This window comes from Prevotella sp. tf2-5, assembly GCF_900115435.1.
Taxonomy (GTDB): Bacteria; Bacteroidota; Bacteroidia; order Bacteroidales; family Bacteroidaceae; genus Prevotella.
This window is the reverse complement of sequence record NZ_FOWK01000012.1, coordinates 1-57,370: the sequence shown is the minus strand read 5'-3', so window position 1 is coordinate 57,370 and position 57,370 is coordinate 1. Positions and strand designations below refer to the sequence as shown.

Genomic DNA, 57,370 nt, shown 5'->3' with positions numbered 1-57,370 from the left:
GTCCATCATTTTTTTCATGTCAGCCGCAGGAAAACAACCTTTAGGAGTGAGCGGTCCTGCCTCTGTCATGTGGCATAAGGTGTCTGTCGGTTTATGCTGGATTATCAACCTGTCAATCCAACGGTTCAGCATCCCCACGGAGATGGGCAGGTGACGATAGCACAAATAAGCCAAGCGGGAGTATAACGGGTTCGATTGCGATATTTTGCATCGACGGATCTTATAGAGTAGTTTCTTAAGTCGGAAGATACGCTCACGCTCCTTCATGTCATCTGGCACATAGTCAACGGGGAACACGTCAATATACACTCCTATCTCATAACCTTCTGTCTCCTTCTCTACCATCTTCGTGCGCTGGTCGACGACTTTGGCGAAAGTATAATAGTAGTGATCCTCTTTCTTGGGATTCAGTACCCGATAGTGTCCGTTTTGGTCATGATAAGACTTAAGGAAACGCTCATAGTCACTTCTGAGCATATAGATATCTATATCATCATCCCAAGGGATATACCCTTGATGGCGCACGGCACCAATCAGTGTACCACTTGACAGCGAGTAGCGCAGTCCCTGTTCCTCACAGAAGCGATGCACATCATCGAGGATGCCCATCTGTATTTCCCGCAATTCCTTGATTTCTGTAATCTTTCTCATTCCACCATTCTCCACACTCTGATACCTGTATGTTTCGGTTGTTTCTTTTCATACTCATAAAACGTCTCCTTGCTCATCAGCACCTTTTTGTAGAGACTAGAGGCATGGAGCAGGTGTAGCTTACCTTGTTGCCAGAAGACGATACCGATATGACGGGTGTCCAGACCATCCTTGTCGGTCAGCATGGCAACAATGTCACCATCACGAACCATCGCCAATGGGGTCGACGGATGCCAGTTGAGGTCTTGCTTGAGGATAAAGGGGTATTCCTTGCCTTCTGTCTCATCCTCGTACTTCTTGATGACAGGCACGAACTCCGGATGGTTCTTCAACTGCTTATACAACTGAGGATGTGTCGACATATAATTGACATGCACTTTCTGTATGCCCATAAAAGGAGCGTCCATCAACCCGATATCCTTCACAAGACCCAGTTTCACATTATCGTCTCCCCACCAAGTGAAATAGTGAAGACGTGAGGTATAGTCTGTCATCTCTCCATTCCGATAACGAATCTTCACCAGGTTGTTGCAATAGTCATCAAAAGTACGGGTATCGTCCTTGTCACATAAGGCGAGAGCCAGTACTGTCTCTACAAATGTCGTACAGTCAAGTCCATGGAGATTGACAATCAGATGCTCATGGTCTCCATTCTCCAAGGTACTCCCCACATAAGGAAGTCCCAAGAATTTCTTGCCAAAATACATCATGCGGTTCTCCTTGCCTCGCTTGGTCTTCGCCTCGTCCAGCAGTTTCACCACCAAGGCACTGTCCTCTTTCGTATATTCCCTCTCGTATGCTATTGCCTGTCCCATGTCACATTCCACTTTCGCAGGACGCTGTGCTCCGCATCCTATGGTTAAGAGCCAACAGCTAAACACCATTATCCAATTCTTTGTCATCTCTTTCTTCTTAGCATCATTAAAGGAGTGATCTATGATGCAAAGGTAGTAATAATATTCGGCATAACAAAGGAATCAGTTCACAATGTTGCAGTTTTGTAATTATTCACTATCTATGTCTGTCGTTTTATTTCTTCATGAAAAACAGTACAATAATGATACTTTTTATACTCCTCTCTCTGCCCAGTCACCTCTGTCTAAGCTTCTGTAGCCGATGGCTTCGGCAATATGTTGCGACAGCACTTTCTCGGAGCCTTCAAGATCGGCAATGGTACGGGCGACTTTCAGAATACGGCTGTAAGCACGAGCTGAGAGTTTAAGACGCTCCATCGCCATGCGTAGCATATCCATAGAGGCAGCATCAGGCTCTGCGAACTCATGGAGCATACGTTCAGTCATCTGTGCGTTGCAATAGACCTTCACCGCCCCGACCTGTTTTGGGAGGGAGCTAAAACGCTCCGTCTGGATCTGGCGAGCCTTCATGACACGCTCACGAATCATCTGACTTGGTTCACCAGGCTGCATCTGCGAAAGTTGCGCAAAGGGAACTGCCTGTATCTCACAATGAATGTCGATGCGGTCAAGCAGGGGACCGGAGATTTTGTTCATATACCGTTGTATCTGACCTGGGGTACAGGCACAGTTGTGGGTGGGGTCACCATAGTAACCACAGGGACAAGGATTCATGGAGGCAACAAGCATGAAAGAGCATGGATATTCCACGCTGTACTTAGCACGGGATATCGTTATCCTACGGTCTTCCAACGGCTGGCGGAGCACCTCAAGGACGGAGCGTGACAACTCAGGCATCTCATCCAGGAAAAGAACGCCATTGTGTGCCAGACTGATCTCGCCAGGTTGCGGATTGTTGCCACCACCCACGAGGGCTACTTGTGAGATAGTATGATGTGGAGCCCGGAAGGGACGTTGTGAAATAAGACTCGTATCCCGAGGTAACTTCCCTGCCACACTATGTATCTGTGTCGTCTCCAAGCTTTCGCTCAGTGACAATGGTGGCAAGATACCCGGCAATCGTTTTGCCAACATTGATTTTCCACTTCCAGGTGGTCCTATCATGATTAAATTATAACCAATTTTACGGGTTCTTAACCTGCTACGTCTCATTTGCTCTCCTTTTTAAATCTCGTAAATGAGGTATAATCTCCAAGTTTCACAAAACCAAATAACCTAAAGTCCTGTGACTGTGGACTATTGTTCATATCAACTAAATGGTTCATACCATTTCCTGAACCAACCATAATATAGCCATTAGATATTTGGGGTGCAGTATCTTCGCTAAATGGGATTATTATTTCATTTTGGGAATCAACGACACCATATTTATTCTCTAATTTGACCACGAATAGACCATTGTATTCGTCAGCAATTTCGTCATACATAAAAGGTAATACTGTTGCTCCAGACAGATCGATTACACCATATTTCTTATTTGTCCCTATGATATAATAATTGTCATTCATTACTTTTATGCTGGAGTATATACATGGAGAAATCATATTGCCTTTTAAGTCAGCAATTCCTCTAAGACCGTTATCCTGTGGTTCAAGATGACTATTTGTTACTGTCACATAACTATATTCACATGGCACAATTTCATTACCATGCTTATCAATAAGTCCGCTAGACAATATTCTTGTAATAGGATGGTATTTCTTAACAATGGCATAAGACTGGCTGAAACTTTCTACTTTATCATAATCAAATGCTGTAAGATCGTTACCTGTTTTATCAACAAATCCCCATTTCTCGCCTATTCTTGCTTTAACAAAACCATATCTGAACTCTCCGACTTCATCAAATTTACACGGTATGATATTATTTCCGTCTGTATCAACAAAGCCGTATTTTCCATTTATTTTTATTTTCCCTAATCCCTCACGAAAATAAGAAGGCCAGTCCTCATTAAGTGCAGTATAATCTTCATAAAACTGCAATACGCCAGAGATTATCTTGTTCCTTTTATTTACTATACATATTTCTTTTTCCTTTGATAGCACCGCTATACCATCCGAATCAAAATAGGAAAAACCATCATAAATACAGGGTATTACGAGACGGCCTTTAGGGTCTATAAAACCCCATTTCTCGCCCATGCAAACACAGCATAAGCCATTCTTAAACCCATACATCCCAGAATACACAAAAGGAACTACGGGATTACCTTTGGTATCAATACAACCATATTTACCATCAAGAGCAACAGGAGCGACAGGAATATTATCACTGAATCCTTTAGTGTCAGAATAACAAAAAGGGGTCAAAAGTATTCCTTGTTTATTTATTATAGCATATTTGTTATCAGCCTTTGCGAATGTCACATCTATTCCTTCTGCAAAATCATTAACTTCATCATAAATGCAAGGTATAACTTCCTCACCCGACTTATCAACAAATCCCCATTTCCCATCACGTTTAACACGAATGAAATCCGTATAATCGCCGTAGCCTATATATTCATAGTCACAAGGAACTCTAATGGAACCATCTATTCCTATAAGACCTTTTTTGTTGTCCTTAGTAACGGTTACACATCCATCCGTAACTAGTGAGTCTATTGCGTCATAGACACAGGGAGCAATTAACCCTTTAGAGTTAATCAACCCGCACTTTTCTCCTTGGGTTACTATAAGCAAACCGTTAGGATTACCAAAACCGCCAATAAGACCCGTAAATTCATATCCTATTACAGGGTCTCCTTTATAATCGATAAAACCGAGTTTGCCATTACGCGAAACAACATACAAAAGCTCCATATTATTGTTCATATTGAATATTCAACAGTTATTAGCCATTCTCATTTTACGTCCTCCTGTTCCTCTTTTGTCAATTTACGATTGAGCGAATTTTCTAAAATCAATCTAAAACCGCTATTCTCGTATTCCTCTTTGTCTTTAGCTTTAGCCAGTCCTGAAGGTGGATTGCTTACCCATGCCTTATCGTCTGGATCTGTTGGGAATACAGGTTTCCCTCTAAAGTTAATACAAAATGCAAAATGAATCCAAGTTTCCTTTTGAATGTTCTTTTTACCGATAAGGTATGATATGAACATACACAAATTGCTCTTTTGAGTGGTAAGCTCCAAACTCTTTGATGGTCGCTCGCCTATCCCGAAGAACACAAACTTAATGTCTTTGATGTTTGCACATTTGAACCAACTTTGCAGATACTCACAAGTCCTGTTGATTAGGAGGTCATTCCTTAATCTCTTTCTATTCTGAATATCTGGAGGTGTCAGGGGTCGTGTATCTGTAGTATCTTCAACTATTGGCGATTCGACGGCAGGCACAATTTCAGCCTCAGATGTACCATTCATAAAGAAGTTGGTATATCGTGAGCATCCTATGAGCCATTCTAAAACACACCTTTCCTCATCACTCAGCACATTCTTTACATTATTATATATGGAGAGCATTTTTGCTGTATAGATAATAATGTAATCTCCCAGCTTGTCGGTGTTATGATAGTCACAGTAATATTCATCCCAATCACCATCACCTTCTTTACACTTAATCGGGTCGAGTTGGAAGTGCTGGATTAACTCAGACTTATGGCCATTAACCGCCATTTTTATAATAAGGTGTGCAATCACTTCGCCATCAGCTATAATTTCGCTATCCCAATTAGTGATACTGTCGAGATATGTAGCAATGCCCGACTGGTCAAATGACATCTTCGTGAACTTATCAATCCATTCAGAATAGTAACGACCATCGGCTATTGTCGTAGCGGAATATAACTGTTGTAGTTCGTCATCGTTAAGTTCCCTGGTTATTCGTTGACGGCGTGGTTTCTCTACAAGACTGTGAGAGATATAGGACTTCACACGGTTCTCAACAAACTTATCTTCATAAACAGAGGTGAACGCTCTGAAATACGCTGAGAAGTCTGCACCTGTAATCCACAGGTTGTAATTCTCTAATCTACCTTTGCTATTATTACGACCAGATGACTTGATACCTAATAAGATATAGCGCAGTTGCCAAAGGGTCGCCATCATATCGTGAAAGTCCGTGCTGCCTAATGCTGACAAGAACGCTGCATAGTCCTTTTTAGCAATGGCATCGAGGACTCCATTATATGTGAAAGAGTTGCATTTGTAAGAATCGAGTATGTCACGCACCTGCTTTTTGCCTATAAGCATGAAGAACTCAAATGCTTCTTCATAGGTCAAAGAGATTGAAGGCTTGTTGCTTGCTAATAGCAGTGAAAACAGACTGCCAATCTTATTATTCAGAGTGGTGCTAAGAATCTCAAAGAATGGTCGCCTAATACACTCATTGAACGTAACGAACTCACAAAATGCACCGAAGATTGGCTGCACGTCCTCAACGAGTTTACCGTCAGGACATGATGCTACTTGGATCAGTCTGTCAATGCCTACCCTATTAAGGGGGATGCTTTGAAGCTGATCTGCGTATGCTTTCAGATTGCAGTCTTGTATCTTCATCGCGCAATGAACTTTGTTAATTGTTCGGCAAAAATAATGAGAAAATTTGAATTATCAGGTATCAAAACATATAAAAAATGCCTTTCTTGCCCCAATTTAATATGTTTTAAGAAGAAATGTGCGGTTATATCGTAAAAATTTGCTTTCTTTGCGTTCAAATATAATTTTTCAAATATGAACAATAATCCTCTTAATCGGGTAAAAGTCGTTCTTGTGGAGAAGCAGAGAACGAGTAAGTGGCTGTCAGAACAACTTGGCGTTACCCCTGCAACAGTCAGCAAATGGTGTACCAATACATCACAACCAGACCTTCAGACGTTGGCGCGAATAGCGGAACTGTTAGGGTGTGAGAAAAGAGAACTAATAACCGAGTGACCTATGGCAAGGATTTACGATAACATAGAAACCAAATTTACAGAAGGGCTACAGGGTATTATTACTAACGTAGGTGTTAAGCGAGTTGACTTCTGTGTTGGATATTTCAATCTTCGTGGTTGGAACCTGGTTGTGGAACAGGTCGATAATCTGACTGGTGATTTCGTTTATGAGAATGATAAACGAGTATTCCGTAAATGCAGACTGCTTATAGGTATGCACCGCCCAGCAGAGGAATTGATCAGACAACTGTATATGGAAAAAACATTGCCTGATGCAAATTTCGTTAGTCAATGCAAGTTGGAAATTGCGCGAGACTTCAAACGACAACTGCTTATTGGACTCCCGACAAAGCAAGATGAATTTACTTTGCGCCGTCTTTCTGCACAGTTGAAAGATGAAAAAGTCTGCGTTAAATTATATCTTCGTGAGCCTCTGCACGCAAAACTATATCTTGCACATCGCCCTGATGACAACTTCAATAAGATTCAGGCCATTATGGGTAGTAGCAATTTAACCTATTCAGGTTTAACAAAACAAGGGGAGTTAAATGCTGAGTTTGCCGACAGCGATAGTGCAGCAAAACTATCCAGATGGTTTGATGAACGTTGGGAGGACAAATTCTGCCTCGATATAAGCAAGGAACTGATAGAAATTATAGATAACAGTTGGGCAGGAGAAAGGGATATACCACCATATTACATATATCTTAAAACAGCTTATCATCTGAGCGAAGAAGCACGTTCAGGTGTTAAAGAGTTCACTATCCCACCAGAATTTAGAAGTTCGTTATTTGAGTTCCAGCAAACAGCGGTTAAGATAGCAGCCCGTCATTTGAATAATGAAAAGCGAGGTGGTGCTATGATTGGTGACGTTGTGGGATTGGGAAAAACAATTACCGCGTGCGCTATAGCAAAGATGTATGAAAACACTTTTGGAAGTAACACGCTGATAATATGCCCTGCTAATCTTCAAGATATGTGGGCAAAATATAGAAAGGAATATGACCTGAAAGCAGATATTATGTCAATGGCTAAACCTATTGACGTTGATAATGCTCGTTATTATAAACTTATCATTGTCGATGAAAGCCACAATTTGCGCAACAGTCAGGGAACAAGATACCATAACATCAAAGAACTTATAGACAAACAAGACTGCAAGGTGCTTTTACTAACGGCTACACCCTACAACAAACAGTATAAAGACCTGAGTAGCCAGTTACGTTTGTTCCTTGATGACGATGCCGATTTAGGAATAAGGCCAGAGGCGTATATCCGTGAGATTGGCGGTGAGCGCAAATTTGCAGAAAAGCATGAAGATTTCATCCGTAGCATCAAAGCATTTGAAAGAAGCGAATGTCAAGAAGACTGGCAGGAGTTGATGAAGCTATTCCTGGTTCGCCGTACAAGAACATTCATAAAAGAAAATTATGCTAAGACTGATCCAAAGAACGGAAGAAAATATCTTGAATTTAGAGATGGCCACAAGTCATATTTCCCAGACCGCGTGCCGAAAGCAATTAAATTTAAGACTGAGAAAGGCGATCAATATAGCCGTCTATACTCCACTGAAATGATTGGTCTTATGGAAAGTTTGAAACTTCCACGCTACGGACTTATCAACTATTTGGATGAAAGCAAAGCGGAAGAAGCCTCTGCCTTTGAAAAGGCATTGATTGAGAACTTATCTCGCGCTGGTGTCCGAATGATGGGATTCTGTAAGAGTACCTTCTTTAAGCGCATAGACAGTAGCGGTTTTTCTTTCTTGCTAACGCTATTCCGTCATATTTTGAGAAATGCCGTATTTATCTACGCTATAGATAACAAGTTAAAGTTGCCTATCAGTGATGAAAATACCTTCCCCGAAGATTTTATAGACGATGCCGATATTAACGACATCTTCTCAAATGACGATGATGAAGAAGAAAAAGCCTCTGGTGACAACCTCATAAAGATTCCTAATGAAATGGAAGTCTATATGAAGAAAGCTGCTGAGTATTATAATGGGCTTATTGGTAAGAATAACGTGCAATGGATTGAATCTAAGTATTTCAAGCGCACACTCAAACAACAGTTGAAGAAGGATTGCGAACAGTTAATAGCAATGATAAATCTGTGTGAGGATTGGAACCCCAATACAGACCAAAAGCTAAATGAACTGGAAGAACTATTGCAGCAGAAACACGAAAATGAGAAAATCATTGTATTCACTCAGTATTCAGACACAGCCAACTATATTTATTACCAGTTGAAGAAAAGAGGTGTTAAGCAAATTGGAAAAGCGACTGGTAACACACAGAATCCAACCGCTATTGTGGAAAGATTCTCGCCATTGAGCAATAAGGCAGATGTGGCGGCAGAAAATGAAATTAGGGTGCTGATAGCAACCGATGTACTCAGTGAAGGACAAAACCTGCAGGATTCCCATGTTATCGTAAATTACGATTTACCTTGGGCTATCATTCGCCTGATTCAGCGTGCAGGCCGTGTTGACCGTATTGATCAGAGTTCCGAACAGATATTCTGCTATTCTTTCTTCCCTGCTGACAAAGTGGAAGAAATTATCAGGTTGCGCACGCGCTTAAATGCTCGTATAAATGAAAATGCGAACATTGTAGGTAGTGACGAAATCTTCTTTGAAGGTAATGAGCAGAACTTACGCGATATGTATAATGAGAAAAGCGGCAGCTTAGATGAAGATGAAGATGACGTTGATGTTGACTTGGGATCACAAGCATACCAAATTTGGAAAAACGCTACTGATGCCAACCCTGAGTTAAAACGTATCATTCCTGAGTTAAGCAATATCGTTTATTCTACAAAGAAAGCCACAAGTACGCTTGAAGATGGAGTTATTACCTATGCTCGTACCTACAATGACTTTGACGTATTGACATGGTATAACTCTAAAGGTGAAATCGTCAGTCAATCACAGAAAAGAATCCTTCAGGCGTTGGCGTGTCCGATTAACGAGCCTTGCCTTGAACCACAAGAAAACCATCTTGAACTAGTTGACAAGGCGGTAAAAGGTATTAAGAATGAAAATACAAATGTCGGGGGCATACTTGGTAGTCGCTTTAGCACCAAACGTAAGATATACGACTTGCTAAACCACTATTATGAGAAGCCATTGGACTTGTTCTATACTCAGGACAAGAAAGCACTGCTAAAGTTTGCCATCGATCAAATCTACAATTATCCGCTATTGGAAAACTCGAAATTTATCATTGGCCGCATGATGCGCTCAAATAACACTTCGCATGATGATATAGTAGATACGATTATAGAAATGTACGAAAATGGTAATCTGTGTCGTATTGATGAAGATAAGAATAAACATAAAGACCCAACCATCATTTGCTCGATGGGATTAAAAGCTGAATAACTATGAATAAGAGAACCTTCAGTAACTTTTTATCGGAATCTAATTTCCGTGAGTTGTTTATCTCTGAAATGGGATGGAACAATCCTTCTGGTGCTACATTGTTGCCAGAATATACCATCGATGAAAAAGTGTATTCTATTGAGCAGATTGCCGATTGTAGAGGATTTCAGATACTACAATGTCAGACAGACGAAATCCCATCATCTTCAATTTGCAAGAAATTAGATACTAAACTACGCAAAAATGCGGAGCACTACATCTGTATTTTCAGCGTGCCGAACACATTGCATCATCTATGGGTAACTCCAGTAAAGAAGGTAGAAAAACGTGACCTGGTACTGGTGGAATATGATACTATAGACAAAGCCAGCTTCTTATTCGAGAAGATGGAGGGGTTGTCTTTCTCATTCGATGCTCAACCGACAATTATTGATGTTATCGACCGCGTACAAAATGCTTTTATCGTCAATTCAGAAAAAGTAACAAAAGACTTTTACGCTGGTTTCAAAAAGGAACATACTAATTTCGTGAAGTTTATATCAGGCATTGATGATGAAATAGCAGACGATGATAATAAGAAAAAACAATGGTACACATCTGTCATGCTAAATCGACTGATGTTCTGCTATTTTATTCAGAAAAAAGGATTCTTAAATGGTGACGTTGATTATTTAAGGCATAAATTAGAATGGACTCAACAAGAACAAGGTGAAAACCGCTTTTTTAGTACATTCTATAAAGGTTTTCTTGTAAACCTATTCCATGATGGATTAAATGCACCTGAACATGATGCAAAGTTTGAAGAGACCTATGGGCGTATTCCATACTTGAATGGAGGTATGTTTGACATACACCAATTAGAAAATGAGTATAAAGGACATGATATAGCTGATGAAGCATTTATAAGTCTTTTTGATTTCTTTGATAAATGGCACTGGCATTTGGATGATAGGATGACAGCTACAGGAAAAGACATAAATCCTGATGTCCTTGGTTACATTTTTGAGCAATATATAAATGATCGCGCTGAAATGGGAGCCTACTATACAAAGGAAGATATTACTGAATATATTGGACGTAATACAATTATTCCATACCTTCTAAACTCAGTAAAGCAAAAAGACTCCAGTTATTTCACTCCTACTAATGAGTTTTGGCAATACCTAAAAAATAGCGATGACAAATATATATTTGATTCCGTAAAGAAAGGAGCAAATTTGCCAATCCCCAATGATGTAGCAGACGGATTTGATACAACAACGCCACAGTTAATAGAGCGTCGTAAATGTTGGAATGACAAAACTCCTGAAGCCTATGCTTTACCTACTGAGATATGGCGTGAGACGATAGGCCGAATAGAATACTACAAAAGCACAAGGTCAAAGATAAATAATGGAGAATTAACAGAAATAGACGATTTTGTTACTTACAACTTGGATATTCGCCAGTTCCTTCTTGATTATTTGACAAAAACTCAGGATTCAAGATTTATAGAATTGTTATATGATGAACTTCAATCAATTACGATTCTTGATCCGACGTGTGGTTCTGGTGCTTTCCTGTTTGCAGCCCTCAATATTCTTGAACCTCTCTATGAGATTTGTATCTCACGGATGCAAGAGTTTAATGAAAAAGATAACTGTTTGTTCGTCAGACAACTTAAAGAAATTGAGAACAAATATCGTTCTAATATTCAATATTTTATTTATAAAAGTATAATTCTTAGAAATCTTTACGGAGTAGATATTATGGTTGAAGCAATAGAAATTGCAAAACTAAGACTATTCCTAAAGATGGTCGCAGTAGTTGAGGTAGATAAGAGAGATAAAAATTTAGGCTTAGATCCTTTGCCTGATATTGATTTTAATATTCGATGTGGCAATACTTTGGTCGGCTATGCAACAGAAAATGAACTTGAAAAAGATTTGTTCGAAGGTGATATGTTTGCTATTGCCGAGTTCAAGGAAAAGGTTCGTAAGGAGATGGGCTTCGTGGCGCAGGTTTTTGATAAGTTCAAAGAAACTCAGTTGCGGCAAACAGAAGATTTGGCAACCTTCAAATTGGCAAAAAAGGAGTTGAAAGAAAGCCTTACATCATTGAATGATTTGTTAAATCATCAGATGTGTTCATCTTTGGCAAATGGAACAAATTATGATGAATGGCTTCGCACCCATCAACCTTTCCATTGGCTTGCTGAATTTTATGAAATAATAAATGATGGAGGTTTTGATATAATAATAGGTAATCCTCCTTATGTGGTCTATACTGAATCAAAATCACAGTACCGTGTTAGTGCAGACTACAAAACAAAAGATTGCGCAAATTTGTATGCTTATTGTGTTGAGAGAAGTCAAAATATATTGAATATCAATGGACGATTTGGTATGATAGTACCAAATAGTAGTATCTCAGCAAACAAAATGTTGCCTTTACAAAAAATAATCACTCAAAATAGTAACACATGGATAAGTAATTACTCATGGAGACCGTCAAAACTATTTGAGGGGGCAGATATGCTCTTAGCGATTATTTTAAGATGCCATTCTAACAAATCTAAAATATATTCTACCATTTATCATAAGTGGTATAATGAATATAGAAGCAGCTTATTCAAATGTATCAAATATACAGAAGCCACAACGACCAAAATAGATGGTTCTATTCCCAAATTGCCCTCGGACTTTGTAGTTTCTATTCTGAAGGATATGAAGGCAAAGGCTGGAAATCATATCTTGCCAGAATCTTTCGTAGAAACATCGAACCACAAATTATTCTACTTTAGGGCTGTTCAATATTGGTTCAAGATATTAGATAGAGAACCTATCTTTGAAGAAGATGGGGTACATAAAACAACAGGCGAAATGAAACCATTGGGTTTTGATAGCCTTGCAAAACGTAACGCTGCAATAGCAATTCTTTCGTCGAACCTATTCTTTTTGAATTATATAATTTGGTCTAGTTGTCAGGTGGTAAATAGTCGAGATTTCAATATTCCATTTGATTTCTCATCATTGACAGCAGATGAAAGAGAATCTTTAGCAAATCTTGGAGCACGGCTTCAAGAAGACTACCAAAAACACAGTCATGTTAAAGAGAGAAATTATTCAAAAAAAGGGCGAGTGTTTACTATGCAGAAACAGCATTTCTTCATTAAGTATTCAAAGTCTATAATTGATGAAATAGATAAAGTCCTATCTGGATATTATGGTTTCACGGATGAAGAATTAGATTTCATTATCAATTACGATATTAAGTACCGAATGGGTGATGAACTTAGTGAGGAATAAAATAATAGAGCCAGTGGGAAATCTGCGAAGCCAACCCACTGAGGCGTATTCCTTCTCCGAGGTTCGTGTCATTGTTTTGGCTGGACTATTTGGAGCCTCTAGGAATTAGATACTATATTTACCCACAATGTCACCGCACCATCTGCGAAGACCGTGCGGTTTAAGAAAAGAAAGAAGTATGCAAGATAATGCTCAATACATATCGCAACAACAGGCAGGGCAAGTAGTCAAATACTATAAGCCATCAGAACTGCTTGGAATGTTCACGTCCTATCTCTCACAACAGGACATGAACAAACAACTCATATTCCTTCAGGGTATATATTTGAAGAACCCGAAGCATGATACAAGGTGGTCATCCAGATATGACATTCTCCGTGATGAAAACACCCAAACAGAGATAACCCTTCAGATACCTTACAAACTCTGTGAGGACTTGAAAGATGGTAATTTGGTAACTGTTGGCGGTGTGCTGGGTAGGCGTGTTCAGAATAATAGTCATATCCAGTTGATGCTTGTGGTTAGCCGTGTTGAGGTAGTTCAGGAACAGGCTATAGATGAAAACGAGATTAAGCGGATGGAACTACGCCGTCAGAAGTCCACAAAAGGCTTCAAGAACGTGGATTCCATTTTGGAGCAACTACTATTCATCGACCAACGCCCCAAGGTAGCATTGGTATTTGCTGCCACCTCGATCACCATGTCAGATTTCAACGCTGGTATTCAGGCGGCTAAGGCGGCTATTGATTTTGAAGAATACCGTGTTAATTTCTCAAACTCTCAGGAACTATGCCAGGCACTTAAAAACATCGACACCAAAGGCTATAATGTTATCGCTATTATCCGAGGCGGTGGCGGTGGTATTGAAAAGCTCGATGAATTGGAGGTGTTAGAGACGGTAGGCAATATGAAAACCGCCATTATCGCTGCCATTGGTCATGTCGAAGAAAAGCTATTCATCAAGCAGCTTGCAGACAAAGAGGCTCCGACACCTAACGGATTGGGGCAGTATTTCTCTGATATGGTAGAAACGGTATCTGAGAAGAAAACTAAATCTCGTGCTGCATTGACAGAGCAAATCAAGAAGCAGTTTAAGGATCAACTGGAGGCTGGTCAAAAGCAGAACAAGGAACTGCAAGAGAAATTGACCAAGTTAACAAAGACACAGGAGGAAACTCAGAAGCAGCATAAAGAGCAAGTCGAAAAGGCCAACAAGCAGAATGAGGAATTACAAAAGAAACTCACTGAGATAACCAAGGCCAACGAGACGGCACAAAAGGCTCATGCAGAACAGTTGGGTAAGCTGCAAGTCCAACTGAAGGCACAGACTGAGGCAAGCAGCAAGCAGTCCAAAGAGTTCAACGAAAGCCTGAAAAAGATGCAGGAAACCAACGGCCAACTTCAAAAGTCGATGGAGAAGCTGACAGCACAAAATACTCAGGCTAACAAAGATTTGAATGAGGCAAAGGACAAAGCACGTCAACTGGAGAAACAACTATCTGAGGCGTTATCCAATAGCGGAAGCACCCTCTGGAAGATAATAGCGATTATTGCTGCAATCGCTTTCTTCGCAGTTTTATTATTCAAATAGTTATATTATGAGAGTTGAATATACACCACCGAGAGAAGTCAAAATAGATAGCGGTTACAAGCTATGGCAGAAATGTAGAAACAATCCAATTTCTAACATTTCATTTGAATATTTCAAAGATGGTATTATTACCTTCAAGAAAACAATATTCCAATTCCGTAATGAGCCATTTGTTCTTTATCACACTATAGATGTAGTAGGAAGTCAGGATAGTTGGTACACAGAGCCAGTAGAGGATATAAAACGGATTTTACCAAATAATCTACACGATAAGGTTTACTATTATATAGACCCATTAGGCACTTTAATTCTGTTAAAAGGCTCTTTCCACGAATTTCCAATGAATGAAATTCTTAGGTGTTTCTGTGTGGAGGTTGTAACGTGCAATAAATTCGCATTATGTGCAAGGTCACATAAGGCATATAAGGCAAAGGTATTTGATTATTTAGAGGAAGCATCATTTATGATATAATAAGTATATGGGAAACATAAAGATACGACAAGGTGTATTTGACACGAAACTTGAACTGGAACACGCTAGCGTAGTGGCTGGCTTTCCTTCCCCTGCGGACGATTATACGCATGAGACTTTGGACTTCAACCGTGATTATATCCGGCATCCAGAGGCTTCTTTCTATGGTGATGTCGAGGGGGATAGTATGAAAGATGCTGGTATCTTTGACGGCGACCGTGTTATTATTGACAGGGCTGTAGAACCTCACGATGGAAGCATAGTTATTGCATGGTGGGGCGGTGAAGGCTTTACAATGAAGTACCTCGATCTGACCCATAAGAAAGACGGATATATTGAATTGCGTCCTGCTAACCCCGATTATCCTGTGTTCCGTATAGATGACCCCGAACAGTTCCAAGTCTGGGGCGTAGTTGTTCACCTGATAAGAACCTTTGAGAAAATATGAAGAAGATACTGTTTCTATTCGCCATTTGCTTTATGGCGATTGGTTGTGAAAAAGAAGTGATTGGCGAGGGCTACCCTGAAATGGAAGGCTTCTATGTCGAATCTTGTGGCCTGCCTGCCGTGACGATAGATAGCGTTAAGTTGTTTTCCACAAAGGTTAATGACTACACTACTGAGTACCCCGAATCTAAGGAACATTCATTGTACCCTAAAATTCAGGCAAACATTAAATCTGCCTCGCTAAGAATAACCATAACGTGTGATACTACTTGGGCTGGCGAAACTCATATCAATTTCTAAATGAAGTTCTACGGTATCTGCGATTGTGATAACTGCTACGTTTCATGCGAGCGTGTCTTTCGGCCTGATCTGAACGACACTCCTGTTATAGTATTAAGCAATAATGACGGCTGTGTAGTGGCTCGAAGCAATGAAGCAAAAGCATTAGGTATCAAGGCAGGTACACCATATTTCCAGATAGCCCAACAGTTCCCCAATAATAAGATAGCGGTATTTTCTTCAAATTACGAATTGTACGGTGAACTTACTGGCCGTGTGGTTAGCATTATCAGACAAGAAGCACCTGCATACTTCCGCTATTCCATTGACGAGTGCTTTGTGTACCTCGATGACATGGAAAATGTGGATTTGAAGCAATGGGGAGAGAATCTGCATAAGAAGGTTAAGCAGTATGTTGGTATGCCTATCAGTATCGGACTGGCTCCAAATAAGACTTTAGCGAAGATGGCCTCACACTTTGCTAAGAAGTACCAGGGATATAGGCATTGCTGCATGATAGATACCGACGAGAAACGGATCAAGGCTCTAAAACTCTATCCGATTGAAGATGTGTGGGGCATCGGTAGAAGATATGCAGCCAAACTTCAAGCCCTTGGTGTAAAGACGGCTTATGACTTTGCTCAACATCATGGCGATTGGGTCAAACTCACATTCAACAACATCAATATCTACAGGACGTGGCGCGAACTCAATGGCGATGACTGCGTGCCAAATGAGGAACTGGCTAAAAAGAAAAGTATCTGCACCAGTCGCTCATTTAATGGCATGATAACTGACTATGACACCATCCGTACCCATGTAGCCAACTATGCTGCTCGATGCGCTGAGAAACTGAGGATGCAGAAAACAGTTGCATCTATCGTTGGCGTGTTCCTGAATACAAACTATTTCAGAGAGGATTTGCCCCAATACTGGAACTTTCAAGAACAAAGGCTTATCACACCGACAAACTCAACTATCACCATCATTGAGACAGCCAACGACGTGCTAAAGAAGATATACCGTCAAGGCTACCAGTACAAAAAGGCTGGCGTTATTGTGATGGGTGTTGGTGCTGACTCCCCCATCCAACAAGACCTATTCGACATCAACGCTGAACAGTTCCAGAAGATGAAGCGGCTCGATGAAGTGATAGACAGGATAAACAGGATGCAAGGTAGCGAAACTATTGTACTTGGATCACAGCAGTACACCCAAAAGGACGGCAAGGGGAAAGCCAATGTGTTTGCCAACGCTATCAAGCATGACTATAAAAGCCCGAACCCAACAACGCGGTGGTCGGACATTATCAAATTGAAGTGAAAACCGCTATTTTGGCGTAAAAAAGAAAAGAGTAATAGCAGTTATTGGGCTACTATTACTCTAAGCACAAAGTGTACACTTTTGGTGGATTTTCTCATTCTAACATAATATGTAGTAGTCTATCCAACTACTACTTTATGATTATCTGCTAAGTGAGAGAGTTTCCATTTCACAAGAAACTCTCTCTACAGAATGAATTATAGATAGCTACCATATTGAAATGGAGGTGTATAGAAAGGAATATTATAATTGGGCAAGTCTGCTGGGTCTTCGAAGGTACTGCTTGGATTTTGGAAAAGGGGCGTAAATGTGAACTCAGACGCATCAAATCCAATGGTATCTTCTGAAGGCTTGATATGTTTCTTTATCCATTTTCTGATTGTTGTTAAAGATAGACGTAGGCCATGTTTTGCCAATTTTTCTTTTAGCTTCCGCAAGGATAGTTTTTCATCATATAGTTCAATGAAAAGGTCTATGTCTTTCTGTTTGGCACTCCTATTTTCCAACCTCATTTCAAACTGTGTCGGCGTATCTCTCGGCGATGTTTCAATTCTTCGATCAGCACAATAGCGATAAAGCGTAGCCCTTGAAACCCCCATCCCACTAGCAAAGTTTTCACTAACTGATATGGAAGTGTTATATATCAAGTCAAGCTCTTTATATCTCAATTCTGCCCCGATGATATTAACCGCCCTTTGGAGATCCAGGCAATAGTCAGTTTTAACGATAAATTTTGGTCGTTCCTGGTTCCAATATTCAATCTCAAATTTGCAGTATTCTTTCAGTTCCTCGATGCTCATTGACATTGCTTTGTTGACCCTCCTTTTCAGGACATCAACAGTTATAACATCATCTGAATTATCAAAGAATCTGTGCAAGTCGATATACAGATTGAAAAGTAATTCATTGGCTGTAATCTCAGGGAACATTAAACGTCTCAGGCAAGCATTTTTCAATAGTTTTCTTCTTCTATGCTCACCATCCACAACAGGCTCCCGATAATACCATAGTTGCAAATAGTTCTCGTCTGTCAACTGGTATTCAGCACTGCATTTTAATGAATTAGTCCAGTTGTCAGTTTCCGTGCGATACAGATACCTATATTGTCTGGAATACTTGTGCATGAAAACATTATAGTCCATAAGGTTCATGTCAGCAAGTAAGTTTTCATCAAGTGCTTCGATATTTGTTACCATCGGCACTACAGGATCATCTTCTATTGGCTCTGGAAACTCATAGCCACTATAAATACAGTTGGTGCAATAAACTTCATTTGTGCCATATACACCATTCATGTACTGTGATGGCCTTGTTCCGCAATAGTCATCCATTGGCTCGTTTGTGCATAGCTTAACGTGCTCATGGACGGCATCAGAGAATTTGCAAAATTCATCTGGAGTCAGTAGATGCGAGAATACATATACCAATCTGAAACGCCTCGATATAACACCGTGCTTATCCGTGTTATCTGAGTAGGACGGATATACTGCTGTGGGCTTTAACATGATAGAATCTACATATTCTTCAATAGTCGTAAACGATGTATAGTCAACATCAACAAATACGACCTGCGCCCCTTTGAAGTATTCATCAGCCTTAAAGCTCAGTTTCATTGCACCTTTATTAGCTCCACGGTGATAGAATGGGCTACACTTAAAATGACCTTTTTCTGTGGTTATCCAATAACTATCTTTGTCAAATTCAAAGATATTACAAAAGGTGTGGCCACTGGTGGCGTATGAAAGAAATTCCATCGGGGTAACATACATTTCCTGAAAAGCCATCTTATTCATCCCGATAGCCTTTGAGCCTGCTCTACTGAGGCAGGCCGTAGCATCGGTTTTACACTTGTACCCTTCCAGTGAGATATTCACCAGAAATCTAAAATTTGCATTTACTATCATAGCATTGCAAATGAATTGAAGTTAAACTAAATTATAATGTCCGTAGGCGAATAGGTTGTTATAAACACAATCTTTCCGTCTCTCAGGGCATGGTTGAAATTACTATGCCCCAATGCGATCTTCGCTTCTTTGCGATTATCGAAAGTCTGTCCTGTTGGCAGATACTTAATAGTTTGTTTCATCGTAAGTAAAGTTTTATATGGTTTATCCTATCATCAGGTGTTTAACAGGGTGTGGGTTAAGTTCCTGTGTACGTTTCTCAATATCAGCAGTTCTTTGTTTGAGATAGGCTTGGTATTCGTCGCTGTTGTCCTCTACCCATTTTAGGTTATCTAGTGAACAGTTCTTATAATCATTGTCAATATGTAGTATAGCAGGAGATTTCAATCCGCTTGGTTTAGGAAGATATGCAGCAGTTACTAATTTCTCTAAAGTATTACTTCTGTTAGGAAAGATGCCATGATATACCACAACATGAGGGTCAATAGCTGCTTCAATATCCATATCTGGATCAAATGAACTATCGTAAACATTAAGTATCTTACCGTTTTGTTTTACCTTTGCATCTTTCGAGACATATAGGCCATCCGTTACATATCTATAATCATTATGTTTAGGAACAAAAGCAACGAATTTCGATGGATCACTATAATAATCCTCTCGCTCTTTTATTGTTGCCCATTTAAGGTTATCTTTATGGTTGTTACTGAGGTTTCCATCCTTATGAATAACACAATTTTTATCCCCTTTAGGTTTGCCCCAGAAACAAGTGCAGACGATTACATCTACCGCTTTCTTCCCCTCTTTAATTCTGATATATAGTGTACCATCCTTATCAGCCTTTGGTTTCAATTTATGCGGAAACTCACTTTTTCCGTTTATAGTTCTTATGTCATCATACCATCTTCTGACATAGCCTTTTTCAGAGACTTCAAGCCCTTTGATGGCATAATATTCTCTCCATTCTTGATACTCTTTCATAATAACTCGTTTTTAAGTTTATTCTTCTGTGATACCACCGTTAGGGTGATGTTCTTCGTTTTGAGAAATCTTACCAATCGGCCATACATTAGTGTCCGTTGGTATTTCCTCGGACAGATAGTATAGAGGTCTGAGAGGTTCACCACCAGTTGATAGGTGGCTCCGCTCTCCCATGCCTCATTAAATCCATCATCATAATTGCAAAGTGCTTGAATATCGGCACAGAACAATCTTTCTTCAACATTTATGTCATGTACCATCGTAGTAATGTTTAGGTGAATGAACTATTTTTCCGTTTTGCTCTGAAAAATAAATCTCTCACAGGATTAAATCTTATATAGTTTTTCTGTTACAGAAAATGTGTTAGTTGGGTTAAGTGTAGTCTTAATCGACTTGTGCCACACTTCCGTAAAATCTGGGGGCATTGAGTATTCAGATACGAATACAGTATGTCCTTCAGCAGATTTTGTCCTACACCAACTGTAGAACGCATCATAATCAAAATCCCTTGAAACGCTGTATGTGCTTGTGCCTCTATATGGTGGGTCACAATAAATCAGCGAATTTGGGGGAATAACTAAGTCTGCATAGCTGCCAGTATGCCATTCTACGCCCTTTAGGTTCTCAATTTGCTTGGTGGTATTTCGGATATTCTCAGCGATATAGTCACGCCCCTTAACATTGTGGCCGCTATATCCAGCCTCCCACCATTTGCCACTTCTACTAGCCATAAAGCCAATCCAACCAATAGTAGCATCATCGTACTTGCCATCATCGGCACGCCACGATGCTTTTACTTTATCGTACAACTCTTTTTCAATAGTCGTAGGCGGTTGCCAGTCTGTAGTAGTCAGTCGTTCCCACATAGCAATGAGCCATCTGTGCGCATCATTAGCAATGCGCCTGTGATCCTGGGGTACATTTTCTGTTATAGTACCGCTTCCTGAAAAAGCATCTACAAAGCATTGACCTGGTTGTAGCTCTGCAAGCATAAGCGGCATTATCTCTTTAACAATTCTCCGCTTATTCCCCATGTACTTCATTGCTCAAATTCAACTCTCAGGATCAGCATAGTGCTCCATTCAGTTACAGTAACTTTCTTAATTTTGCAGCCACTGTAAAACTCTGCATTTCTCTTATACGCATCTTCAAAATCCGTTTTATCAATGTAATAAACCATGTTCGGGAAGTGTGCGAAAGAACCTGCAGAACTATAGGCAGGCACAAAATTATCATGTCCTTCACCAGTCAGTAGCCATGTATCTTGCTCTAAAATCGTATCTTCGTGAGCATCGACATTCATAGTCCGATGGAAAAGTACCTCAACCACATTATCACCAACCATCTTCACACTCACACCTATCTCAGTTTTGAAATAGTCGCGCAGTTCCGTTTCCAAATCCTTCTCTATGTCATCTAACGGCATATCGAGGGAATAAACTTTCTTGTGAATCCATATCTTTTTCATTTCGTCTTTCTGGATTTAATGGTTAGTGTTGCGCCGTACTCTGCCTTCAGATAACTAATGAGACCCTGAAACGCCTCTATGCGTGGTCGCTTGCGTGGGCATATCTGTAATAAGTCCTGAAGGCTAATAGAGAGTCCAGTTGAGTTAAGAGAGCCAAATTCGGCCTCTAATGCTTCAACATCTGCATCATACTTACCTTTTGCCTTTGGTGGCTCTGGTTGAACTGATACCGATGGGCTACTGTTTTTTTTTGGCGCAGTTGTAGCCTCCTGCACCTGCCCTAAGTCTGGTCGTGAGTTAGTACCAAACAGGGCATTAAACAAACTGAACATAACTTCAAAAATTTAATGTATAATTTATTCATTATTGGTAAGGAGGTGATGGCTTGTGAAGCGCAAAATCACAAAATAGAAAGGGCTATCTTCACAGACAGCCCCTTCGGAAAATGATTGTGTTTTCGAGTTTCACAATTATAAGAAAAATAGGCTGTTTTAAGCGCATTTTTCATACACCGTACCAGATCACCTGAAAGCCTTATATATGAATCATATACAACGTTGTACGGCGAGAGGCCAAAAGAGCCTTTAAGACCCGTACTTTAATTTCAAATATTAGGTTTTAAGAGGACTGTACGCGGAGAGCTACAGACACCCAAGACCTTGGCGTTAGGATTGGATTTTCAACTGTAACACTGGAGTTGTTATATTTGAGGATTTGCAAAAGCCTAAATCGAAGTAGAGCTGATTTTATCTGAAAAAGGTAAAATTGGCTCGCTTTATTTTTGAAAGAACAACAACAAGAGAACAAATAACATTATTTATTAACACTTAAAAAATAACATCAAAATGAAAAAAGCAATTTTTGTAAATGCCCTTAGAGGCATCCGTTACGCTGGGGAAATCGTAATCCTTGCTGAAATGGTGGTACATATCTGTACCTTTACCCGTCAGCACGTCATTCCTCGGCTCTGTAGAAACAAGAAAGTAGTAGCCGATGCGCCAGTAGTTGATGAAAGCGGACGATCTGAATGATGCAATCATTATCGCCGCTGAGACGATTTTGGCAATATGTCGGTGTATTAAAAAGGGGGTGGCTCTAGCAAAGAAAATCAAAGCTAGTAAGCCACCCTAAGTAAAAACAACAATTTTAATCTATAAAACAATTATGACTAAAAAAACAACAAAACAAAACGAACAGATGACCATTGAACCCATTGAGGGTACTGTGTCATCCCCCCTTGTCATCCCTGCTGATGACGTAGAGGAAGCTGTGGTTATGGAAGAAGAAATCGATCCGAACAACCACCCGAATTTCATTGAGAGCAACACCCAAGGCATCACTTTGGAAGAACTCTCTGAAAAATGTATTGTGCCGACCTTCGCAGACAACACACTTACCGTAAGCCATCAGAGCTTCATTGAAAGTGTTGTGGAGGCTGGTAGAAAAGTGTTTGGGGAACTAACCCCTGTAGAGATTAGGGTATCACACCAGATTAACGGTCGTGTACCGTCAGCTCTGCATAAGAAAGCAAGCGATTGTAACGAGAATGAATTAACAGTCTATTATCAGCGTATGGCGTTTGTATGCCACGTTGCAGCACTGTCTCGTTCCATCAATGACCAAACGGTACATCTGTGTATCGGAGGAGTTAGAGCTTATAATGAGGACAAATTATACGGCAAAAAAAGCCCGATGAAATTTAAGATTTTCGTGGGCTGGCAGGTAAGAGTTTGTTCAAACCTAATGTTGACTTGTGACGGCAACAGTGGAACTATAGAGTGTATGAGTGAGGCAGACATCTTCCAAAGAGCCTCTGAACTCTTTTCCAGTTTTGAGCCTAACAAAGAAAACGCCCTTCACCTCTTGGAGAACCTTCAGACAACGGTACTCACAGAGGAACAATTCTGTAAGATTGTTGGCAGACTGAGACTATATCAGTTCTTGCCCGCAGCAGAACAGAAACAATTACCATCGTTCGACATCGGCGACCAGGCCGTGAACGCTATGGTTAAAGGATATGTCAACAACCCCAACTTCGGCAAGAAAGAGGGTCAAGACATCACCTGTTGGAATCTACTGCAATTAGCAACGGAATCGGTGAAATCTGCTTACATAGACAGATTCGTTTCCAGAAATAATGCCTGTGTAGATTTCTCCTGTGGAATCCAGAAAGCCCTTAATGGTGAAGATACCGAGGGCTATAGCTGGTTCCTGTCATAAAGGAACATAGAACAGCGAGGTACAACAACCTCAAATGTTCGCTGAGGAGGCGAATTGCTACTGTAAAAAAGTGGCAGTTCGCTTTCCTTCTTTTTTGCAAACAACCAATTTAATAACAATTTTAATTTTCAGAATTATGTGTAAAATTCAAATTCCAGAGGGTGCTACCCTCGACGAGAAAAGAACCCTGTGCTTCGATGCTCTTTACAACATGAAGCTTGGTGAAATGGTAGAGAAGAAAGACAACTTATCTTATCTATCGTGGTCTAACGCATGGAAAGCCTTTAAGGAGGTTTATCCATCTGCAACGTTCCGTGTCATCTGCAACCCCGACACGAAGCTCCCTTATTTCGTTGATCCGAATGTCGGCATTATGGTGTTTACAGAAGTCACTGCCGACGATCAGACGCAATCGATGTTTTTGCCTGTTATGAACAGCAGCAATCGGGCTATGAGACTTGAACCCTACACCTATCAAGTGTATGACAAGCAGAATCGCCGCTATATCGATAAGACTTGTGAGGCCGCAACCATGACAGACATAAATCGTGGAATAGCACGCTGTCTTACTAAGAATCTTGCACTTTTCGGCCTTGGTCTGAAATTATACCAGGGCGAGGACATTCCTTGTGAAAATTCTGATAACGCTGCCGACAATGCAGCCGACCAGAAGAAAACTACTGTACGTCGGGCTAAGACAATCCCTGCACCAACACCGCAGCCAACTCAGCCTGTAGATCGTTTTGCTCCTATCAAGAACGCCATCAACAGCGTAGCCGATACGGATGCCCTTCTTGACCTCTACCTACTTCACCAGCCAGAAGTAGAAGGTAATCCTGAGATTAAGAAGCTCTTTACAGAGCGTAAACTTCAACTTAAACAAGCAGCGTAATATATGGCAACAACAAAAAGAATTGAGTTGAAAGAGAGCAACGTCATATTTGACGAAGAAGCCCATACTTATCAGCTCAATGGACGTTTCCTGTCTGGCATAACAAGTTTATTAGACAGACAATTTGGGTACTCTTATGATAGTGTGCCGAAAGATGTGCTTGAAGAAGCTCGAATTTATGGAACAATGTTGCATAAAGAACTAGAAGCCTTCGATTCTCTTTGGGAAAACACAGGGTCACAAGAATTGGCAGATTACATAGAAATCTGCAAAAATAATGGCTTAAAACACTCTGCGTCAGAATATCTAATTTCTGATGGTGAGAACTATGCAAGCATGATTGATAAGGTGTACCGCCAATCGGATGACACGTTTGATTTATGCGATGTAAAAAGTTACGGCGTGATGACACCAGAGAAGCAGGCTAAAGCTCGATGGCAGTTAAGCATCTATGCCTATCTGTTTGAACTACAGAACAAGAAGGCAAAAGTTGGTCGATTATTCATTATCCACCTCAGAAACAAAATGAAGAAGGATGGAACTTTCGACCATATTAACGACATCATTTTTGTGGATCGTATTCCGAGTGAGATTTGTAAAGACCTCCTCGAAACCGACCTCAGAGGGGAACAGTTCAAAGACCCCTTTGAAATTCCAGATGATATTAGCTCACAGGAGGCAGAAATCCGTGAGTTGATGGAAACAAAAACATCCGTTGAGGAAAGACTGGCAACCATCAAAGCCAATATCCTTAGCAAAATGGAATCACTCGACATTCGGACTTGGGCGACAAATACAATGCGCCTGACCCGAAAATTGCCATCGACAAGGGCATCATTCAATAGCTCTTTGTTCAAGGCGGATCATCCCGATATGGACTTTAGCCCTTATGAGAAAATTTCTCAGGTGGCTGGCAGTCTGATGATAACGGTGTAGGCAGAGACAAAATGCCTATCACTATCCTACCGAGGAGGGGGAATCGTACTAGTTGCGGTTTTCCCTCTTTTCTTTTAATCACTTACAATTAAATACAAGAAAATATGAGTTATCAAGAATTAGCACAACTGAAAGAAAGCCGTGAATATAAAGCGGCAGAAGCCCTGACTGATGCAATGAATACGATGGGCTGGAATCCTAAAAAGTTTGCTATGTCAGTAGCCCTACAGCATAGGACGTTGCAACAGGAACTGACTAGAACGATGGTCGCTACTATCCGTGTGATGGGAAGTGACGATTATGGATATGACCTCAGAAATGAGGGAAGCCACGAAGCCGCTAAGAAGATGGTGGAAAGTGGCATACTCGATGACATCTATTTGCCCTTTATCTAAGCATGGAACTGGAGTGTACTTGCTGCCAGATCACGCTTGCTGAATGGGAGCAGAAGATGAAGCATACGAAGCCAATCAATTACAAATGGCTGGTAAACAAGATTAAGAAGCATTTGCCTCAGTTGTACGAGGCACTTTGCCTGAACTTCTATAATCCCTGGGAAGGACAGTGTTGTAGGAATAAGCAATACTACATACTTATCCATTCCGGCATAGAATACTTTATCAGAAAATAAACAATTATGCAAACAAGAAATTATCACATCAGAAAGACTATCGACATTGTAGTGCAAGCCCCTTGGGATGAACTGCAAGACGATACAGAGCGTTGGGCGACAAACAACATAATACCCGACTGCTTAATCAAGAACGAAAACGACTGCCACAAAATAAACGATGTCCGATTAGTCAACAACGACGAGGATCAGGACAGTTTTGTTGTGGTATCTTGGCCAGAATCGCAAGACCTGGCATCCTACGAGAACTACACAGACTATTGCACCTTCATCATGGGCGATGGTCTGGATTGCGGAAGCTATTTAGTTAACAAAGAATGGTACTCACGCTTGCAGAACGGCGAACTTCGCAAGTATGAGGAGCTGGAAGAAACTGTATTAGAAGAAGCATGGCTGTAGAGAACTCAAAGCGACTTGATGCGACTGCCAAAGAACATATCAGGCGTATCAAAAGCACTTATAAGATGAAATACACGGCAATGGCTGTCATAAACGCAAAATTAGGTTGCGGGATGGAAGAAGCCTACCGCCTGTATGATGAATGTAATGTAGAACCAAATAAATAACAAGAAAATGAACATCAACGAATTTATCTTTTCAAGAACTCAGCCCCAAAAGAAAATTGATACTATCAATGCTCTTACAGAGGGTGAACTGTTATCCATCCGTGAAGAAACGGTTAAGCGTATCGTTAAGGACGCAGGCCGTAGGATTTGGAAAACCAGAGACAAGCGGCTCCGTATTAGTCAGGAACGACGAGCAGGGAACGCTTGGAACTCCTCCATTGATGAGGTACAACTTATCAAAGGAAAACTGCATCTGGAGGTATATCTGCAATATGAAAACACAGATACCTCTACCAGTGAGGAATACGACGAATTTTTCAGAAATGGGAATTATCGTGGTGAAGTCCGACGTTTAGACAGATATGGTAATGGTAGAACCTACTATTTCATGTATAACCCTTCCGATAAGGCAAGCGTTATGAAGTCTATCCTACTTGAATATGTCTTTACCAAATATGCTGCAAAACTAACACAGCAAGCGGCATGAAACAGGTGAAGATAGGTGACGAGGTGCTTTATGTACCTTATAACGGCTCTCAGAAAACTGCAATCGTGGTTAATATCGAGATTTGCAGGATAGGTGAGAAGTACGGCAACAGTGTAAGCAGTTGTGACATAGACCAACATAACAATGGTACTATCACATTTGACAATCATCACTGGTGCTACTTCGATCAAGTTAAACAAGTAATAACCAAATAAGAAATGGCGAAAACAAAAAAGATGACCCTCAAATACTGGGATAGTCTCAGTGAGGGTAGCAAACGGCGAGCATTGACATATTGTTTTCCTTTGCATAAGGCAACAGTTGATATGCTTATGAACGACAAGCCCAACCCGAAAGATGATGCTTGGTGGGGCTTGGTATGGCGAAAGGTGCGAATCCCCGAAGCTGATGCTAATGGGTACAGGCACTATAAGACAGTTGTGAATAACACCTATATACCGTAGAACAATGGTACGAGGAATATTCATTACCTGTGAAGTGGAACACCAAGGCGACATCGACCACTACAAATCAATTATCATTGAAAATGGTGGAACAGTTGACAAGGTGGACTGGCAAGAAGATGACGATTGTATAATTGTCTATCATTGCGAGAACAAAGAAGTAAAATCCAAAATTCAAAATCAATTAGAAAATGGGATATAGACTTCATGTAGCCAGAGTGTACAAAGTAGAGTATGCCCTTGGCGATGCCTTCTCACATAAAAGTGAGGAATTTCATAATTTGCTTTCGGCTCTCAAAGTGGAATACACAGGCGACGAGTACGATAGCGATTTTGAAGTCCAGAAAGATGAATGGCAAAAAGCGATTGATAAGCTAAAGCATCTGTATGACCTCGAAGATGAAGATGAAAGAGACGAAATCAAAGGGGCTGTAGATGATTTGGCAAGTACAACTGACGAGGTAATCGAAATGATGGAATACTATCTTAACAATGGTGATCCTGATATTGACTACCTTCACCTAAGTTTCTTTTAGACTATGGCAGAAAAAGAAATGACCAACGAGAAAGCGGCAAAGCACATTTGGAACAATGCTCTGCAACGTTCCTTTCAGCCGTTTTCGTGGGGATTGGACTTTAGCAGCATAAAGACGATAGAGAACGGCACGGCCTTTCACGTCAAAGCTGCATGGGTACATATCCAGTACATGATGCAGGTGGATTTGTTCAAAGTGACAATCATACCTGACGACAAACAGAAAAATCAAATTGTGTGTGAGCGACTGATATTAGGCAGGCTCGTTCCTACAATAGATGACGCTGTGAAGCACGGCTCAATATCTGAAAAATCGGTTTGCTCAATAACCGGCATCAGACCAGAAAGAATAGCCGTGTGATAATCCTACTTTTGACGGAGGTGGGGAGTATGTGAGAAATGAAAATCTCGCATATTCTCCATTTTCCGTATATCCAACGAAGAAAATGTGTTCAATCCGTTTTGTGTTCAAATAATAGCACATGACCCATTCTGAGCACATCTTTTAGTGTTCAATTAAAACAAAGAATTAAATGAATGAAACAGCAGTGATTTATGCGAGAGTGTCCTCAGTCGGTGACAGGCAGGACACAAGCCGACAAATAAGAGATTTGGAAATCTTAGCGAAAGAAAAATCTCTCAAAGTCGTGAAAACCTACGAAGAACATATTTCAGGCGCAAAGAAAACTCAGGAAAGACCAATTCTAACAGAGTGCCTGCAATACTGTATCTCAAATCATGTCAGCGTTCTACTTCTCTCAGAATTATCACGTCTGGGAAGGAATGTTGATGATGTACTCTCTAACGTGAAGCTCTGCAAGGAAAACCACCTCAACGTGTATTTCCAGAAAGAGCAACTATCAATTTTCAATGCGGACGGAAAAGAGCATCCCTTTCTGACCATCTTTATTGCCGTGCTGGGAACGTGTGCCGAAATGGAGCGTGAAAACATCAAATTCAGGCTCAACTCAGGTAAAGCACAGTTCATAGCCAAAGGCGGTAAGGTTGGCCGAAAGGAAGGCTACAAGAAGTCCGATGAGAAATTTCAAGAAGAATATGCAGCCGTCATCAAGCAGCTAAGAAAAGGCTATCCCATTCGGATGATCGCCACCAGTTGCGGTGTCGGCATTAGCACAGTTCAACGTATCAAGAAAAAATTTATAGACAATGAAAACAAAAGAGAATATCAGTAATCAGGATCGAGCAACCATTATAACGCTCAATCCTAACCCTGTAGCACGCGCTTTCATATACAGTGGAGAACAACGTGCTAAGATAGTGCAGCTTATCAGTCATGGTTTCCTTCCGCACCATACTAGTGTTGGAAAGGGGCTATCTGGTAGAAAGCATTGGCGAGTGGAAAAATACAGAGGTAAGTTTGGCAACGGCTTCAAGATGATAACCACTTCGCCCTACTCAACGAATTTTAATCACCTCACTTATTTTACCCCGATAGCATGATACGATACCATTATTCCATAACGGTGCAAGGTGTCCGTGTCAGGGTGAACGTGAACGCAAGAAATCAACAGTCTGCCTACGGAAAAGTTAAGCGACAGAATCCGATGGCAGAGAAGATACACCTTGTGAGAAGTGAGAAGATTTCAGATGATTAAATCTCAAAAATTGAATGATATGGCAAATTGCTGTGATACGACTTACAAATGTGTGGGCGATCTGAAGGAAGTAAGGTCGCTCTACAAAACCATCAAGGCAAATGATAAGAGAAAAACGTCTCGCATCAAAAACGGCTTTGGTACTCTGTGGCTCGGAAACATTATCGACGCTCTCGGTGAAGATTGGGAGAAGTTAAGATGTAGAGGGTCAATATACTATTACGAACTGGACGGCAATGTACTGACTATCTGCCAAAATACTGCTTGGTGTGAGCAGGAGGGCTTTAGGGAGTGCATTGAAAAGAAGTTTCCATCTATCAAGGTTTACTACCGTGAGGAGGAACCAGGAAACGAGGTGTACTATACGAATGATACCAATGGCGACTATTTCCCTGACCGCTATTTGCTCGACAACTACGACGAACCGCTATACTACGAGACAATCGAAGAAGCTGCGGAAAGCGTCTCTGGAATTGTCGGACATGAGGTTAAGGCAACAGTTGAAGCCATTGAAGAAGCATTGAATGACTACGAAGAAGAACATGAGGACGAAGATATATTCTATTCGTTCCATGAGTTCCAAATTTGTGAATCTTAAAATTATAAGCAAAATGAAAAAATCAACAAGAATTTTATTAAGGGTTGCGATAACGATTGTAGCATACATTCTGTTTACCGACCCTTGGCCACTTAACAAAAAGAATGACCATGAGTGAAGTAATTAAGTCTGTGACCCTCCTCAACGCTGAGAAAGGAGAGGTCTTAGTGATTAAATTCACACAAGAGGAATTGCAGGATATGAAGCAATATGACGATTTCGCTGTATTCCTCAGTACGTTGGAGGATCATTACCAGTTTCACTTATTGAACTGTTCCTATATGACCTTTGGCGACGAAATGAAAGTCAGGAAGATTGGGTTTGAATCTACAGATGAAGAATATGCCCTTGAAGTCCTGAGAAACGATGTCCTCAAATCCGACGATCTGGAGGACTACTATAATCGACTGCTTGAAAAGAAGAAATCTGAAAAGGCAGACGATGACATAAGGCAGATGATGACCGATTTTGTCATCAAGCACTCTGAGGTAGGAGAGCTTGTAGATGAATTGTGTTTGGATCATGTCAGGTGCTGTAGCGTATGTGGCAGGGCTATGACTGAAGGCTATTGTATTGAGAATGGTGTTTCGTATTACTGTAGTGACGAATGTATGCACACAGAAATGACCGATGAAGAATACCTTGAACTTTACGATGATGGCGACGGTGATAGCTACTGGACTGATTGGGCTAGTTAGCACCGATAAGAGAGGCGTATCAATGACGATACGCTTTTCTTTTTTCTTTGCTCAAATGTTCAAATATGTGCTGTTTTAGGGCGTTTGGAGTTAAATTTTCATATATTTCTACTCTCAGATAGCGGAAACGGAGGTGATTTAATATTTTTTCACTACCTTTGCAGTCGCAGACTGCACTTCCGCTTGTATGGGTAGGCAGGACGCATATATATAGAAATGGCGTTTACATAACGCTTGTTCAAATAGGTCTTTCGAAGGCTCGCAACCAAAGAAGATAAGCTCCTGTGGAAAACAAGCATCGTGTGACGCCACTCTGGATATGCACTTAGTAGGGCTGCATCATCGTATATCTATACTTTGGGGCTGCTTGTCTAATCATATCTGGCGTGGGTGTCTTGCGATTGCTCGTTCATCAGGAGAGGGTAATGCGAGCACCCAGAAAGACGTGAGCGAGTTAATTGTTTGAAAGCCCACGCTTTTTCGTATATATACCTTAATGATAATGTAGTTTGCCTGTTTGGGCTTGCTGGCAGTTAACCGTCGGAGCGATACCGGCTTAAACTGGTAAACTATATGAAAAGAATTGCTTTCGTACTGTTATTAGTTGTTGGTAGTATAAATAATCTATCAGCACAGAAAATGGAGCCTGTAACTTTGTCGGAAGTCAGCGATGTTAAATTAACGACTACTGTAGATTCTCTTTTGTTTGGTTTAGGCTATTCACTTTCAATGATTGCTTCGATTCCACTACCAGAAGACATAGGTAAGTTTACAGGAACTTATGCCTTTCTCATGGCGCGTCCTAATGATGATCCAAATGAAGCTGTTAAAGGATTATCTGGTGCAGATCCGCTTGCTGTCACTTACTTTATAAAAACAAAAGAGGTGCTAATCCCAATGATAGCATCAGAGGAGGCCATCCCCTATAAGTCTTATTATAAAGGAGTATTACATAAAGTGTCAAATGATACAAGTATTATTAAGGATGGTGAACACTTAGCAGCGTTTTTGGAAAGTGTTATGAATACGGTAAAATCTAATTCAAAGAAATAGTCTATGAGATACATTTTTACATTATTATTATTCCTTGTCTCGATGTGTGTTATGTCACAATCGGATATTAAAGACTTGGAAAAGAAAGCGAAGAAGGGTGATGTTGTAGCCCAAAGACTGACAGGTATAGGCTATCTTGAAGGTTATAAAGTAGATAACAAGAAAGCATTTAAGTGGCTCTCGCTTGCTGCTGAAGGTGGCGATGCAGAAGCCATGTACCGACTTGGTAATATGTACGAGGATGGTAAGGTCAAAGATGGAAATTCAGAAATGGCCTGGTCATGGTATGTTAAAGCGGCTAATGTGGGTAATGTTGCATCCCAAATGTTATTAGCAAATAGCCTGAAGGAACAAAACAAGATGACAGAAGCAAAGGACTGGTTTTTCAGGGCTGCAATCCAAGACAATGCAGATGCTCAGTACGAGTATGCTATGTTTCTTCTTTCTGAAAATAATGAGAGCGAGGCAAAGTCTTGGTTTCGGAAAGCTGCAAATAAAGGGCATGAACAGGCTACACGGCAACATGAATTGATATTGCAGCACGAAAAGGAAGTAGCCGAAGCGGAAGCAAGAAGATTAGCACTTGAAGCTGCTCAACGTGATTCTATAGCAAGGGTTGAAGCAGAACGGCTCCGTTTGCAGTCAGAAGAACTACGCCGTCAAGATTCTATTGACATTGCATCTGGTCGTAAACTCCCAACGATTAACTGGTTAACATCTAATTGTGTAGAGCGCAACGATATGACTACAGATCGCGGTTGGGGAAATCCTGTAATATCCAAAGAAACTAATGCTTCTATGTGGGGGCGTTTTTCTGCTCTATGCAATAATGACCAACTGCTATTTTTTGGTAAAGACAATTTGGATGACTTAGACAAAGCGTTATATAAGAAGTCTTCCGAGTTTCAACGTGATAAAAAGGAGTTTGACACAAAACGCAATGGAACTTATGCAGTAGTTGTTGAATTGAAGAATAACTCAATGAAATTCTCTGCTAATGGGTTTACTATAAACAGTTTTGCAACTGGTACGCTCAGAGAGAACCCGATCTATCCAAATTATTTGAGACTACCACGATTCCTATTCCCCGTTAAACCTCAGATATGGGTCAAGGATGGAGAGCTATATAAATTTGCTTGTAGTGATGTGGATAAGTTGCAGCAGATTCGTACTTCTGCATCTGACATGGCACTTCTTCTGGTATTCAAACCATTTATGGGCGGCAAAGTTAATTCCATTCCATATTCTATAGCAAATCCTATAGGTCTGTACCTTGTTAATCTGTCAACTGGAACAATGGTTCTCGATTTAAGCAATAATATCAGGAAACCAACAATGCAGGCAGAAAAGACGCTCTTAGCACGCGGAGAAAGATTTGAGAAAGCAGAAGAAGAAAGAAATAAGCCCAAATATCATAAACAAGCTAAAGAGATTACTTGCATATTCTGTGGTGGCAAGGGATATACAGAGTATTTCCCTGTTGGTTCGGCAACTCTTACAAGGTCGCGCTGTACAAATTGCTATGGGCGTGGTTATACAATGGAACATTACTATTAAAAACGACTACTGATATATGAAAAAGACCATTCAAATCATTTGTATTGGGTGCATAGCCACAATTATTATTTCTTGTGGCAATTCGGGTAAACAAGCCAATTCAAGTGAGGGAACAAAGCAAGAAGCGGCTCCCCAAGCCCCGACCAAAGCCTATAGAGAAATTGCCGTAGAGTTTGTTTCTGAAGCTATTGCTCTGAAACAAATCTCCCTATATATCTTTTTGGATTATGGGGTAAATTGGGAATTGATGGAAAAAGGCGAGAAAGTATATGACGAGAAAAACGAACTTACCAGATTTCACATAGAGGATATGGTTCTTGATCAACGTCAGAAATTCTACGAGAGCAACAACACATTCCAAACCATATCGAAGATGTTGGGCGACATGGGGGAAAAGGCAAAATCCCTTCAAGGTCTCAAAAATGATACTCAAATCTCGCAGGCTGATTTGGATCTGATAGGCACTAAGTCTATGCTTTTTATTGACTTTGTTTATAAACAAGCACAAAGGCCAACATTAAAGAGATCGGACTTTCTTGTTAAAGGTATGGAAATGTATAAAGAGATAGAGGCTGCAATCAACCAGACAGGGGAAATAGCACAAGAAGCAGCACCTAAAATGGGATCCATTTATAATGAATCTTTGACTTCAAGCGTAAAACAATATTGGGAAAGTTTCTTGATTCCGTACTTAAACCAAAACCAATAACATTTATAGCCCATCATTCAGGTGGGCTTTCTTTTTGCTCATATATCACCAGTTCCCTGTTAAGTTCAATCCGCTTATATTCCCCACGACCGCCATTGATATAATAGTTCTTCGCCGTCTCAGCATCAACCGCCTTTTGAAAAGCATAGCGGATTCTCACACATTTCTCACTCATGGATGGCTTTAGGGGGTCTGTTACGTCGATGATGCTACGCTCAACCTTTTTCTTTGCCTGCGTCGATAGCTTCATTGCCCGATAGATGCCAGCCAGTTCTTCCCGATAATCTGGCAGTTCCTTGAAACGTATGCCTTCAGGATGGTTAAGGAACAGAAGATAGACGGCCTTGTGTATCGGCTCCATCTTTACCTCGATGTTTCCATAGTCGAGCAGAATAAGCCTGTAGTCTTTTGTCACTAACAGACGGCTTAGAGGTCTCTTTACCTCGAATAGCTCTCTAATTTCATTTTCACTCACTCCTTTTTCTCTCAGAAGTCTTACCAATCTCTCAATTTCTCGTTTAATGTGATCCATAGGAATACATAGTTTTCGTGTCCTACTCAGTGGGGGAACAGGACGGGTTAATACTATGCTCCTGGTTCTTGCGAGCACTCAGACAGAGAGGTTAACCAATAGAGCTTTCTATATAATATAATAGGTCATTCCACAAACTATGTGATTTTGTAGGGTAGCAAAAACTGCCGATCTTTGCACCAAATTTCTTTTATTCAAGTCATATTTTAATAGGTAATCGTATGAAGAAAAAACTACTTTTAGGAATGGCGATGCTGCTTTCAATGGCGGTATTACCGAGTTATGGGCAAGAGACCATTTTTACAACAGAAGTGTTAAATGGTTGGAGCGGGTTTACCAACAACAATGTTGAGGATTACTATTCTGGACGATGGAGAGTAGGAGGTGATTCAGGATATTTAGGAACATCTGCATATTCGGATGATGAAAATGATTCAGGAAGTGCAGACGCTTGGCTTATATCTCCCCAAATTGATATAACGAACAAAGATTCATTGAAAATCACAATCGATCACTCCTATATGTTCAAGGGTAGTTCATGGGGAAACATGAATCAAGTGTTATCTTCATGGGTTAAATTAGATGATGGTGATTGGATTCAATTCAAAATTAGCGAATATGCTGAAAGCACTAAAGGCGGTTATTCTTGGTCGCCTGTAAATTACAATTATGTGAATGGTGTTATAGATATAAGTTCACTTCATGGTCATCAACTTCAATTTGCCTTCAGATTAAAATATCAAGGTTCATATAATTTGAAATGGTATATTAGGTCGTGTGTCCTTACTGGAATAACAGTTACACAGCATGACGAACCTGTTCAGATTTCATCTTTCTCAGAAATTAAAAATTTGGTGGAAAATCAACTAATAGAAGCATCTATTGACTCTGCTTGGTGTCACTATACTTATAGAAATAAAGCGATTTTGGGTGATGGTACGGGAATCTTACTACTTGACCTTCCACTATCAAATTTATATTATCATTATAATGTAAGCGGAACTATAAAGGGGCGACTAACTCGGCGATGGGATGGTTTACCAGAATTAAAAGCAGCTTACGGTGATATGGTAACATCAGTAAGAGAAGATTATGATGACTGGGATATGAACTATAAGAACGTGTCTATCAGTGATTATTATGACAACCTCGGGACTATGGTTCGTGCTACGCTTGATCATGTGGATGGTGTCATTGATGACCCATTTAATAATTATAATGGGATAACGATTAACACTGTAAGTCAAAAATTTGAAGTATGTGGAATTGCTTATGTCACAAACGATAATCGACCTCGTATTTTAGTTCCATCTACGTTAGAGTTATATGTTATTCTCAACGATGATGTTAATATCGTTTATGAAAATATACCTAATGCGATGATTCGGGTTATGAGAAGGCTCTATTCAGGGAAGTGGCATACCTTGTGTTTACCAATGAGTTTCAATGTTGCTTCTGTTTATGGTGAAGCTGCATTATTTGAATCATGTGATGATGGCGTTATGACTTTTAGCAGCAAAACAAGTGGCACTATTCCAGCAGGAACGCCATTTCTTTATAAGTCCAAGGTAAATAATAACTACATATATGGAGAGAATTTCACTTATGTTTCTCCACAAACGGTTAATGGTGGTGACTATAACTTTGTCGGCTCTCTAAATCCAGTTCAGCCTGCCGATGGTACTTATTACCTATCTGAAGGGAATACTATAAAGCCTCTTGCATCAGGAGGCACAATAAATGCCTTCCGTGCTTATTTCGAACCAGCTAGTCCAAATGCAGCAAAGGCTAGAGCTATCAGTATTGACGGAATGACAACCGCCATTGAGGATATTGTCGGAGGTGAAGAATTGCTTGGTCTGCCTCAGAAGATTTATACTGTTGGCGGTCAGTATGTCGGTGATGACCTTAACGCATTGCCAAAGGGTGTGTACTTAGTAAACGGAAAGAAAATCATTAAATAATATAGCCCTATGAAGAAAGAATATTTGAAGCCCAATGTGCAAGTCATACAGTTGCAGCACCAATGTCATATTTTGGCTGGAAGTGGCGGTGTTCGTGGTGTTCGTGGTCTGAGTGATGACTTCAATGTTAGTGAAGAAGAAGGCGACGGATCAGACGCATGGTAGTAAAAAGGAAAAAGGGATAGCCATTAGTTTGACTACCCCTTTTCTTTTGCTTCTCGCGTGCGCGTGTAGAAGCATTTTTTGAAATCTCTGTTATACCCTGTCACCAGATGCGTAAAGTGTTGAACTATTGGCTTATCCTCTATAACAGCCACCTATGACAACCTATGACAATGTTATAGCCCATGTTATAGGCTTGTCATACCTTTGTTATAGTGTAAGAAGGGGCTACCAATCAGGCTTGCCCCTCTCACAGATTTACGATTTTGCCATCTTATCATATTCTTCAAGTAAACGCTTAACTTGGGTTGCGTGATTGAGGCCATAGGGAATACCGTATTTCTTTCGGACTGCCTCTAAGCCGCGCCCAGGTACTCCATTCTTATACATTGCCTTCATCTGTTCGACCACTTCATGCGGGATTTTGGGCAATACATTTTCTGCTGCTTCCAAAGGAGATTTATCAGGCAGAACAATTTTACTACCATTCTTCTTTCCCTTGGGTTCTAAGGGCAGAGCATCCGTTTCATCGACAGATTTCAAATATTCAATGTGAAGGTATGGCTTATCCATAATGCGCACCAAATCCACTTCATCATGCAGGCCATCGTTGCGCCCCTTCAACATCTTCAACATTCTAACGTTCTTACCGAAGCGAGTTGGCCCAAGTGCAAAAACTGAATCTGCTAGTCCTTGCTGATTGAAACTACCTGAGAGATCTTCTATTTCGATTGATTTCCAAACATTCTTCTTGACAGTCTGGCCAATCAACACAAAAGTAAGCCGTATGCCCTTCTTCACGCGCACATTCTCTATAATATTCCTAAGAGAATTGATTACCCTGTTTGCCTCATTTGAGAAGAACGTCGGACAAACATCTTTAATCGTGTCATAGAAGATTACGGTGTCATGTTGCAATGTCTCAGCGCGTGAAGCGGTATCATTGAGAAGGTCATCAACAGTCTTTATAGAATAGCCGCTGTTAATGATTCTCAGATTATCGGGATAGGTCGCATTAGGATCGTTACTAAAATATCTTTTCTTGATTTGCGCCATTCTCATTTCAAAATTGTAGTATATTACATCTTGCTTGGGTGGAGTTGAATCAGTTGGAATAATTTTAGTCTTAACACCTTGCGCAAGCTCGATAGCGTTCTGTATTCCTGTTAGCGTCTTACCTTTGTTCGTGATACTGAATAAGAAGACAATATCACCTGCATAATAGTAATCACCTAACAAGGGTACAAGTTCATCTACATCTTGTTTTCCAATCTGATTAAGCGTTACTTCCTCTGGCTGTTTCTCGTTATTCTTCAATAGTTCTGGAATATCTTTTTGGGGAGTATCTTCGACATTATAGTTTTTATTAGCCTTGATCCACCTATTACATATATATTTATATGCGCCCAACAGTGCGAGGCCACCTCCAACAAGTACAAATGCTTGTCGTATCGTGCCTACTGAAACTGAACAATTACCATATTTGAATTGGGGCGGTGTAGATTCTCTAAGATTGTTAGCTATACCTGCTAGTTCCTTACACTCATTTAAGTTATTACATTTAATATTTATGTCGCCTTGCTGCATTTTCAGTGAACGGCTGACTGGTCTGTAATTTCTAACTACATTTTTTCTTTTAATCATTTGGGGTTAATTGTTAAATAGCCACCACTAACAACCATATTGCTGTTATGCTGGTGACGGTTATCATTCACATTTTCCTTACGGATTATTGTTTGGTTGAGTATGATATTTCCAGTAGCACGGCGCATACTCTACGCTGATGGGATGCCACCCCTAATACTTTGGCGTTATTGGTTGGCTACTGATTGTTTCAATATGTCAAAGATCGAGTGCTCACTCACTTCTGCTTTCTCAACTTTACACGCGCTGAGATTGCTTCTGATGGTGAAGTCTCTTTTATCAAATCCAGAGCCGCGAGACGGTGGAGACCATCAACGATGATATATTTGTTGTCTTGCGTGCGCTCGATAAGAATAGGTACGACCACCTCACCATGTTTCGAGATAGAAGCTGCCAGCCCTCTAACATGAGAAGCGCAAAGCCTCCTGTTGGGGAGAACGAAGCGGTTGCCGACTGTCTCTTTGAACTGTGCCAGGCTTACCGTCCGTCCTTCACATAGCAGATCCTCTATTGTCGGGAATTTGAGAATAGAGTTGACCGCCTGCAGGATTGGGTGTCTTACGTCATCTATCATATTACATAGCCTTATTATCTCGAAAGGCTATGCAAAGGTAGAGTAGTTTTGGGATATAGAACAAAAGAAATGTCTGCTGATTTTCAAGTAATTACGGCTTTAGATTCATATTAGATTCATTTTGCATTTTGCATTTATTTTGTATCAGATTTAGAGATTTTGGAATACAAAAAAAGCACTGGAAACTATCAGTAACCAGTGCCTATATATAAGTAATGTGTACTCTTATTTGTTCTTGGGTGTATCGTCTTGGTAGATATTCAGTCGCCTAAATACTATCTCTCTGGAGAACTCATCTTCGACATCTTCAAACACATCTTTTGCATTTACGGTTGTGCCATCTACTGTGAAGGTTCCGTTGTCCTGATCAAAAACGACTGATGGGGAATATACGCACCTGACTTTAGGGCTGCACCCCTGTATGCCGTCGATGATAAGATATACTGGCACATCATCAACTTCAACTTGACTTTCCTCATGGGTAGTGTATGGAACTAAGATACCTCGATTAAGTGTTACCTTCAGGACATACGATCTGACTGTCTTGTAAACAGGGAGAACTTGATGGACGAGTAACTGAATATACTTCCGCATTTCTTCCTTTGATGTTTCCAAAGCAAGCTCTGTGTCTGAGAGGTCAGACATCATCTTAATGGTTTCGAGCGTTTCTTGCTCTCTGAGTATCGACGAGTTTAATTCTGCAATCTGGCTGTCATATTCATCAACCTTCGCCTTAACTTTCGCTTGTAGTTTAGGTGACATTCTACCCAGACTAAGAATTTGTGCCAGGTATTCGTCTTTCTCCTTTTCAATGTTATCAATCATTGAATGGTAATTGACAATCCTTTTGTCTATCTCAGTCGTATCAGTTCCAGCAGATTTCTTCAAGAAGTCGAGATAGGTTTCATAATTGCTTTTGCAGAACTCCCAAATGGCGGTATCGAATAGCGGCATGGCGAATGTATTTCTTGATTGATGAAATTCGCCACAACGATAATAGGCCATTAACCGATCTTCTCTTTGTCTATAGTTGCCTGTCAAGAAACGACCACAAACAGGACAAATCAGGATTTTGGCTAAGAGGGTTATGTGCGTGCGCGACTTGTCAGCATACACATTCAATCCGACTTCATCCAAATGGTTGTAGCCCGACCTCATTTTTTTCTGAACTGCCTCGAATTTCTCTCTGGAAATGATAGCAGGGTATTTGATGGTATGGCTACGACTTTCAATATATCGAGGTTCGTCTTTGTGTCCGTAATCCCAATATGCAGGATTCTTACGTCTGTTATGAGTTGTCTTTGAGCCTGTGTAGCCTTCATTGGCAAGACACTTCTTTACGTTGCTTGGACTTGTCAGATAAGGGTCAAATCCTCTGGCTATACTTTCTTTCACAATGGCATTAACAGAGCATCTTGTCTTGTCGCCACCTATTCCATAGAGGCACCAATCAAAGACTTTCTTCACCTGTTCTGCCTTTTCTTCGTCTATAATTAGTTCCGTTCTATATTTGCCGTTTATCTTTTCGGTTGTCTTGCGCTTGGCATAACCGAAAGCAGTTGGGCCAACTACAGCGTACCCAGATGATAACAAAGTTCCGAGGCCGCGAGACATACGCTTCTTTTTTTCGCGCATTTCAGACTGTGCCATCGACGCATATACTGAGAAAATAATGTCGGTTGTCATATCGACCTCGCCATTATCATTAAAGAGCTTGAAGTTCTGATCCTTCACATAGAGTTGAATCTTATTGTTAACGAACCACTCTTTAATTTGTTCAAGGATGATTTTTTCTCTGGCTAATCGACTAAGTTCTGTGCATAGAACGATGCGACAGTTATTCTCCGAAAGGAACTTGATAACTTTCTTGAAGCCGTCTTTGGCTTCCATGCTTCTGAAACCAGATTCCTTTGTAGATATGTCAATGAGGGGCTTATCAAGTCCTAAGTCTTCCGCATACTTATAAAGAGCATCCAACTGGAATTGATAATCTTGCTGAGTAGTAGAAACTCGCGTTAAAATAATACATTTTTTACCGAAATCTATCATTATCTCAACTTTTATGCTTATCTTTGTCGAAAATTTGAGTGCCTGGTGGCTATAACTCTCTTTAATTCGGCGGTAAAGGTACAAAGAATTTGTGAAATGACAAAATTTCTAAGCCGCCTGTTTTTGAAGCAAAAAAGGATTTTGAATAATGAAATATAGCATAAAGAACTGTTTATCAAGCATTTGCTGCTGTCGGATAATCGGACTTATTTTTATGAGGTTATGCCCACCTGCAGCAGCCACCTCCAACGCCCGTTTCACACTCTCTTGTCCCCTGACATCCGCAAAATCAAGTTCAAAAACATCCTGATGATCAGAGAATTCCTGACGGGCATCCACAATAGTAGGTTTAAATTCCTTGACACCATTGAAAAAATGAATTACCTCCATGAGTGTGTCCATGCCATAGACATTCAATTGATTCACTACAGCAGCCTCACGCACATTCTGACGAGGAACGATGAGACCTTTGAAATGTTCCGCACGAGCCCTGATGGCAATAGGTAACGCACCTCGGACAGGTTGTAGTTTCCCATCCAGACCCAGTTCACCAACCATCATATACTCACCCAGATGGTCCTCGGTCACCTTACCATTTGCCGCCAATATTCCTATGGCAAGAGGAAGGTCGTATCCTGAGCCCTCTTTCTTGATATCAGCAGGTGACAAATTGATGGTGATGTCCATCACAGGCATCTTAAATCCATTATTCTGAAGAGCTGCCCTGATACGGTCATGACTCTCCTTTACTGCTGTGTCGGCAAGTCCTGTAAGATGAAACTGCACACCTCTTGCCATACTGATCTCTACTTTTACCGTGTTGACTTCCAGTCCATTGACGGCAGCACAATATGTATTTACTAGCATAACGTAATGAATAATCTCTGAATAAGAGACACCTAAAAGATTCTGGTGCAAAGATACGAAAAAGTTTAAAGAAATGCGTACCTTTGCAACAAAATTTTAAGGAGACATGGGAATCATCCGTTTTCTAAAGGACTGGACCTTGCCTGTGGCGATTGCTACGGGAACAGTCTGTTACCTGACATTCTACTATGTGCCGCAGTTGGATGAGTTAGGTAACACGCTCAGTCCTATCATTGACACGGTCTTCCCTATCTCTGTATTCCTCACCCTTCTCGTGACATTCTGTAAGGTCAACTTCCACGAGATGCGTCCGCACCGTTGGCATACTGGGATACTGATGGCACAGTTGTTACTGGTGGCGGTGATCGTGGGGATATGCCTGTCATTAAGAGACTGTCCTGACTCAAAATTGGTATGGGAGGCGATACTGACATGTGTGATAGGCCCGTCGGCTGCTGCAGCTCCTGTGGTAGTAGGAAAGTTAGGAGGTAATATCTCAACGATGACGACCTATACATTGCTGTCATCGTTCTTCTCCGCCCTGATGATCCCTTTGGTTTTCCCAATACTAGAACAGATGGTACATGTCGCTTTCTTCGATGCCTTCCTGATTATCTTGGAGAAAGTGTCGATGGTGCTGTTGCTGCCATTGGTGTTAGGATGGCTGATGCAACACTATGTGAAAGGTATCTGTGCGAGGATAGCGGCGATGCCCAACCTCAGCTTCTACTGCTGGGCATTCTCCCTGTCTATCACATCAGGCATCACAGTGAAAAACATCGTGCATAGCAATGCCTCACTGCTGCTATTGATGATCATCGCCCTGTCGACGTTCATCCTCTGCTGGGTGCAGTTCTTTATCGGACGAGGTATCGGCAAACGGTTGGGTGAGGAGATTAACTGTGGTCAGGCACTCTTCCAGAAGAATACCGCCCTGAGTATCTGGGTCGCCTATATGTACCTACATCCCGTTGCCTCCATCGGAGCTGGCTGTTATGTGCTATGGCAGAATATCATTAACTCTTTTGAATTATGGCAATACCGACAGAAATCAAAGTAATCGCCTTCGACGCGGATGACACATTATGGGACTGCCAGTCATGGTTTGACGAGGTAGAACGGAAATGTTGTGAGATGTTGAAACCCTGGGCGACGGCACGGGAGGTCAGCGAGGGTTTGTTTGATACTGAACATAGGAACTTGCCTTTGACGGGCTACGGCACCAAGGCTTTTACCCTTTCACTGATAGAGAATGCCATCCGCATCAGCAAGGGGGAATTAACGGGTGACAAGGTGATGCAGTTGATAGATATGGGCAAGGAGTTGTTGCGCTTTCCCACGACCCCATTGTCAGAGGTAAAGGAGACATTAGAGGTGTTGTCACAGACCCGTCGTTATCGCCTGGTGGTGTTTACAAAGGGAGAACTGATGGATCAAGAGGATAAATTGAGACGGTCAGGACTGGAGGGTTATTTCTCATATATGGAGACGGTATCGAACAAGACGGAACAGGAGTACCGTCAGCTCTGTGAGAACCTGCACGTAGCTCCTGAACAGACCCTGATGGTGGGAAACTCCTTCCGCAGTGATATCATACCAGCCTTGGAGACAGGTGCCTGGGCAGTCCATATCCCTTATCATGTGGTATGGGCATTGGAGAAAACGGAGGAGTATCCGCATGAGCGTCTGTTTAAGATCCAGCGGTTCGGAGAGTTGTTAGAGATATTAGAAAACAAAAGAGTCTGACGATTGTCAGACTCTTGTGCCGCGAGCGGGACTCGAACCCGCACAGCCATTACTGGCCAAGGGATTTTAAGTCCCTCGTGTCTACCATTCCACCATCGCGGCGGCAGACTTTTCAGTTTTGCGGTTGCAAAGTTACGAAAATAAATTAGAAATTAGTAAATAGTCATTAGATTTTTTACTTTTTCTTGCTATTTCTTTTACTTTCCTTGCCTATTCCTTTCTATTGTGAGAGGACAACGACCCTGCCTGTGGGACCCTCAGTACGTGCATTACGATAGCGTTCCAGTCCTTTGTCCCCCTCCTGTCCCTTGACAAGCAGTCCACCATTGTTGAGATCATACTGATCACCGCACTTGGAGCAGGTAACGATGCCTGAGCCTTTTTTGTCGAGGGTGACGGGATAATAAGGTGTGACATAATTGTTCTCTCTGCGGGCACAATTGGGACACTGTAAGTCGTAGGCGGTAAAACCGTCGAAGTTCTGTACCCCCACGATAATACCGTTATTCTGTCCAATGCGCAGGTTCTGGCGCAGTTCCTCTGCCATCATCTGATGCTGAGAAGACGCACCTTGGTTATTCTCGAAGATCAGGTAGCGTGTACCGCCTTTCGACTGTTCTGTTACTTTACAGAAGATACCCGGGATGGTAGGGTTGATAGCAGCTCCCAGTGTTTGGTCAAGATAGGTCCCGTTATTAAAGATAAAGCGACACGACCATGACGAATATTCCTGTTCTGCTCCGCAGGAAGACAGCAAGAAGCAAGAAGCAAGAAGTAAGAGGTAAGAGGTAAGTTTATTCATAGCAAGCCTTTCTATTTCAGTAGTTTTTTCTCTGCCTGACGCACTCGTTCGAAACCAAAGCCGTCCATGACCTGTTGCATGAGGACTGCGATACGATCAGTACAGAGGTTACCAATGGAGCCTTCATGGGTGTGATGGATGTCCTTATTCGGCGTAAACGTGCCCGCTTCGATATCGAGTCCCACTTTCTTATAGGCATCACGGAACGGCATGCCCTCAGCAGCCAGACGGTTGACTTCTTCGACAGAGAACATCGGATCATACATCGGATTGTCGAGGATGTCCTCGCAAACCTCTATCTTATTGATAATATACGCAGCCATCTGCAGACAATCCTTCAATTCATCAAAGGCAGGAAGGAACACCTCCTTGATAATCTGTAAGTCACGGAAATAACCCACGGGAAGATTATTCATGATGAGTGTCACTTGCTGAGGTAATGCCTGCAGCTTGTTACACTTGGCACGGATGAGTTCGAAAACATCCGGATTTTTCTTATGTGGCATGATGCTAGAACCTGTGGTACACTCCTTCGGTAGTTTGACGAATGAGAAATTCTGGGAGTTAAACAGGCATGCGTCGAAAGCGAGTTTGGCAAGTGTTCCTGCGATAGTGGCGATGGCGAACCCTACATTACGCTCCATCTTTCCACGTCCCATCTGGGCATACACCACGTTATAATCCATCGAGTCGAAACCCAACAGGTCGGTCGTCATCTGACGGTTAAGAGGAAATGACGAACCATAACCTGCGGCAGACCCCAGCGGATTACGATTAGTCATCTTATAGGCAGCCTGCAAGAACAACATATCATCTGCTAGTGATTCAGCATAAGCCCCAAACCACAACCCGAATGACGAGGGCATGGCGACTTGCAAATGTGTATAACCTGGCATGAGTACATTCTTATACTGCTCACTTTTTGACTGCAACTCGTCAAAGAGCACTTTCACACTATCGGCAATCTCCATCAGCTCATGCCGCGTAAACAGTTTCAAATCGACCAATACCTGATCATTACGGGAGCGTCCTGAGTGAATTTTCTTACCCATATCCCCAAGTTTACGGGTGAGCATCAGCTCCACCTGCGAGTGGACATCCTCAACTCCCTCTTCGATGACAAACTCACCACGCTCACAGACGGCATAGATATTCTTCAACTCGCTCAGCAACTGTCGGAGCTCGTCAGCCTCCAAAAGACCGATGGACTCCAGCATGGTGATATGAGCCATGGAACCCAACACATCATAGGGTGCGAGATAGAGATCCATCTCACGGTCACGTCCTACAGTGAAGCGCTCAATCTCAGCATTCACCTCAAAGTTTTTTTCCCAGAGTTTGTTCATTGTTTATTTTAGAATTATAGGAACTATAATGACTATAGGAACGATAGATTAAACATACGGTACTTGTGCCAGTGCATCGGCAATCTTCTCGACACCATCCTGCAAGGGACCACTAACCATACCTTTCAGCATGAAGGGAATGTCCGCCTTCACTGTCACTCGCATTTTACTGGTTGTCTCTGTGACAGGCAACACCTGTATCCAAAGGTTAAAAGGCAGTGGCGACTGCTCTGTCTCGAACTTTACACACTTACCCTCCTCACGCTCGATGATACGGAGTTTGAGGAGTCCAACAGGGTCAACATTCACCTGAACAGAGTCCTCGTCGAAGGCGAAGTCAGACAATTTATCCTCGGGGACACGGTCGCGCACCCGGTCAAGGTTACGTAAGTCACTGATATTGCGATAGACATCCTCTACGGGATAGGGTATCGGTTTCACACTGCTCTCAAATTTTTCCATAGGACTAAAATATAGTGTCTATAGGGACAATAGTAACTATCTTTATTTTTTCCAATTGCTGGGGTCTTTACGCCATTCAGCCAATACGACCTTGTCTTCTTCAGAGATATACCCCGTCTCGGCAGCTTGCTCGAGAACGGCAGCATAGTCACTCAATGTGATAAGCTGTACACCAGCGTCTTTAAAAGCCTGTTCGGCGACAGGGAATCCATAGGTGAAAGAGGCAACCATACCAATAACCTCCACACCATACTGACGCAAAGCCTCTACAGCCTTCAGACTGCTTCCTCCTGTGGAGATCAAGTCTTCGACGACGATGACCTTAGTACCTTTAGCGAGCTCACCCTCTACCTGATTACCCATCCCATGGTCTTTTGGTTTCGGACGGACATAGGCATAAGGAAGACCTAACTCATCAGCTACCAGCGCACCCTGTGCGATAGCACCTGTGGCAACACCTGCCACCGCCTCAGCCTCAGGGAAGTATTGCTGGATGAGATGACAAAGCTCCAGCTTCACAAAAGAGCGCACATCGGCATATCCCAGTGTCTTTCGATTATCGGTGTAGATAGGTGATTTCCAACCCGATGCCCATGTGAACGGCTCGTTGGGCTGTAACTTGATGGCTTTAATCTCCATCAGTTTCTTGGCAAATAGTTTCTTGATTGCGTCCATAATCTTTATTTTTGTATCTTTGCGACTGCAAAGATACAAAAAAGTTGAGAGTTTAGAGTGAAGTGCGGAGAGTTTTTTCTTAAGACTTCGTAAAAGCGAGGGTAAGGACACTGATACGGACACGAGGAATGCTGTCAAGTATACGAGCACAGGCAGAAAGAGTTGCTCCAGTAGTACATACATCATCAACGAGAAGGATATGTTTACCCTCCATATCTTTAGCATCACCGAGTTTGAAAATCTCTGCCACATTCTCCTGACGCTGGTGGCGCATGAGTGTTGTCTGACTCTGATGGAAATGCTTACGCCGGAGTGCCTTGGCGTAAACAGGTAGTCCTGTCACCTCATGAATACCTTGGGCTATTCGCTCACTTTGGTTATAGCCTCGTTGTTGCTGACGTTTTGGAGAGAGCGGTACTGGGACGATCATATCCACTTCATCCAAATAGCCTGCGACCCTCATTTCCTCCGCCATCATCCTTCCTATATCCTCTCCGATATCAGGACGGTCTGCATATTTCAGGTCGTATACCAACTGAGCTCCCTCAGAATGAGGCTCATAGAAGAAAAGGGCTGCGGCACGACTCACCGGAGCTAGCCCCCAGAAAAGTTGTGCCATGGGGTTGTCATAAGGTGTAAACTGATAAGACGTACGAGGCAGATGAAGGTAACACGACGAGCAGAGAGCGCGCTCCGTAACACTCAGTCGTTCCCCACAAATCACACATTGTCGAGGTGAAATGAGGTCAAGGATCCTAGTCCAAAAACTCGTCTTCATCTGTTACGTTGATACACTGTTTGATGATATCCATTGTAAAGCCACGACTCATAGCGAACTTGATGAGCTTGCCATTCAGTTCATAGTCGCTGTTCGCTTTTGTCGACTTGCGTTTTTGTTGCAGCAAGGGACGAAGAACTGCAATATATTCCTCGTCATCGACCTCATCCAAGACACGTTGACGGATATCCTCATCAATATGTTTTGCCCATAAAGCCTGCTCCACTTTCCTTCTACCCCATTTGTTATAGCGCACCTTGTCCTTGATGAAAGCACGGGCATAACGCTCGTCATCCACATATCTATCTGTCACAAGCCGTTGCATCACACGAGCCTGCGCCTCCTTCGAGAGTTCCCAACGACGCATTTTCTCCTGCATCTCGTATTGGCAGTGCTCTGCTTGAGCACAGAGGGCAGCCAGTCGCAAATAGGCTTCTTGTTCAGTAATCTGTTTCATCGGCGTGCTCTGATAAATCGTTGTTTGCCATATTGGTCAGTCTTGCATTCAATATCGTGATACGACATCGCACTCAATAATTCGCAAAGAGGCTCCGCATAAAGGGGATTGATTTCGAAATAGAGCCAGCCATCAGGTTTCAACGCTTTGGTTCCGTATTCCGCAATAGCGCGATAGAACAGCAACGGGTCGTCATCGGGCACGAACAGGGCAGTATGCGGCTCATAGTCGAGGACGTTCTGTTCCATTGCCTCGCGTTCCTTATTACATATATAAGGTGGATTGCTGACGATGATAGAGAAGCCTCCCCCATCCCCCTCCAAAGGGAGGAGGCTTTCAGAAAGAATATCGACTTGCTGGAATGACACGTTCACTTTAAGGCAAATCGCATTTGCTCTCGCTACTTCCAACGCTTTTTCTGAGATATCCCATGCTGTTACTTTTGCTTTAGGACACTTGGCTGCCAACGTGATGGCAATACATCCGCTCCCCGTCCCTATGTCAAGAAAATGTCTCCCCTCTTTACTTGGAGAGTGGTCGGGGGAGAGGCATATCCACCTTACCAACTCTTCGGTTTCTGGTCTGGGAATCAATACTCCTGGCTCCACATCAAACCATTCTCCCATGAACTCCGCTTTCCCCAGAATGTATTGTATTGGCTCGTATCGCTCCAGTCGTTGGGCGATTTCCTCTAACTCATTCTGAGGAACATCAGCATCTTTCCCCATCAAGACATCACCCCAACTCAGTCCATAGCGCACCTCATACACCATACGGGCAATCGCTTTTGCTTCGCCCTCACCATAGACCTGCGCCAATCTACGCCATAATGCCTGATAATTCATCTTTGCAAAGGTAATAAATAATTGATAAATGACCATTGATATTTCAAAATATTTCCTTACCTTTGCAAATATGAACGACGAGAAATACATGCGACGCTGTCTGCAACTGGCAGCCAACGGAATACAAGGGGCACGTCCCAACCCGATGGTAGGTGCAGTTATTGTAGCTCCCTCTCTGATGGAGAGGGCGGGGGATGAGGCTATTATCGGCGAAGGGTATCATGTGCGCTGTGGTGAAGGACATGCAGAAGTGAATGCCTTTGCCTCTGTCAAAGATGAGTCTTTGTTGAAAGATGCTACCATCTATGTCTCTTTGGAGCCTTGTGCGCATTATGGCAAAACGCCCCCTTGCGCCGATTTGATTATCAAGAAAGGCGTGAAGCGTGTGGTGGTAGGGTGTATCGATCCCTTTGCAGAAGTGAAAGGACGAGGCATCGAGAGGATTCGCAAGGCTGGTATTGAAGTGGAGGTTGGCGTATTGGAAAAGGAGTGTCAGTGGTTGAATCGTCGTTTCTTCACTTATCATTCCAAGCATCGCCCATACATTATCCTAAAATGGGCTCAGACAGCCAACGGTTTCATCGACGACCACTTCAAGCAGTTGATGATTTCCAACGAACAGACTCAGATGCTTTCCCATCAACTCCGTGCTGAGGAGGATGCCATCCTTGTGGGACATACCACCTTCGATCGCGACCATCCCTCACTGAATGTACGTCACTGGCATGGTCCTGATCCCAAGCGAATCGTATTGACACACGACCGTCCCTTGCCTCAACTAATGGACGACCTCTATCAACATGGTATCCAGTCGCTCATTGTCGAAGGGGGTTGTCAGACACACGAGAGTTTCATCCAAGCAGGACTCTGGGATGAAATACGCATGGAAGTCGCTCCCATCACAGTCTCTGACGGCACTCGCGCACCCCAACTTCCCTCCGATATCACCCTATTTGATAAGAAGGAATATGGGGAGAATACCGTTACTATCTTTAGCAAAAAGTCTCAATAGAGGTTGAGACAATGCGTCTCAAAAGTTGTACCATAGTTTGAGAAAGGTCGTCCCATACGTTGGGACACATCATACGCTTATTTCTTTCTGCCGAAGTCTGCGGGGACTTCACCCCATTTCTGGGTCTCCCATTTAACGATGGGGTTATGCCATTGATGTGTCTGTAACCATCTCTCAGCACGGAGGATGATTTGATAGAGTTCTTCTGTCTCTGGGGTACGTTCCAACTTCGTCTTACACTTCCGTTTATTTACCCAGAGGATGGCATTATAAGAATCGCTATAGATTGTCTTGTCATGCAGTCCCTGTTGTTGCATCAAGGCAAGAGCATGAACGATAGCGAGGAACTCCCCGATATTATTCGTACCTTTCATCGGACCGAAATGGAATACACGAGCCCCTGTGGCAAGGTCTATTGCCTGGTATTCCATCGGACCAGGATTGCCACTACAAGCAGCATCCACAGCCCATGCATCTGCCCTCACTTCCATTGGAAGTGGCAAAACAGTATCGTGTCTATAGTCTGGAGGGTTCTGCATTACATTCTCTCTGGAACTTCAATGCCCAAGAGTGCCATACCATTCTTGATGATCTTGCCTACATTACGGGCAATGGCTAAGCGTACCTGACGCTTCTGCTCGTCTTCCTCGTTGAGGATGCTGTAGTCGTGATAAAACTGGTTGAAGACCTTCGTCAACTCATAGCAGTAGTTAGCAATACCGCTGGGTGAATAATCTTTGCCTGCCTGCTCGACGGCTGCACCGTATTCGCTCATCTTTTGGATGAGTTCGATTTCCTTATCATTCAGAGTACTCAGAGAACTCAGAGAACTCGGAGTACTCGGAGCCTTACGAAGAATACTACGTATTCTCGCATAGGTATACTGGATGAAAGGTCCTGTATTTCCATTGAAATCAATAGACTCCTCAGGATTAAACAGCATATTCTTGCGAGCATCTACTTTGAGGATAAAATATTTCAGGGCACCCATACCCACGATACGGGCTATCTCGTTGCGCTCTTCTTCCTCCATATCGGCAAACTTGCCTAGTTCCATAGAGGTTTTCAGCGCATCGTCAATCATCAGTTGCATGAGGTCGTCAGCATCCACTACTGTTCCTTCACGACTCTTCATCTTACCATTAGGCAATTCCACCATACCATAAGAGAAATGCACGAGTTCCTTACCCCACTTGAAACCTAAGCGGTCAAGCAAGATAGAGAGCACTTGGAAGTGGTAGTTCTGTTCGTTACCTACAACATAGATCATCTTGTCGATGGGATAGTCCTGGAAGCGCATCTCAGCAGTACCGATGTCCTGCGTCATATAAACGCTGGTACCGTCACTACGCAGCAACAGTTTCTGGTCGAGTCCCTCATTGGTAAGATCAGCCCATACACTGTTATCCTCATGACGTTCGAAGAGTCCTTTGGCAAGACCTTCCTCTACTTTTGCCTTACCTTTCAGATAAGTCTGCGACTCATAGTATATCTTATCGAAGGAAACACCCATTCTTTTATAGGTCTCGTCAAATCCAGCATATACCCAGTTGTTCATCTTCTCCCAAAGGGCACGCACCTCTGGATCGTTCTGTTCCCATTTGACGAGCATCTCATGCGCCTCCTTGATGAGCGGAGCCTCTTGCTTTGCCGTCTCCTCATCCATCCCTTGAGCCACCAGTTGCTTGATTTCCTCACGATAATGCTTGTCAAAAGCCACATAATAGTCACCTATCAGATGGTCGCCCTTCTTACCACTGGTCTCAGGGGTCTCACCATTACCCCACTTCAACCATGCCAACATCGACTTACAGATATGGATACCACGATCATTGACAATATTCGTCTTAATGACTTTATTACCATTAGCCTGCATGATCTGCGCCAAAGACCAACCCAGAAGGTTGTTGCGCACATGACCCAGATGAAGAGGTTTGTTGGTATTTGGCGATGAATATTCAATCATGACTAACGGACTCGCATCGGTGACCTGCTTGTGACCATATTGCTCATCCGCATCAATATCGGCGAGCAGGGAGAGCCATGCCGCAGGTGCTATGACCAGATTCAAGAAACCCTTTACGACATTAAACGCAGCAATAGCCTCGCAGTTGTCTACCAGATACTGTCCTATCTCCTGGGCTGTCTGCTCTGGATTCTTCTTGGATATCTTCAAAAAGGGAAAAACAACCAATGTCAAGTTTCCCTCAAACTCACTGCGTGTCTTTTGCAACTGTACCATTTTCTCCGGTACGTCCTGTCCATACAAAGCTTTTACTGCTTCTATGGCGGCATTCATGATTTGCGATTCAATCTTCATTTGGTATACCTATTTAATCGTGAAATCATCCACATGGTGCATGTGGATGATTTAAAATCGTTGTCCAAGGCGGATTCGAACCACCACAAACAGAACCAAAACCTGTTGTGCTACCATTACACCATTGGACACCATGTGCTTCTAAGCGAGTGCAAAGGTAGTGGTTTTTCATGCCACTACCAAATTTTTCGCCAATTATTTCACTATCAGAAGGTAATAATTCTTCTTTCCCTTCTGGGCTAGGAGATACTTTCCGTCTATCAGATCCTCTGTAGTGATAGGACGGTTCTGGTCTGTCAGTTTCTCTTTGTTCAGTGAGACACCGCCACCTTGTACCATCTTACGCATTTCACCTTTAGAGGGGAATACTGGAGCTGCCATGGTCAGTAACTCAATAGCAGGCTGACCTAACTGGTCTTTGGAGATCTCATACTGAGGAACACCATCGAACACATCGAGGAAGGTTTGTTCATCAAGCTTCTCCAGTCCTTCTTTGGTGGACTTGCCAAACAAGATGCTGGAAGCCTCTATAGCGGTATCCAAGGCCTCCTGTGAATGTACCATCACAGTCACCTCTTCAGCAAGACGTTTCTGTAGTACACGACGACCCGGGTCCTGCTTATGTTCCTCTACGAGAGCGTCAATCGTCTCTTTATCCAACGAAGTGAATATCTTGATATAGCGCTCCGCATCCTCATCGCTGACATTGAGCCAGAACTGATAGAACTTATATGGAGTGGTGCGGGCAGGATCGAGCCAGATGTTTCCACTCTCCGTCTTACCGAACTTCTTACCATCGCTCTTGGTAATCAGCGGACAAGTGAGGGCGAATGTCTCAACGTCATTACCCAAGGTACGACGAATCAATTCTGTACCGGTAGTCATATTACCCCACTGGTCATTACCACCCAGCTGGAGCTTCACCCCATAGTGTTGGTAGAGATACAGGAAATCATAACCTTGCAGGAGCTGATAGGTAAACTCGGTGAAGGACAAACCATCACGAGCCGTACCATTCAGACGCTGCTGCACACTTTCCTTTGCCATCATATAGTTAACGGTAATATGCTTACCCACCTCACGAGCAAAATCAAGGAATGTAAAGTCTTTCATCCAGTCATAGTTATTCACCATTACTGCGGCATTGGCTTCCTTTGACTCAAAATCGAGGAACTTAGCCACTTGTTTCTTGATACACTCCTGGTTATGGCGTAAGGTCTCATCATTCAAGAGGTTACGCTCCTGACTCTTACCGGAAGGGTCTCCTATCATACCTGTAGCACCACCTACCAAGATGATAGGTCTATGACCACAACGCTGTAGATGTCGTAACATCATGATGCCACACAAGTGTCCGATGTGCAGGGAGTCTGCTGTCGGATCTGTTCCTAAATAGGCTGTCACCATTTCCTTCTGGAGCAATTCTTCCGTGCCAGGCATCATCTGTGCCAGCATTCCGCGCCAACGAAGTTCTTCTACAAAATTCTTCATTTTTATTTTTCTTTTTTGTTATTTCATTATACCGATATATCGAGATTTAGATATTCGACTATTATGGAACCGGATCGTAACCACTGCCTCCCCAGGGATGACACCTCAGTATCCGCTTGATAGCGAGATAAAGTCCCTTGATAGGACCATGTTTCAATAATGCCTGTCGCGCATATTCACTACATGTTGGCGTAAAACGACAAGAGGGAGGCGTGTAGGGCGAGATAGCTGTCTGATAGAAGCGAATTGGTAATATGAGAATCCAAGCCAAGCCCTGTGATAGATAATGTAATAACCGTTTCATAACTTCTCCATCAAACGTAGTAGCAGTTGCTCCATCCTGCTGGCTACCGCTGCACTACTATATAACTCATCAGCAAGCCAGATGAACGCAATCAGTAGCGTACGCTGAGGCGTTTTCTCTATCTTTTCCATCAATGGTAGTTTTGCTAACCGATAGGCTTCGCGCAACTGTCTCTTGACGCGGTTTCGCTTAACCGCATGCTTGAAATGACGCTTTGAGACACTGACCATTATCTGTACAGGTGGCTCTTGTGCCTCACGTTCTTTCTCTATCCATACCATTCGTATGGGAAAGGCCGCCATGGAAAGACTACCCGCTCCGTTAAATAGTCGGTCTGTGAGTTTCATACTACACAACCGCTCTCGCTTATGAAACGAATAGGCTGCCATAGTATCTGGTATCTACTATTTATGCTTCTTTTGCAGGAAATCCTGTAAAGCACTTGTCATGGAGGGATAATTCGCGGATGGAGCTTCTAAATCAAGACGAAGACCTGCATCCTTCACTGCTTTCGCCGTAGCGGGACCAAAGGTGGCAATCGCAATTTTTTCCTGCTTGAAGTCAGGGAAATTTTTGGTCAGCGACTCAATACCAGAGGGACTAAAGAAAATCAGCATGTCATAATCAAAAGTCTTGACCTCCTCAGGTGTGAAATCATTGCTTACCGTACGATACATGACACACTCTTGATGCTGTAGTTTTTTGGCATCCAGCATCTTTGTCACGCTATTGTTGTGGACATCACTCATTGGCACCAAGTATTTCTCTTGCTTATGCTTGACCATTGTCGGTATCAAATCATCAATTTTACCTGTAGTACCAAAGAACACCTTACGTTTACGATACTGTACGTATTTCTGGATATAGAGTGAAACCGTCTCCGTTACACAAAAATATTTCATATCCTCGGGAATTGCCACACGCAACTCTTTCGCCAGCGTAAAGAAATGGTCAATAGCGTGACGTGACGTAAATACAATGGCGGTAAAGTCTAGAATATTCACCTTTTGTGTACGAAACTCTTTAGCAGTCATTCCTTCAACCTTGATAAACGGACGGAAAACCAACTCCACTCCGTACTTTTCTGCGATGTCGTAATACGGCGACTTCTCGCTAGATGGTTTGGGCTGAGAAACCAGAATCTTCTTTATCATCTTGGTGTCCTAAAAATTGATTTTTAAATTATTCGCTGTCATGACTAGCACGCCCCATAAGGCGAGCAAAGGTACTATTTCGAGGGTGCAAAAGTACAAAATAATTTGCAAACTAACGACATTTGGACGGAAAAAGATGATGAAACACTTATAAATCGTTAGTAATTTAACAAAAAGTATTGAAATAATGACATAAGTAGTGACATTATGAATGTCCATTTCATAATATCCTCCTAATAATACCGCAGGAAAAAGTAATACGCCTTCCAGCGTTATAATAAAAAGGAAAGACTTAAGCCATTGTTGATTTCTTTTACCATTAAAGAAAACGAGATTGACAAAGGTATAGAGACCCATTTTAACCCCGACATAGATAATAACAATAACAAAATAGATTGCTATTAACGTGTATTGTGACTGCAGGATAAAGGTTTCACCTATGTAATACAATGTGTGGAAATAGAAAAGGAGAGAGATAAGCAAACTAGTAATACCAACCAGGAAGACCTGATAGCGTAACTCATTACCTGTTTCAGAAAAGTCTGTCCTTTCTTCACGGGGTGTGTAGAAGAAGTTCTTTGCCTCCTTGATGAAGAACTGTCTGGCATTGGCGAATAAATAGATAGAGACGAGGAAGCACGCCAGCAAAAGGGAGGTGATGACATTGTCATTATGTACCCTATAGGGTACGGGATCACCCGCCACTCCGATACGACCGCCTTGTAATTCCGGATGAAATAAAGAATCTTTCGAAAAAAAACCTTCCCGATAATACTGCGGTATTTCGGCTTTCATCAGATCGACGCCTGGCGGATGTCCTGGAAGATGGAGTGTGTCAGGATGCTCACTCCAATGAATCTCTCCTGGGTGGAAGCGCGACTGGATTGCAGAGTCCTGTTGGGCAGGAGTTGCATTATGAGGCAGCCAGCTCAATACTTGAGCAGGTGTCAACGGATGGTGTTTGACGGCTGCAGAGTCGCTTCCAGATATGTCCGTTGAGACGTTTGCTATGGAGTCCTGTTGCAACAATTATAGTCCGAATGCCTTCTTAATATCCTCTACACGGTCAAGTTTCTCCCATGTAAACAACTCGATATCCATTGTCTTGGTCTCGTGATAACGACTGGTGAACGTTTTCTTCACCACTTCACACTGACGTCCCATATGTCCATATGCCGCCGTCTCCAGATACATCGGCTGACGCAACTTCAATGAACGCTCAATAGCCTTCGGACGAAGGTCGAAGAGCTCCTCTATCTTCTTGGCTATCTCGCCGTCCGTCATCTGCACCTTCGAACGTCCATAGGTGTTCACATAGATATTCATCGGTTTCGCCACACCGATGGCATAGCTGATCTGTACCAGCATCTCATCGGCAACACCAGCCGCTACCATATTCTTGGCAATATGACGTGCGGCATAAGCTGCGGAACGGTCAACCTTCGAGGAGTCCTTACCAGAGAAAGCGCCTCCACCATGAGCGCCCTTGCCACCATAGGTGTCTACGATAATCTTACGGCCCGTCAGACCTGTGTCACCATGAGGACCTCCAATCACGAACTTACCCGTCGGGTTCACGTAGTATTTGATGTCGTCACCAAAAAGTGCAAGCACTTTCTGAGAGTGGATCTTCGACTTCACTCGTGGTATCAAGATGTTTATTACATCGTCTTTGATACGCTGGAGCAT

The 57,370-nt window shown here is 42.1% G+C and carries 63 protein-coding genes, 2 tRNA genes and 2 pseudogenes (1 of these 67 cut by a window edge); 34 read left to right on the top strand and 33 right to left on the bottom strand.

The window, feature by feature from the left end; genetic code table 11:
- The 5 genes and pseudogenes from BM257_RS12350 to BM257_RS12330 all read right to left on the bottom strand — a co-directional run.
- Positions 1-651 carry the 5' portion of a LicD family protein gene (locus BM257_RS12350; protein WP_143096854.1) on the bottom strand. It extends 135 nt beyond the left edge of the window, so the window shows 651 of its 786 coding nt (coding positions 1-651); its start codon is at positions 649-651; the stop codon falls past the left edge of the window.
- The gene (locus tag BM257_RS12345) at positions 648-1,553 is read right to left on the bottom strand and encodes an N-acetylmuramoyl-L-alanine amidase-like domain-containing protein (protein ID WP_092073164.1); all 906 of its coding nucleotides are present in this window, start codon (positions 1,551-1,553) and stop codon (positions 648-650) included. Before BM257_RS12345 ends, BM257_RS12350 begins: the two co-directional genes overlap by 4 nt.
- A 165-nt stretch (positions 1,554-1,718) precedes the next feature.
- Positions 1,719-2,645, bottom strand: a pseudogene (locus BM257_RS12340) (YifB family Mg chelatase-like AAA ATPase); the annotation flags it as partial.
- Positions 2,646-2,674: 29 nt separating this feature from the next.
- A complete protein-coding gene (locus BM257_RS12335; protein ID WP_092073158.1) occupies positions 2,675-4,339 on the bottom strand; it encodes a WG repeat-containing protein in 1,665 nt (554 codons plus the stop codon).
- A 29-nt stretch (positions 4,340-4,368) separates the two neighbouring features.
- The gene (locus BM257_RS12330) at positions 4,369-6,021 is read right to left on the bottom strand and encodes a hypothetical protein (protein WP_092073156.1); all 1,653 of its coding nucleotides are present in this window, start codon (positions 6,019-6,021) and stop codon (positions 4,369-4,371) included.
- A gap of 174 nt (positions 6,022-6,195) precedes the next feature.
- On the opposite strand from BM257_RS12330, the gene BM257_RS12325 reads away from it, so the two are divergent.
- From BM257_RS12325 to BM257_RS12290, 8 genes are all read left to right on the top strand, one after another.
- Positions 6,196-6,396, top strand: coding sequence for a helix-turn-helix transcriptional regulator (locus tag BM257_RS12325; RefSeq protein WP_092073153.1), 201 nt, complete (start codon positions 6,196-6,198; stop codon positions 6,394-6,396).
- A gap of 3 nt (positions 6,397-6,399) precedes the next feature.
- Positions 6,400-9,783: a helicase-related protein gene (locus tag BM257_RS12320; RefSeq protein ID WP_092073150.1), complete on the top strand. Its 3,384-nt coding sequence runs from the start codon at positions 6,400-6,402 to the stop codon at positions 9,781-9,783.
- 2 nt (positions 9,784-9,785) lie between these two features.
- Positions 9,786-13,070: an Eco57I restriction-modification methylase domain-containing protein gene (locus BM257_RS12315; RefSeq protein WP_092073147.1), complete on the top strand. Its 3,285-nt coding sequence runs from the start codon at positions 9,786-9,788 to the stop codon at positions 13,068-13,070.
- A 178-nt stretch (positions 13,071-13,248) separates the two neighbouring features.
- Positions 13,249-14,661, top strand: a complete 1,413-nt coding sequence (locus BM257_RS12310; RefSeq protein ID WP_092073144.1) for an exodeoxyribonuclease VII large subunit — start codon at positions 13,249-13,251, stop codon at positions 14,659-14,661.
- Between the two features lie 7 nt (positions 14,662-14,668).
- Positions 14,669-15,133, top strand: a complete 465-nt coding sequence (locus BM257_RS12305) for a hypothetical protein (protein ID WP_092073141.1) — start codon at positions 14,669-14,671, stop codon at positions 15,131-15,133.
- Between the two features lie 7 nt (positions 15,134-15,140).
- Positions 15,141-15,581 carry a LexA family protein gene (locus BM257_RS12300; RefSeq protein WP_092073139.1) on the top strand — a complete coding sequence of 147 codons (441 nt, stop codon included), beginning with the start codon at positions 15,141-15,143 and terminating at the stop codon, positions 15,579-15,581.
- Positions 15,578-15,880, top strand: coding sequence for a hypothetical protein (locus BM257_RS12295; RefSeq protein WP_092073136.1), 303 nt, complete (start codon positions 15,578-15,580; stop codon positions 15,878-15,880). Before BM257_RS12300 ends, BM257_RS12295 begins: the two co-directional genes overlap by 4 nt.
- Entirely contained in the window at positions 15,881-17,182 is a 1,302-nt protein-coding gene (locus tag BM257_RS12290) for a Y-family DNA polymerase (protein ID WP_092073133.1), read from the top strand.
- A gap of 197 nt (positions 17,183-17,379) precedes the next feature.
- Here BM257_RS12290 and BM257_RS12285 read toward each other — a convergent pair whose 3' ends face one another.
- From BM257_RS12285 to BM257_RS12265, 6 genes are all read right to left on the bottom strand, one after another.
- The gene (locus BM257_RS12285; protein WP_092073130.1) at positions 17,380-19,086 is read right to left on the bottom strand and encodes a hypothetical protein; all 1,707 of its coding nucleotides are present in this window, start codon (positions 19,084-19,086) and stop codon (positions 17,380-17,382) included.
- Positions 19,087-19,112: 26 nt separating this feature from the next.
- Positions 19,113-19,268: a hypothetical protein gene (locus tag BM257_RS14930; protein ID WP_177216111.1), complete on the bottom strand. Its 156-nt coding sequence runs from the start codon at positions 19,266-19,268 to the stop codon at positions 19,113-19,115.
- A 22-nt stretch (positions 19,269-19,290) separates the two neighbouring features.
- Positions 19,291-20,067, bottom strand: coding sequence for a hypothetical protein (locus tag BM257_RS12280; protein ID WP_092073127.1), 777 nt, complete (start codon positions 20,065-20,067; stop codon positions 19,291-19,293).
- Positions 20,064-20,327, bottom strand: a complete 264-nt coding sequence (locus BM257_RS12275; protein WP_092073124.1) for a hypothetical protein — start codon at positions 20,325-20,327, stop codon at positions 20,064-20,066. The genes BM257_RS12280 and BM257_RS12275 overlap by 4 nt, the downstream gene beginning before the upstream one ends.
- 66 nt (positions 20,328-20,393) lie before the next feature.
- On the bottom strand, positions 20,394-21,110 hold the full coding sequence (locus BM257_RS12270; protein ID WP_092073121.1) for a DNA adenine methylase: 717 nt from the start codon (positions 21,108-21,110) through the stop codon (positions 20,394-20,396).
- Positions 21,107-21,535 (bottom strand): hypothetical protein, encoded by a 429-nt coding sequence (locus tag BM257_RS12265; RefSeq protein ID WP_092073118.1) that lies wholly within the window; start codon positions 21,533-21,535, stop codon positions 21,107-21,109. The genes BM257_RS12270 and BM257_RS12265 overlap by 4 nt, the downstream gene beginning before the upstream one ends.
- 845 nt (positions 21,536-22,380) lie before the next feature.
- Between BM257_RS12265 and BM257_RS14615 the strand changes: the two genes are divergently transcribed.
- The 21 genes from BM257_RS14615 (at position 22,381) to BM257_RS12170 (ending at position 34,497) form a co-directional block, all read left to right on the top strand.
- Positions 22,381-22,566, top strand: coding sequence for a hypothetical protein (locus BM257_RS14615; protein WP_143096853.1), 186 nt, complete (start codon positions 22,381-22,383; stop codon positions 22,564-22,566).
- Between the two features lie 133 nt (positions 22,567-22,699).
- Positions 22,700-23,755: a DUF3871 family protein gene (locus tag BM257_RS12255; protein WP_255405826.1), complete on the top strand. Its 1,056-nt coding sequence runs from the start codon at positions 22,700-22,702 to the stop codon at positions 23,753-23,755.
- A 136-nt stretch (positions 23,756-23,891) separates the two neighbouring features.
- Entirely contained in the window at positions 23,892-24,647 is a 756-nt protein-coding gene (locus tag BM257_RS12250; protein ID WP_092073112.1) for a Sak single strand annealing protein, read from the top strand.
- Between the two features lie 3 nt (positions 24,648-24,650).
- Positions 24,651-25,583: a PD-(D/E)XK nuclease family protein gene (locus tag BM257_RS12245; protein WP_092073109.1), complete on the top strand. Its 933-nt coding sequence runs from the start codon at positions 24,651-24,653 to the stop codon at positions 25,581-25,583.
- Positions 25,584-25,687: 104 nt separating this feature from the next.
- Positions 25,688-25,978 (top strand): hypothetical protein, encoded by a 291-nt coding sequence (locus BM257_RS12240; RefSeq protein WP_092073106.1) that lies wholly within the window; start codon positions 25,688-25,690, stop codon positions 25,976-25,978.
- A gap of 2 nt (positions 25,979-25,980) precedes the next feature.
- Positions 25,981-26,214, top strand: coding sequence for a hypothetical protein (locus tag BM257_RS12235; RefSeq protein ID WP_092073103.1), 234 nt, complete (start codon positions 25,981-25,983; stop codon positions 26,212-26,214).
- 6 nt (positions 26,215-26,220) lie between these two features.
- Positions 26,221-26,613: a hypothetical protein gene (locus tag BM257_RS12230; protein ID WP_092073100.1), complete on the top strand. Its 393-nt coding sequence runs from the start codon at positions 26,221-26,223 to the stop codon at positions 26,611-26,613.
- Positions 26,604-26,780 (top strand): hypothetical protein, encoded by a 177-nt coding sequence (locus BM257_RS14925; protein ID WP_177216110.1) that lies wholly within the window; start codon positions 26,604-26,606, stop codon positions 26,778-26,780. The genes BM257_RS12230 and BM257_RS14925 overlap by 10 nt, the downstream gene beginning before the upstream one ends.
- Positions 26,781-26,787: 7 nt before the next feature.
- A complete protein-coding gene (locus tag BM257_RS12225) occupies positions 26,788-27,267 on the top strand; it encodes a hypothetical protein (RefSeq protein WP_092073097.1) in 480 nt (159 codons plus the stop codon).
- Positions 27,264-27,482 carry a hypothetical protein gene (locus BM257_RS12220; protein WP_092073094.1) on the top strand — a complete coding sequence of 73 codons (219 nt, stop codon included), beginning with the start codon at positions 27,264-27,266 and terminating at the stop codon, positions 27,480-27,482. The genes BM257_RS12225 and BM257_RS12220 overlap by 4 nt, the downstream gene beginning before the upstream one ends.
- A 3-nt stretch (positions 27,483-27,485) precedes the next feature.
- Positions 27,486-27,731, top strand: coding sequence for a hypothetical protein (locus BM257_RS14610; protein WP_143096852.1), 246 nt, complete (start codon positions 27,486-27,488; stop codon positions 27,729-27,731).
- Positions 27,732-27,735: 4 nt separating this feature from the next.
- Complete coding sequence (locus BM257_RS12215) at positions 27,736-27,933, top strand: hypothetical protein (RefSeq protein ID WP_092073093.1); 198 nt, start codon at positions 27,736-27,738, stop codon at positions 27,931-27,933.
- Positions 27,923-28,267: a hypothetical protein gene (locus BM257_RS12210; RefSeq protein WP_092073090.1), complete on the top strand. Its 345-nt coding sequence runs from the start codon at positions 27,923-27,925 to the stop codon at positions 28,265-28,267. Before BM257_RS12215 ends, BM257_RS12210 begins: the two co-directional genes overlap by 11 nt.
- Positions 28,268-28,270: 3 nt before the next feature.
- Positions 28,271-28,627 (top strand): hypothetical protein, encoded by a 357-nt coding sequence (locus tag BM257_RS12205; RefSeq protein ID WP_092073087.1) that lies wholly within the window; start codon positions 28,271-28,273, stop codon positions 28,625-28,627.
- Between the two features lie 172 nt (positions 28,628-28,799).
- A complete protein-coding gene (locus BM257_RS12200; RefSeq protein ID WP_092073084.1) occupies positions 28,800-29,459 on the top strand; it encodes a recombinase family protein in 660 nt (219 codons plus the stop codon).
- 264 nt (positions 29,460-29,723) lie between these two features.
- On the top strand, positions 29,724-29,882 hold the full coding sequence (locus BM257_RS14920) for a hypothetical protein (RefSeq protein ID WP_177216109.1): 159 nt from the start codon (positions 29,724-29,726) through the stop codon (positions 29,880-29,882).
- A gap of 19 nt (positions 29,883-29,901) precedes the next feature.
- On the top strand, positions 29,902-30,480 hold the full coding sequence (locus tag BM257_RS12190; RefSeq protein ID WP_092073271.1) for a hypothetical protein: 579 nt from the start codon (positions 29,902-29,904) through the stop codon (positions 30,478-30,480).
- 110 nt (positions 30,481-30,590) lie between these two features.
- On the top strand, positions 30,591-31,178 hold the full coding sequence (locus BM257_RS12185) for a hypothetical protein (protein ID WP_143096850.1): 588 nt from the start codon (positions 30,591-30,593) through the stop codon (positions 31,176-31,178).
- Positions 31,179-31,751: 573 nt separating this feature from the next.
- Positions 31,752-32,231: a hypothetical protein gene (locus tag BM257_RS12180; protein ID WP_143096849.1), complete on the top strand. Its 480-nt coding sequence runs from the start codon at positions 31,752-31,754 to the stop codon at positions 32,229-32,231.
- Positions 32,232-32,234: 3 nt separating this feature from the next.
- The gene (locus BM257_RS12175) at positions 32,235-33,788 is read left to right on the top strand and encodes a tetratricopeptide repeat protein (RefSeq protein ID WP_092073072.1); all 1,554 of its coding nucleotides are present in this window, start codon (positions 32,235-32,237) and stop codon (positions 33,786-33,788) included.
- 16 nt (positions 33,789-33,804) lie between these two features.
- Positions 33,805-34,497, top strand: a complete 693-nt coding sequence (locus BM257_RS12170; RefSeq protein ID WP_092073069.1) for a hypothetical protein — start codon at positions 33,805-33,807, stop codon at positions 34,495-34,497.
- A gap of 13 nt (positions 34,498-34,510) precedes the next feature.
- On the opposite strand, the gene BM257_RS12165 is transcribed toward BM257_RS12170, so the two are convergent.
- Positions 34,511-34,972 carry a hypothetical protein gene (locus BM257_RS12165; protein ID WP_143096848.1) on the bottom strand — a complete coding sequence of 154 codons (462 nt, stop codon included), beginning with the start codon at positions 34,970-34,972 and terminating at the stop codon, positions 34,511-34,513.
- 278 nt (positions 34,973-35,250) lie between these two features.
- Here BM257_RS12165 and BM257_RS12160 point away from each other — a divergent pair, with 278 nt between their 5' ends.
- Together BM257_RS12160 and BM257_RS14915 are read left to right on the top strand one after the other, a co-directional pair.
- Complete coding sequence (locus BM257_RS12160; RefSeq protein WP_092073063.1) at positions 35,251-36,993, top strand: hypothetical protein; 1,743 nt, start codon at positions 35,251-35,253, stop codon at positions 36,991-36,993.
- A gap of 9 nt (positions 36,994-37,002) precedes the next feature.
- Positions 37,003-37,158 carry a hypothetical protein gene (locus BM257_RS14915; protein ID WP_177216108.1) on the top strand — a complete coding sequence of 52 codons (156 nt, stop codon included), beginning with the start codon at positions 37,003-37,005 and terminating at the stop codon, positions 37,156-37,158.
- 255 nt (positions 37,159-37,413) lie between these two features.
- Here BM257_RS14915 and BM257_RS12155 read toward each other — a convergent pair whose 3' ends face one another.
- The 4 genes and pseudogenes from BM257_RS12155 to BM257_RS12140 form a co-directional block, all read right to left on the bottom strand.
- Complete coding sequence (locus tag BM257_RS12155; protein WP_143096847.1) at positions 37,414-38,799, bottom strand: hypothetical protein; 1,386 nt, start codon at positions 38,797-38,799, stop codon at positions 37,414-37,416.
- 217 nt (positions 38,800-39,016) lie between these two features.
- Positions 39,017-39,373: a ParB N-terminal domain-containing protein gene (locus tag BM257_RS12150; protein ID WP_092073057.1), complete on the bottom strand. Its 357-nt coding sequence runs from the start codon at positions 39,371-39,373 to the stop codon at positions 39,017-39,019.
- A gap of 225 nt (positions 39,374-39,598) precedes the next feature.
- Positions 39,599-41,422, bottom strand: a complete 1,824-nt coding sequence (locus BM257_RS12145) for a recombinase family protein (RefSeq protein WP_092073054.1) — start codon at positions 41,420-41,422, stop codon at positions 39,599-39,601.
- A 168-nt stretch (positions 41,423-41,590) separates the two neighbouring features.
- Positions 41,591-42,289 (bottom strand): annotated as a pseudogene (locus BM257_RS12140) (magnesium chelatase domain-containing protein); the annotation flags it as partial.
- Between the two features lie 106 nt (positions 42,290-42,395).
- Between BM257_RS12140 and BM257_RS12135 the strand changes: the two are divergent.
- Both BM257_RS12135 and BM257_RS12130 read left to right on the top strand, forming a co-directional pair.
- Complete coding sequence (locus BM257_RS12135; protein ID WP_092073049.1) at positions 42,396-43,349, top strand: bile acid:sodium symporter; 954 nt, start codon at positions 42,396-42,398, stop codon at positions 43,347-43,349.
- Positions 43,322-44,035 (top strand): HAD family hydrolase, encoded by a 714-nt coding sequence (locus BM257_RS12130; RefSeq protein WP_092073046.1) that lies wholly within the window; start codon positions 43,322-43,324, stop codon positions 44,033-44,035. The genes BM257_RS12135 and BM257_RS12130 overlap by 28 nt, the downstream gene beginning before the upstream one ends.
- 17 nt (positions 44,036-44,052) lie before the next feature.
- Here BM257_RS12130 and BM257_RS12125 read toward each other — a convergent pair.
- The 8 genes from BM257_RS12125 to prmC all read right to left on the bottom strand — a co-directional run bounded on the left by BM257_RS12125 (position 44,053) and on the right by prmC (position 49,400).
- Positions 44,053-44,137, bottom strand: a tRNA-Leu gene (locus tag BM257_RS12125).
- Between the two features lie 118 nt (positions 44,138-44,255).
- Positions 44,256-44,837 (bottom strand): hypothetical protein, encoded by a 582-nt coding sequence (locus BM257_RS12120; RefSeq protein ID WP_092073043.1) that lies wholly within the window; start codon positions 44,835-44,837, stop codon positions 44,256-44,258.
- A gap of 11 nt (positions 44,838-44,848) precedes the next feature.
- The gene (gene argH / locus BM257_RS12115; protein WP_092073040.1) at positions 44,849-46,183 is read right to left on the bottom strand and encodes an argininosuccinate lyase; all 1,335 of its coding nucleotides are present in this window, start codon (positions 46,181-46,183) and stop codon (positions 44,849-44,851) included.
- 48 nt (positions 46,184-46,231) lie between these two features.
- Positions 46,232-46,645 carry an SRPBCC family protein gene (locus BM257_RS12110; protein WP_092073037.1) on the bottom strand — a complete coding sequence of 138 codons (414 nt, stop codon included), beginning with the start codon at positions 46,643-46,645 and terminating at the stop codon, positions 46,232-46,234.
- A gap of 42 nt (positions 46,646-46,687) precedes the next feature.
- Entirely contained in the window at positions 46,688-47,320 is a 633-nt protein-coding gene (pyrE, locus tag BM257_RS12105; RefSeq protein WP_092073034.1) for an orotate phosphoribosyltransferase, read from the bottom strand.
- 79 nt (positions 47,321-47,399) lie between these two features.
- On the bottom strand, positions 47,400-48,098 hold the full coding sequence (locus BM257_RS12100; RefSeq protein WP_092073031.1) for a ComF family protein: 699 nt from the start codon (positions 48,096-48,098) through the stop codon (positions 47,400-47,402).
- Positions 48,076-48,555: a regulatory protein RecX gene (locus BM257_RS12095; protein WP_092073028.1), complete on the bottom strand. Its 480-nt coding sequence runs from the start codon at positions 48,553-48,555 to the stop codon at positions 48,076-48,078. Before BM257_RS12095 ends, BM257_RS12100 begins: the two co-directional genes overlap by 23 nt.
- Positions 48,552-49,400, bottom strand: coding sequence for a peptide chain release factor N(5)-glutamine methyltransferase (prmC, locus tag BM257_RS12090; RefSeq protein WP_092073268.1), 849 nt, complete (start codon positions 49,398-49,400; stop codon positions 48,552-48,554). Before prmC ends, BM257_RS12095 begins: the two co-directional genes overlap by 4 nt.
- Positions 49,401-49,470: 70 nt before the next feature.
- Here prmC and ribD point away from each other — a divergent pair, with 70 nt between their 5' ends.
- Positions 49,471-50,412, top strand: a complete 942-nt coding sequence (gene ribD / locus BM257_RS12085) for a bifunctional diaminohydroxyphosphoribosylaminopyrimidine deaminase/5-amino-6-(5-phosphoribosylamino)uracil reductase RibD (protein WP_092073265.1) — start codon at positions 49,471-49,473, stop codon at positions 50,410-50,412.
- 77 nt (positions 50,413-50,489) lie between these two features.
- Here the strand turns inward: ribD and BM257_RS12080 are convergent, their stop codons facing one another.
- The 9 genes from BM257_RS12080 to BM257_RS12040 all read right to left on the bottom strand — a co-directional run.
- A complete protein-coding gene (locus BM257_RS12080) occupies positions 50,490-50,951 on the bottom strand; it encodes an RNase H family protein (RefSeq protein ID WP_092073025.1) in 462 nt (153 codons plus the stop codon).
- A complete protein-coding gene (gene argS, locus BM257_RS12075; protein WP_092073022.1) occupies positions 50,951-52,732 on the bottom strand; it encodes an arginine--tRNA ligase in 1,782 nt (593 codons plus the stop codon). Before argS ends, BM257_RS12080 begins: the two co-directional genes overlap by 1 nt.
- A gap of 60 nt (positions 52,733-52,792) precedes the next feature.
- Positions 52,793-52,863, bottom strand: a tRNA-Gln gene (locus tag BM257_RS12070).
- Between the two features lie 64 nt (positions 52,864-52,927).
- Positions 52,928-54,223, bottom strand: coding sequence for a tyrosine--tRNA ligase (gene tyrS / locus BM257_RS12065; protein WP_092073019.1), 1,296 nt, complete (start codon positions 54,221-54,223; stop codon positions 52,928-52,930).
- Positions 54,224-54,284: 61 nt separating this feature from the next.
- Positions 54,285-54,527, bottom strand: coding sequence for a membrane protein insertion efficiency factor YidD (yidD, locus tag BM257_RS12060; protein WP_092073016.1), 243 nt, complete (start codon positions 54,525-54,527; stop codon positions 54,285-54,287).
- Positions 54,524-54,916, bottom strand: a complete 393-nt coding sequence (locus BM257_RS12055) for a ribonuclease P protein component (RefSeq protein WP_092073013.1) — start codon at positions 54,914-54,916, stop codon at positions 54,524-54,526. Before BM257_RS12055 ends, yidD begins: the two co-directional genes overlap by 4 nt.
- A gap of 15 nt (positions 54,917-54,931) precedes the next feature.
- Complete coding sequence (locus tag BM257_RS12050) at positions 54,932-55,681, bottom strand: uroporphyrinogen-III synthase (RefSeq protein WP_092073010.1); 750 nt, start codon at positions 55,679-55,681, stop codon at positions 54,932-54,934.
- Between the two features lie 9 nt (positions 55,682-55,690).
- Complete coding sequence (locus BM257_RS12045; protein WP_255405825.1) at positions 55,691-56,707, bottom strand: DUF4271 domain-containing protein; 1,017 nt, start codon at positions 56,705-56,707, stop codon at positions 55,691-55,693.
- Positions 56,708-56,710: 3 nt separating this feature from the next.
- Positions 56,711-57,370, bottom strand: a 660-nt coding sequence (locus tag BM257_RS12040) for a methionine adenosyltransferase domain-containing protein (RefSeq protein ID WP_177216107.1), incomplete at its 5' end; no start/stop codon positions are given.

Excerpts from the sequence above, each read along its gene's own strand:
- BM257_RS12345 (WP_092073164.1), bottom strand. The coding sequence starts at position 1,553 with ATGACAAAGAATTGGATAATGGTGTTTAGCTGTTGGCTCTTAACCATA.
- BM257_RS12335 (WP_092073158.1), bottom strand. The coding sequence starts at position 4,339 with ATGAACAATAATATGGAGCTTTTGTATGTTGTTTCGCGTAATGGCAAA.
- BM257_RS12330 (WP_092073156.1), bottom strand. The coding sequence starts at position 6,021 with ATGAAGATACAAGACTGCAATCTGAAAGCATACGCAGATCAGCTTCAA.
- BM257_RS12325 (WP_092073153.1), top strand. The coding sequence starts at position 6,196 with ATGAACAATAATCCTCTTAATCGGGTAAAAGTCGTTCTTGTGGAGAAG.
- BM257_RS12320 (WP_092073150.1), top strand. The coding sequence starts at position 6,400 with ATGGCAAGGATTTACGATAACATAGAAACCAAATTTACAGAAGGGCTA.
- BM257_RS12315 (WP_092073147.1), top strand. The coding sequence starts at position 9,786 with ATGAATAAGAGAACCTTCAGTAACTTTTTATCGGAATCTAATTTCCGT.
- BM257_RS12310 (WP_092073144.1), top strand. The coding sequence starts at position 13,249 with ATGCAAGATAATGCTCAATACATATCGCAACAACAGGCAGGGCAAGTA.
- BM257_RS12305 (WP_092073141.1), top strand. The coding sequence starts at position 14,669 with ATGAGAGTTGAATATACACCACCGAGAGAAGTCAAAATAGATAGCGGT.
- BM257_RS12300 (WP_092073139.1), top strand. The coding sequence starts at position 15,141 with ATGGGAAACATAAAGATACGACAAGGTGTATTTGACACGAAACTTGAA.
- BM257_RS12295 (WP_092073136.1), top strand. The coding sequence starts at position 15,578 with ATGAAGAAGATACTGTTTCTATTCGCCATTTGCTTTATGGCGATTGGT.
- BM257_RS12290 (WP_092073133.1), top strand. The coding sequence starts at position 15,881 with ATGAAGTTCTACGGTATCTGCGATTGTGATAACTGCTACGTTTCATGC.
- BM257_RS12285 (WP_092073130.1), bottom strand. The coding sequence starts at position 19,086 with ATGATAGTAAATGCAAATTTTAGATTTCTGGTGAATATCTCACTGGAA.
- BM257_RS14930 (WP_177216111.1), bottom strand. The coding sequence starts at position 19,268 with ATGAAACAAACTATTAAGTATCTGCCAACAGGACAGACTTTCGATAAT.
- BM257_RS12280 (WP_092073127.1), bottom strand. The coding sequence starts at position 20,067 with ATGAAAGAGTATCAAGAATGGAGAGAATATTATGCCATCAAAGGGCTT.
- BM257_RS12275 (WP_092073124.1), bottom strand. The coding sequence starts at position 20,327 with ATGGTACATGACATAAATGTTGAAGAAAGATTGTTCTGTGCCGATATT.
- BM257_RS12270 (WP_092073121.1), bottom strand. The coding sequence starts at position 21,110 with ATGAAGTACATGGGGAATAAGCGGAGAATTGTTAAAGAGATAATGCCG.
- BM257_RS12265 (WP_092073118.1), bottom strand. The coding sequence starts at position 21,535 with ATGAAAAAGATATGGATTCACAAGAAAGTTTATTCCCTCGATATGCCG.
- BM257_RS14615 (WP_143096853.1), top strand. The coding sequence starts at position 22,381 with ATGAAAAAAGCAATTTTTGTAAATGCCCTTAGAGGCATCCGTTACGCT.
- BM257_RS12255 (WP_255405826.1), top strand. The coding sequence starts at position 22,700 with ATGACTAAAAAAACAACAAAACAAAACGAACAGATGACCATTGAACCC.
- BM257_RS12250 (WP_092073112.1), top strand. The coding sequence starts at position 23,892 with ATGTGTAAAATTCAAATTCCAGAGGGTGCTACCCTCGACGAGAAAAGA.
- BM257_RS12245 (WP_092073109.1), top strand. The coding sequence starts at position 24,651 with ATGGCAACAACAAAAAGAATTGAGTTGAAAGAGAGCAACGTCATATTT.
- BM257_RS12240 (WP_092073106.1), top strand. The coding sequence starts at position 25,688 with ATGAGTTATCAAGAATTAGCACAACTGAAAGAAAGCCGTGAATATAAA.
- BM257_RS12235 (WP_092073103.1), top strand. The coding sequence starts at position 25,981 with ATGGAACTGGAGTGTACTTGCTGCCAGATCACGCTTGCTGAATGGGAG.
- BM257_RS12230 (WP_092073100.1), top strand. The coding sequence starts at position 26,221 with ATGCAAACAAGAAATTATCACATCAGAAAGACTATCGACATTGTAGTG.
- BM257_RS14925 (WP_177216110.1), top strand. The coding sequence starts at position 26,604 with ATGGCTGTAGAGAACTCAAAGCGACTTGATGCGACTGCCAAAGAACAT.
- BM257_RS12225 (WP_092073097.1), top strand. The coding sequence starts at position 26,788 with ATGAACATCAACGAATTTATCTTTTCAAGAACTCAGCCCCAAAAGAAA.
- BM257_RS12220 (WP_092073094.1), top strand. The coding sequence starts at position 27,264 with ATGAAACAGGTGAAGATAGGTGACGAGGTGCTTTATGTACCTTATAAC.
- BM257_RS14610 (WP_143096852.1), top strand. The coding sequence starts at position 27,486 with ATGGCGAAAACAAAAAAGATGACCCTCAAATACTGGGATAGTCTCAGT.
- BM257_RS12215 (WP_092073093.1), top strand. The coding sequence starts at position 27,736 with ATGGTACGAGGAATATTCATTACCTGTGAAGTGGAACACCAAGGCGAC.
- BM257_RS12210 (WP_092073090.1), top strand. The coding sequence starts at position 27,923 with ATGGGATATAGACTTCATGTAGCCAGAGTGTACAAAGTAGAGTATGCC.
- BM257_RS12205 (WP_092073087.1), top strand. The coding sequence starts at position 28,271 with ATGGCAGAAAAAGAAATGACCAACGAGAAAGCGGCAAAGCACATTTGG.
- BM257_RS12200 (WP_092073084.1), top strand. The coding sequence starts at position 28,800 with ATGAATGAAACAGCAGTGATTTATGCGAGAGTGTCCTCAGTCGGTGAC.
- BM257_RS14920 (WP_177216109.1), top strand. The coding sequence starts at position 29,724 with ATGATACGATACCATTATTCCATAACGGTGCAAGGTGTCCGTGTCAGG.
- BM257_RS12190 (WP_092073271.1), top strand. The coding sequence starts at position 29,902 with ATGGCAAATTGCTGTGATACGACTTACAAATGTGTGGGCGATCTGAAG.
- BM257_RS12185 (WP_143096850.1), top strand. The coding sequence starts at position 30,591 with ATGAGTGAAGTAATTAAGTCTGTGACCCTCCTCAACGCTGAGAAAGGA.
- BM257_RS12180 (WP_143096849.1), top strand. The coding sequence starts at position 31,752 with ATGAAAAGAATTGCTTTCGTACTGTTATTAGTTGTTGGTAGTATAAAT.
- BM257_RS12175 (WP_092073072.1), top strand. The coding sequence starts at position 32,235 with ATGAGATACATTTTTACATTATTATTATTCCTTGTCTCGATGTGTGTT.
- BM257_RS12170 (WP_092073069.1), top strand. The coding sequence starts at position 33,805 with ATGAAAAAGACCATTCAAATCATTTGTATTGGGTGCATAGCCACAATT.
- BM257_RS12160 (WP_092073063.1), top strand. The coding sequence starts at position 35,251 with ATGAAGAAAAAACTACTTTTAGGAATGGCGATGCTGCTTTCAATGGCG.
- BM257_RS14915 (WP_177216108.1), top strand. The coding sequence starts at position 37,003 with ATGAAGAAAGAATATTTGAAGCCCAATGTGCAAGTCATACAGTTGCAG.
- BM257_RS12155 (WP_143096847.1), bottom strand. The coding sequence starts at position 38,799 with ATGATTAAAAGAAAAAATGTAGTTAGAAATTACAGACCAGTCAGCCGT.
- BM257_RS12150 (WP_092073057.1), bottom strand. The coding sequence starts at position 39,373 with ATGATAGATGACGTAAGACACCCAATCCTGCAGGCGGTCAACTCTATT.
- BM257_RS12145 (WP_092073054.1), bottom strand. The coding sequence starts at position 41,422 with ATGATAGATTTCGGTAAAAAATGTATTATTTTAACGCGAGTTTCTACT.
- BM257_RS12135 (WP_092073049.1), top strand. The coding sequence starts at position 42,396 with ATGGGAATCATCCGTTTTCTAAAGGACTGGACCTTGCCTGTGGCGATT.
- BM257_RS12130 (WP_092073046.1), top strand. The coding sequence starts at position 43,322 with ATGGCAATACCGACAGAAATCAAAGTAATCGCCTTCGACGCGGATGAC.
- BM257_RS12120 (WP_092073043.1), bottom strand. The coding sequence starts at position 44,837 with ATGAATAAACTTACCTCTTACCTCTTACTTCTTGCTTCTTGCTTCTTG.
- argH (WP_092073040.1), bottom strand. The coding sequence starts at position 46,183 with ATGAACAAACTCTGGGAAAAAAACTTTGAGGTGAATGCTGAGATTGAG.
- BM257_RS12110 (WP_092073037.1), bottom strand. The coding sequence starts at position 46,645 with ATGGAAAAATTTGAGAGCAGTGTGAAACCGATACCCTATCCCGTAGAG.
- pyrE (WP_092073034.1), bottom strand. The coding sequence starts at position 47,320 with ATGGACGCAATCAAGAAACTATTTGCCAAGAAACTGATGGAGATTAAA.
- BM257_RS12100 (WP_092073031.1), bottom strand. The coding sequence starts at position 48,098 with ATGAAGACGAGTTTTTGGACTAGGATCCTTGACCTCATTTCACCTCGA.
- BM257_RS12095 (WP_092073028.1), bottom strand. The coding sequence starts at position 48,555 with ATGAAACAGATTACTGAACAAGAAGCCTATTTGCGACTGGCTGCCCTC.
- prmC (WP_092073268.1), bottom strand. The coding sequence starts at position 49,400 with ATGAATTATCAGGCATTATGGCGTAGATTGGCGCAGGTCTATGGTGAG.
- ribD (WP_092073265.1), top strand. The coding sequence starts at position 49,471 with ATGAACGACGAGAAATACATGCGACGCTGTCTGCAACTGGCAGCCAAC.
- BM257_RS12080 (WP_092073025.1), bottom strand. The coding sequence starts at position 50,951 with ATGCAGAACCCTCCAGACTATAGACACGATACTGTTTTGCCACTTCCA.
- argS (WP_092073022.1), bottom strand. The coding sequence starts at position 52,732 with ATGAAGATTGAATCGCAAATCATGAATGCCGCCATAGAAGCAGTAAAA.
- tyrS (WP_092073019.1), bottom strand. The coding sequence starts at position 54,223 with ATGAAGAATTTTGTAGAAGAACTTCGTTGGCGCGGAATGCTGGCACAG.
- yidD (WP_092073016.1), bottom strand. The coding sequence starts at position 54,527 with ATGAAACGGTTATTACATTATCTATCACAGGGCTTGGCTTGGATTCTC.
- BM257_RS12055 (WP_092073013.1), bottom strand. The coding sequence starts at position 54,916 with ATGGCAGCCTATTCGTTTCATAAGCGAGAGCGGTTGTGTAGTATGAAA.
- BM257_RS12050 (WP_092073010.1), bottom strand. The coding sequence starts at position 55,681 with ATGATAAAGAAGATTCTGGTTTCTCAGCCCAAACCATCTAGCGAGAAG.